At 63.1% G+C, this 49,492-nt stretch carries 51 protein-coding genes and 1 pseudogene (1 of these 52 cut by a window edge); 6 read left to right on the top strand and 46 right to left on the bottom strand.

Features of this window, described 5'->3' with window-relative positions; all coding sequences use genetic code 11:
• The 6 genes in view from ABR948_RS02825 to ABR948_RS02800 are tightly spaced (at most 18 nt apart) and all read right to left on the bottom strand, a layout consistent with a single transcriptional unit that may run on beyond the window.
• On the bottom strand, nt 1-542 hold the 5' portion of the coding sequence (locus ABR948_RS02825) for a PulJ/GspJ family protein (RefSeq protein ID WP_428113919.1). 178 nt of this gene lie to the left of the window's left edge; only the first 542 of its 720 coding nucleotides appear in the window; it begins with the start codon at nt 540-542; its stop codon lies off the left edge, out of view.
• Nucleotides 539-952 carry a PulJ/GspJ family protein gene (locus ABR948_RS02820; protein WP_428113918.1) on the bottom strand — a complete coding sequence of 138 codons (414 nt, stop codon included), beginning with the start codon at nt 950-952 and terminating at the stop codon, nt 539-541. The genes ABR948_RS02825 and ABR948_RS02820 overlap by 4 nt, the downstream gene beginning before the upstream one ends.
• Nucleotides 924-1,388: a prepilin-type N-terminal cleavage/methylation domain-containing protein gene (locus ABR948_RS02815; protein ID WP_428113917.1), complete on the bottom strand. Its 465-nt coding sequence runs from the start codon at nt 1,386-1,388 to the stop codon at nt 924-926. Before ABR948_RS02815 ends, ABR948_RS02820 begins: the two co-directional genes overlap by 29 nt.
• Entirely contained in the window at nt 1,381-1,893 is a 513-nt protein-coding gene (gspG, locus tag ABR948_RS02810; protein WP_428113916.1) for a type II secretion system major pseudopilin GspG, read from the bottom strand. The genes ABR948_RS02815 and gspG overlap by 8 nt, the downstream gene beginning before the upstream one ends.
• Nucleotides 1,894-1,911: 18 nt before the next feature.
• On the bottom strand, nt 1,912-3,123 hold the full coding sequence (locus tag ABR948_RS02805; RefSeq protein WP_428113915.1) for a type II secretion system F family protein: 1,212 nt from the start codon (nt 3,121-3,123) through the stop codon (nt 1,912-1,914).
• A gap of 3 nt (nt 3,124-3,126) precedes the next feature.
• Nucleotides 3,127-4,809, bottom strand: coding sequence for a GspE/PulE family protein (locus tag ABR948_RS02800; protein WP_428113914.1), 1,683 nt, complete (start codon nt 4,807-4,809; stop codon nt 3,127-3,129).
• Between the two features lie 340 nt (nt 4,810-5,149).
• Here ABR948_RS02800 and gspD point away from each other — a divergent pair, with 340 nt between their 5' ends.
• Entirely contained in the window at nt 5,150-7,483 is a 2,334-nt protein-coding gene (gene gspD, locus ABR948_RS02795) for a type II secretion system secretin GspD (RefSeq protein ID WP_428113913.1), read from the top strand.
• A complete protein-coding gene (locus ABR948_RS02790; protein WP_428113912.1) occupies nt 7,473-8,090 on the top strand; it encodes a tetratricopeptide repeat protein in 618 nt (205 codons plus the stop codon). Before gspD ends, ABR948_RS02790 begins: the two co-directional genes overlap by 11 nt.
• A gap of 35 nt (nt 8,091-8,125) precedes the next feature.
• Here ABR948_RS02790 and dhaK read toward each other — a convergent pair whose 3' ends face one another.
• From dhaK to ABR948_RS02720, 14 genes are all read right to left on the bottom strand, one after another.
• Nucleotides 8,126-9,115 (bottom strand): dihydroxyacetone kinase subunit DhaK, encoded by a 990-nt coding sequence (dhaK, locus tag ABR948_RS02785; RefSeq protein ID WP_428113911.1) that lies wholly within the window; start codon nt 9,113-9,115, stop codon nt 8,126-8,128.
• Nucleotides 9,116-9,158: 43 nt separating this feature from the next.
• Nucleotides 9,159-9,590 carry a hypothetical protein gene (locus ABR948_RS02780; protein ID WP_428113910.1) on the bottom strand — a complete coding sequence of 144 codons (432 nt, stop codon included), beginning with the start codon at nt 9,588-9,590 and terminating at the stop codon, nt 9,159-9,161.
• Nucleotides 9,587-11,185, bottom strand: coding sequence for a phosphoenolpyruvate--protein phosphotransferase (gene ptsP / locus ABR948_RS02775; RefSeq protein WP_428113909.1), 1,599 nt, complete (start codon nt 11,183-11,185; stop codon nt 9,587-9,589). Before ptsP ends, ABR948_RS02780 begins: the two co-directional genes overlap by 4 nt.
• A 2-nt stretch (nt 11,186-11,187) precedes the next feature.
• Entirely contained in the window at nt 11,188-11,502 is a 315-nt protein-coding gene (locus ABR948_RS02770; protein ID WP_428113908.1) for an HPr family phosphocarrier protein, read from the bottom strand.
• Complete coding sequence (gene dhaM, locus ABR948_RS02765) at nt 11,495-11,896, bottom strand: dihydroxyacetone kinase phosphoryl donor subunit DhaM (protein ID WP_428113907.1); 402 nt, start codon at nt 11,894-11,896, stop codon at nt 11,495-11,497. Before dhaM ends, ABR948_RS02770 begins: the two co-directional genes overlap by 8 nt.
• On the bottom strand, nt 11,893-12,507 hold the full coding sequence (gene dhaL / locus ABR948_RS02760) for a dihydroxyacetone kinase subunit DhaL (RefSeq protein ID WP_428113906.1): 615 nt from the start codon (nt 12,505-12,507) through the stop codon (nt 11,893-11,895). The genes dhaM and dhaL overlap by 4 nt, the downstream gene beginning before the upstream one ends.
• Nucleotides 12,504-13,526, bottom strand: coding sequence for an ABC transporter ATP-binding protein (locus tag ABR948_RS02755; protein ID WP_428113905.1), 1,023 nt, complete (start codon nt 13,524-13,526; stop codon nt 12,504-12,506). Before ABR948_RS02755 ends, dhaL begins: the two co-directional genes overlap by 4 nt.
• Nucleotides 13,519-14,616 (bottom strand): ABC transporter ATP-binding protein, encoded by a 1,098-nt coding sequence (locus ABR948_RS02750; RefSeq protein WP_428113904.1) that lies wholly within the window; start codon nt 14,614-14,616, stop codon nt 13,519-13,521. Before ABR948_RS02750 ends, ABR948_RS02755 begins: the two co-directional genes overlap by 8 nt.
• A gap of 6 nt (nt 14,617-14,622) precedes the next feature.
• Nucleotides 14,623-14,832, bottom strand: a complete 210-nt coding sequence (locus ABR948_RS02745; RefSeq protein WP_428113903.1) for a hypothetical protein — start codon at nt 14,830-14,832, stop codon at nt 14,623-14,625.
• Nucleotides 14,829-15,782: a carbohydrate ABC transporter permease gene (locus ABR948_RS02740; protein ID WP_428113902.1), complete on the bottom strand. Its 954-nt coding sequence runs from the start codon at nt 15,780-15,782 to the stop codon at nt 14,829-14,831. Before ABR948_RS02740 ends, ABR948_RS02745 begins: the two co-directional genes overlap by 4 nt.
• A complete protein-coding gene (locus ABR948_RS02735; RefSeq protein WP_428113901.1) occupies nt 15,779-16,738 on the bottom strand; it encodes a carbohydrate ABC transporter permease in 960 nt (319 codons plus the stop codon). Before ABR948_RS02735 ends, ABR948_RS02740 begins: the two co-directional genes overlap by 4 nt.
• Before the next feature lie 112 nt (nt 16,739-16,850).
• A complete protein-coding gene (locus ABR948_RS02730; protein ID WP_428113900.1) occupies nt 16,851-18,191 on the bottom strand; it encodes an ABC transporter substrate-binding protein in 1,341 nt (446 codons plus the stop codon).
• A gap of 392 nt (nt 18,192-18,583) precedes the next feature.
• Nucleotides 18,584-20,329 (bottom strand): ATP-binding response regulator, encoded by a 1,746-nt coding sequence (locus ABR948_RS02725; RefSeq protein ID WP_428113899.1) that lies wholly within the window; start codon nt 20,327-20,329, stop codon nt 18,584-18,586.
• A 151-nt stretch (nt 20,330-20,480) separates the two neighbouring features.
• Nucleotides 20,481-21,104, bottom strand: a complete 624-nt coding sequence (locus tag ABR948_RS02720) for a hypothetical protein (RefSeq protein WP_428113898.1) — start codon at nt 21,102-21,104, stop codon at nt 20,481-20,483.
• 406 nt (nt 21,105-21,510) lie between these two features.
• Between ABR948_RS02720 and ABR948_RS02715 the strand changes: the two genes are divergently transcribed.
• Nucleotides 21,511-22,167: a response regulator gene (locus ABR948_RS02715; protein WP_428113897.1), complete on the top strand. Its 657-nt coding sequence runs from the start codon at nt 21,511-21,513 to the stop codon at nt 22,165-22,167.
• 11 nt (nt 22,168-22,178) lie between these two features.
• On the opposite strand, the gene ABR948_RS02710 is transcribed toward ABR948_RS02715, so the two are convergent.
• From ABR948_RS02710 to ABR948_RS02655, 12 genes are read right to left on the bottom strand one after another with little or no spacing between them, the layout of a single operon-like run.
• A complete protein-coding gene (locus ABR948_RS02710) occupies nt 22,179-23,399 on the bottom strand; it encodes a pyridoxal phosphate-dependent aminotransferase (RefSeq protein WP_428113896.1) in 1,221 nt (406 codons plus the stop codon).
• Nucleotides 23,396-24,487 carry a 5-oxoprolinase subunit C family protein gene (locus ABR948_RS02705; protein ID WP_428113895.1) on the bottom strand — a complete coding sequence of 364 codons (1,092 nt, stop codon included), beginning with the start codon at nt 24,485-24,487 and terminating at the stop codon, nt 23,396-23,398. Before ABR948_RS02705 ends, ABR948_RS02710 begins: the two co-directional genes overlap by 4 nt.
• Nucleotides 24,484-25,239 (bottom strand): 5-oxoprolinase subunit B family protein, encoded by a 756-nt coding sequence (locus ABR948_RS02700; RefSeq protein WP_428113894.1) that lies wholly within the window; start codon nt 25,237-25,239, stop codon nt 24,484-24,486. Before ABR948_RS02700 ends, ABR948_RS02705 begins: the two co-directional genes overlap by 4 nt.
• Nucleotides 25,236-26,006, bottom strand: coding sequence for a 5-oxoprolinase subunit PxpA (locus ABR948_RS02695; RefSeq protein ID WP_428113893.1), 771 nt, complete (start codon nt 26,004-26,006; stop codon nt 25,236-25,238). Before ABR948_RS02695 ends, ABR948_RS02700 begins: the two co-directional genes overlap by 4 nt.
• Nucleotides 26,007-26,047: 41 nt before the next feature.
• A complete protein-coding gene (locus tag ABR948_RS02690; RefSeq protein ID WP_428113892.1) occupies nt 26,048-27,307 on the bottom strand; it encodes an ABC transporter substrate-binding protein in 1,260 nt (419 codons plus the stop codon).
• 58 nt (nt 27,308-27,365) lie between these two features.
• Nucleotides 27,366-28,289, bottom strand: coding sequence for a dihydrodipicolinate synthase family protein (locus tag ABR948_RS02685; protein ID WP_428113891.1), 924 nt, complete (start codon nt 28,287-28,289; stop codon nt 27,366-27,368).
• A gap of 37 nt (nt 28,290-28,326) precedes the next feature.
• Nucleotides 28,327-29,499 carry a M24 family metallopeptidase gene (locus tag ABR948_RS02680; protein WP_428113890.1) on the bottom strand — a complete coding sequence of 391 codons (1,173 nt, stop codon included), beginning with the start codon at nt 29,497-29,499 and terminating at the stop codon, nt 28,327-28,329.
• Nucleotides 29,489-30,592, bottom strand: a complete 1,104-nt coding sequence (locus tag ABR948_RS02675; protein WP_428113889.1) for a mandelate racemase/muconate lactonizing enzyme family protein — start codon at nt 30,590-30,592, stop codon at nt 29,489-29,491. The genes ABR948_RS02680 and ABR948_RS02675 overlap by 11 nt, the downstream gene beginning before the upstream one ends.
• Before the next feature lie 4 nt (nt 30,593-30,596).
• Nucleotides 30,597-31,760, bottom strand: coding sequence for a M20 family metallopeptidase (locus tag ABR948_RS02670; protein ID WP_428113888.1), 1,164 nt, complete (start codon nt 31,758-31,760; stop codon nt 30,597-30,599).
• Nucleotides 31,761-31,785: 25 nt separating this feature from the next.
• Entirely contained in the window at nt 31,786-32,520 is a 735-nt protein-coding gene (locus ABR948_RS02665; RefSeq protein WP_428113887.1) for an amino acid ABC transporter ATP-binding protein, read from the bottom strand.
• A 15-nt stretch (nt 32,521-32,535) separates the two neighbouring features.
• The gene (locus ABR948_RS02660) at nt 32,536-33,261 is read right to left on the bottom strand and encodes an amino acid ABC transporter permease (RefSeq protein WP_428113886.1); all 726 of its coding nucleotides are present in this window, start codon (nt 33,259-33,261) and stop codon (nt 32,536-32,538) included.
• A 12-nt stretch (nt 33,262-33,273) separates the two neighbouring features.
• Entirely contained in the window at nt 33,274-34,095 is an 822-nt protein-coding gene (locus tag ABR948_RS02655; RefSeq protein WP_428113885.1) for an ABC transporter substrate-binding protein, read from the bottom strand.
• 114 nt (nt 34,096-34,209) lie between these two features.
• On the opposite strand from ABR948_RS02655, the gene ABR948_RS02650 reads away from it, so the two are divergent.
• A complete protein-coding gene (locus ABR948_RS02650) occupies nt 34,210-35,199 on the top strand; it encodes a GntR family transcriptional regulator (protein WP_428113884.1) in 990 nt (329 codons plus the stop codon).
• A 354-nt stretch (nt 35,200-35,553) separates the two neighbouring features.
• Here ABR948_RS02650 and ABR948_RS02645 read toward each other — a convergent pair whose 3' ends face one another.
• The 9 genes from ABR948_RS02645 to ABR948_RS02605 are packed head-to-tail and all read right to left on the bottom strand — an operon-like array spanning nt 35,554 to nt 43,717.
• On the bottom strand, nt 35,554-35,901 hold the full coding sequence (locus ABR948_RS02645; RefSeq protein WP_428113882.1) for a RidA family protein: 348 nt from the start codon (nt 35,899-35,901) through the stop codon (nt 35,554-35,556).
• Between the two features lie 15 nt (nt 35,902-35,916).
• Nucleotides 35,917-37,038, bottom strand: a complete 1,122-nt coding sequence (locus ABR948_RS02640) for an NAD(P)/FAD-dependent oxidoreductase (protein WP_428113881.1) — start codon at nt 37,036-37,038, stop codon at nt 35,917-35,919.
• Nucleotides 37,035-38,453, bottom strand: coding sequence for an FAD/NAD(P)-dependent oxidoreductase (locus ABR948_RS02635; protein ID WP_428113879.1), 1,419 nt, complete (start codon nt 38,451-38,453; stop codon nt 37,035-37,037). The genes ABR948_RS02640 and ABR948_RS02635 overlap by 4 nt, the downstream gene beginning before the upstream one ends.
• A complete protein-coding gene (locus ABR948_RS02630; RefSeq protein WP_428113877.1) occupies nt 38,450-38,746 on the bottom strand; it encodes a (2Fe-2S)-binding protein in 297 nt (98 codons plus the stop codon). The genes ABR948_RS02635 and ABR948_RS02630 overlap by 4 nt, the downstream gene beginning before the upstream one ends.
• A gap of 32 nt (nt 38,747-38,778) precedes the next feature.
• Nucleotides 38,779-39,915 carry an NAD(P)/FAD-dependent oxidoreductase gene (locus tag ABR948_RS02625; RefSeq protein ID WP_428113875.1) on the bottom strand — a complete coding sequence of 379 codons (1,137 nt, stop codon included), beginning with the start codon at nt 39,913-39,915 and terminating at the stop codon, nt 38,779-38,781.
• Between the two features lie 8 nt (nt 39,916-39,923).
• The gene (locus ABR948_RS02620) at nt 39,924-40,730 is read right to left on the bottom strand and encodes an ABC transporter permease (protein WP_428113874.1); all 807 of its coding nucleotides are present in this window, start codon (nt 40,728-40,730) and stop codon (nt 39,924-39,926) included.
• Nucleotides 40,727-41,626 carry an ABC transporter permease gene (locus ABR948_RS02615; RefSeq protein WP_428113872.1) on the bottom strand — a complete coding sequence of 300 codons (900 nt, stop codon included), beginning with the start codon at nt 41,624-41,626 and terminating at the stop codon, nt 40,727-40,729. Before ABR948_RS02615 ends, ABR948_RS02620 begins: the two co-directional genes overlap by 4 nt.
• On the bottom strand, nt 41,623-42,663 hold the full coding sequence (locus tag ABR948_RS02610) for an ABC transporter ATP-binding protein (RefSeq protein WP_428113870.1): 1,041 nt from the start codon (nt 42,661-42,663) through the stop codon (nt 41,623-41,625). Before ABR948_RS02610 ends, ABR948_RS02615 begins: the two co-directional genes overlap by 4 nt.
• A 19-nt stretch (nt 42,664-42,682) precedes the next feature.
• Nucleotides 42,683-43,717, bottom strand: coding sequence for an ABC transporter substrate-binding protein (locus ABR948_RS02605; RefSeq protein WP_428113869.1), 1,035 nt, complete (start codon nt 43,715-43,717; stop codon nt 42,683-42,685).
• Between the two features lie 214 nt (nt 43,718-43,931).
• On the opposite strand from ABR948_RS02605, the gene ABR948_RS02600 reads away from it, so the two are divergent.
• Nucleotides 43,932-44,858, top strand: coding sequence for a LysR substrate-binding domain-containing protein (locus ABR948_RS02600; RefSeq protein WP_428113868.1), 927 nt, complete (start codon nt 43,932-43,934; stop codon nt 44,856-44,858).
• On the opposite strand, the gene ABR948_RS02595 is transcribed toward ABR948_RS02600, so the two are convergent.
• The 3 genes from ABR948_RS02595 to msrA all read right to left on the bottom strand — a co-directional run bounded on the left by ABR948_RS02595 (nt 44,855) and on the right by msrA (nt 47,529).
• A complete protein-coding gene (locus tag ABR948_RS02595; RefSeq protein WP_428113866.1) occupies nt 44,855-45,250 on the bottom strand; it encodes a hypothetical protein in 396 nt (131 codons plus the stop codon). The genes ABR948_RS02600 and ABR948_RS02595 overlap by 4 nt on opposite strands.
• A 96-nt stretch (nt 45,251-45,346) precedes the next feature.
• On the bottom strand, nt 45,347-46,987 hold the full coding sequence (locus tag ABR948_RS02590; RefSeq protein ID WP_428113864.1) for an acetolactate synthase large subunit: 1,641 nt from the start codon (nt 46,985-46,987) through the stop codon (nt 45,347-45,349).
• A complete protein-coding gene (msrA, locus tag ABR948_RS02585) occupies nt 46,984-47,529 on the bottom strand; it encodes a peptide-methionine (S)-S-oxide reductase MsrA (RefSeq protein WP_428113940.1) in 546 nt (181 codons plus the stop codon). The genes ABR948_RS02590 and msrA overlap by 4 nt, the downstream gene beginning before the upstream one ends.
• 422 nt (nt 47,530-47,951) lie before the next feature.
• Here msrA and ABR948_RS02580 point away from each other — a divergent pair, with 422 nt between their 5' ends.
• On the top strand, nt 47,952-48,671 hold the full coding sequence (locus tag ABR948_RS02580; protein ID WP_428113863.1) for an ROK family protein: 720 nt from the start codon (nt 47,952-47,954) through the stop codon (nt 48,669-48,671).
• Nucleotides 48,672-48,715: 44 nt separating this feature from the next.
• On the opposite strand, the pseudogene ABR948_RS02575 reads toward ABR948_RS02580, so the two are convergent.
• Both ABR948_RS02575 and ABR948_RS02570 read right to left on the bottom strand, forming a co-directional pair.
• Nucleotides 48,716-49,042: pseudogene (locus ABR948_RS02575) on the bottom strand (SDR family oxidoreductase); the annotation flags it as partial.
• Between the two features lie 13 nt (nt 49,043-49,055).
• A complete protein-coding gene (locus ABR948_RS02570; protein WP_428113861.1) occupies nt 49,056-49,472 on the bottom strand; it encodes a Spy/CpxP family protein refolding chaperone in 417 nt (138 codons plus the stop codon).
• Nucleotides 49,473-49,492: the final 20 nt, after the last annotated feature.

Genomic DNA, 49,492 nt, shown 5'->3' with positions numbered 1-49,492 from the left:
GGCAGCTTTTCGGAATCACGCCAGATGGTTTTCCATATCCGGTCCGGGCCGGCATAGGCGAACGACAGCCGGAACGGCGCTCGCAACAGCACCACCGGGTCGGCGAAATGCAGCTGTTCGGACAATGTCGACGCCGGCGGCAGCGGCGTGAAACGCGCCCGTGAACGGACCGCTACAAATTCCCGGTTTTCGGTGGTCTCGCCCAGACGCACGACGTCCAGCCCCGGCGCGGCGTTTGGGCCCAACGCCGTGCGCACGAAGATCACCGACAGCTCCTTCCCATCGAACAGGGGATGGTGCGAGTCGCGGTTGGCGGGAACATATTCGGCCGCCGCGAGATCGGCGCCGATGCGCTGCAGCGCAATCCCCATCACTTCGCTGCGCTGGATGCGTTCGACGCCCCGATTCCAGTTCGGCAGCCATTGCGCGGTCAAGCTGGCCAGCGCCGACAATACCAGCCCCGTCAAGGCCAGCGCGACGATGGTTTCGAGCAGCGTAAAGCCGCGCTCGCCGATCCGTTGTTGTGCAAGCGGAGCGTTCATTCGTCGGGCCTGTGCATCAGCCGCACGGTGCGAATGTCCGATACCGCGCCGGAAGGAGATCGAACACGAATTCTGACGAGTTCAGGAACCCAGGCAATGTCAGCGCCCGGCACCGCCCAGTCGCCGCCGAGCGGACCGACGTCGATCGTCCAGCGATAATTGTCAATCTGCCCCGACAGGGCACCCGGGCCAAGTCTGGTCCGCGCCGGAATGCCCGCGGTCATGACCGTGCGCGCCGCCTGCATCAGTGCGACATGCTGCTCCAGCGACCGCACGCCCCGCACATTGGTCGCCATCACCGAACCGATCGCAACGACGGAGACGGCCACGATCGCAAGCGCGATCAGCACTTCGATGATCGTGAACCCGGCGTCGCGGCGGTCAGTTGGAGGCGGTGTTACGGGAAACAATCTCGACCCTCCCGGTCAGCCAGTTAACGCGAATTTCAAAGCCCGTATCGAGGCGCGTCAGCGCGATGGTCCCGCCGCATGACGTTCCGTTGGCAAAAAAACTGATCGTCGACAGCGCCGCCTGTCGCCGGCAGGTCTGCGGCAGCATGGCGTCGAAGCGCACATCGTCGGGTATGCGGATTGACTCCGACGTCGCGCCCGAGTGGATCGCGCGTGCGCCCGCATCGACCAGCGTCGCGACGCTGGTCTGCCGGCCGATCGCCGCGCCCCGATCCGCTTTCAGAAGCGTCGCGGTCTGCAGCGCATAGGCCTGCAACCGGGCCCGGGATGTCTCACGTGGAATGAACGGCAACAGCACGGCCGCCAACAGCGCGATAATGCCGAGGACACACACCATTTCCAGCAAGGTGAAGCCGCGTTGGGCGCCATCACTCATTTTTCGCACTGGTCAGGTTCTCGAGTGAAATATCCGCCGCGACCCCGCTGCCACCTTCCTGGCCGTCGGCGCCGTAAGATACGATGTCATAGGGTCCATGCTCCCCGGGCGACCGGTACACGTAGCCGTGGTTCCAGGGATCGTTGGGAATATTGCCGCCCTTGAGATAAGGCCCGTTCCAGCCGGCGACGCCCGGCGTCTGCCGGACCAGGGCTGCCAGCCCTTCGCCCGTCGATGGAAACCGGCCGGCATCGAGATAGAACAGGTCGAGCGCGCCCGCGAAGCTTTGCAACTGAATCCTCGCGGCCTTGACCTTGGATTCGCTGAGATAGTTCAGAACGCGCGGACCTATCAAACCCATGATGAGGCCGATAATGGTGATGACCACCAGCATTTCGACCAACGTAAAACCCTGCTGGCCTGTCTGCCGGCGACAAATTTCCCGCGCCTGTCCGGGCTTTGCGCGCCGAACGAAAAACCCGCCGATGTCTTTGATCGTTATCATGATGAACCAACCTCTGATCTAGCCGACAAGTTGAGTAACCGACAGCAGCGCGGTCATGACCGACACGATCAGTCCGCCGACCACCGTGCTGATGGTGACAATAGCAAGCGGTCCGACGATGCCGACGATGCGGTCGAGGCTGCGCTGCAACTTCGCTTCGTAGAATTCGGCGACCCGGGCCGCCAGCGCCGGCAATTGTCCGGTTTCCTCGCCCAGCCGCAGCATGCGGACCGCCATCGGCGGCAGACTGCTCGCGGCGGACAGGGCATCGGACAGCTTGCCGCCGTGACGCACGCGATCCGCGGCCGCCGCCCAGGTGGCCTCGCCGCCGGTCACCGCCATGATATCGACCAGGATACGCAGGGTTGCGGTCAGATTGACGCCGCTGCCAAGCAGGACGCCGAGATTGCGGCAGAAAAGACTTGTACGATAGAACAGAAAGACGCCGGCGATTCCCGGAACGCGGGAGATCGCGCTCATGACCACCGCACCGGTGCCGGGCCGGCGCAGCAGCCACCAGATTCCGGCCACCGCCGCGGCGGAGGTCAGCAGCGCCACGGTCGCGTTGGCCCGCAGGAAATCCGACAGCCTGATGAAGACGCTGAGCGCGGTGTCCGACTTTGCGCCGAAGTCCTGCAGAACCGATGAAAATTGTGGCAGCACGAACAGGATAAAGAACAGCATGACGCAGGCCGCCGCGATCAGCACGAAGATCGGATACTGCATCGCATCGGTGAGCTTGCGACGCATCTGCTCGGATCGGTTCCGTTCTGTTCCCAGCATGTCAAGCACCTGGTCGAGCGTGCCCGAGACTTCGCCGACGCGAACCAGCGCGCCGTACATCGGGGGAAACAGCAGCGGATGATTGCCAACCGCATCGGCCAGGCTTTCTCCGCTGAGCAGGGCCGCGCGCAGCTTGCCAACCACCGGACGCAACCGGCCGACATCGGAATCGCTGGCAAGCAGTTCGAGGGCGTCGTCGAGGCGAGCGCCCGCCTTCAAGAGCAGCGCCAGATCCCGGGTGAACGTCGTCACCTCGGCCGCACTCGGCCGGCCGAACAGCCCGAACCCGCCGGCTCCGGCGGTCGTTCGCTTGTCCTCGGTGGTCTCGATCGGCAGCAGCCGGAGATATTCGATCCGGCGCGCGACCTCCGCGGGCGTAGGCGCCGACAGCGTGCCGTGCACGATCTCGCCGTTTTGGGTCAGGGCTCGATAGCGATAATTCGGCACGGTTCACCGCACGGTTGTGACGCGGAGAATCTCCGCGGGCGAGGTCAATCCGGCGCGGCATTTCGCGATACCGTCGTCGAGCATCGTCGTCATCCCGGCGCGGATAGCCATCTCGTCGATCTTCAGCCCGTCGGTCTTTTCTCCGATCAGTTCGCGAAGATCGTTGGACAGCTCGAGAATCTCGAACACCCCCAACCGGCCGCGATAGCCAAGGCCGCCGCAGCGCTCACAGCCGCACGGCTGCTGAAGCGTCTCACCGGGGCGGAAACCGAACGCACCGAGCCGAGGGTCTTCGGCGAGGTCAGCCTCGGTGAGAGTTTTTGGGGATTTGCAGCGTTCGCACAGCTGACGAACCAGCCGTTGTGCAACGACCGCCCGCAACACCGATCGTAACAGGTAGCCTTCGACGCCGAGATCGAGCAGGCGGGGCACCGCCGCCGCGGCGGTTTCGGTGTGCAACGTTGTCAGCACCAGATGCCCGGTGAGCGCCGCGTGGACGGCCACATGCGCGGTCTCGGCATCACGTACTTCGCCGACCATGATGACGTCGGGATCCTGGCGAACGAACGAACGCAGCGCCGCCGCAAAGGTCAGCCCGATCGCCGGCTTGATCTGCGATTGATTAACGCCGGGTATTTCGTACTCGACCGGATCCTCGATGGTCAGGATTTTGCGAACCGGCTCGTTCAGGATCGACAGGATGGTCGCCAGCGTCGTGGTCTTGCCGCTGCCGGTCGGGCCTGTGATGATGATCATGCCGTGGGGCATCTTCAGCAAGCGGCGGAGCGTGGCGTCGTCGGCCGATGAAAATCCAAGTTTCTCGACAACGAGCAACCCTCGATCCTTCGGCAGGATGCGGATAACCGCGGATTCCCCGTACTGGGTCGGCATGATCGCGACGCGGATGTCGACGTCGGAACGCCCCGCACGCAGTCGCGCGGCGCCGTCCTGCGGCAGGCGACGCTCGGCAATGTTGAGGCTGGCGACGATCTTGATGCGGGAAATCACGGCTTGAGGCAAGACGCCTGCGGGCGCCGCGACCGGGCGCAACAAGCCGTCGATGCGCATGCGGACTACCAGCCCGCTATGGAACGGCTCGATATGAATGTCGCTGGCACGAAGTTCGACCGCCTTTTCAAGGAGATCGTTGACCGCGCGCACCACGGGCGCGCCGCTGGCCAGATCGCGCAGGCTCTCGATATCGTCTTCGCGCGGCTGCGCGGTCTCGCCGCCGCCCATGGCCTCGACGTCGTCTTCGCCCAGACGCTGACCGAGCGCGACCGCTAGATCGTCGAATGCCGCGACCCTGATGACGACCCCCTCACCGAGCACGATCTGGGCGGCACGCCGCGCTGCCATGTCGGTTGGATCCGCCACCGCGAGCACTGCGGCGCCGTCGGCCGATCGATAAGGCAGCACCATCATTTCCCGCAGGAAGCGTTGCGAGAATGACGTCACCAGCGGCACCGCGGACAGCATGTCCTGCAGCGCCGCGCGTTCCAGACCGTGGAAACGCGCCGCTTCGTCCGCGAACTCGCCGGCCGACAGGTCGGTGAGCTCCCAAAGCTTGCCTTGACGGCGAACGGAAGCCTCCTGCCCGGCGGTGGTGTCGCGGTCGTCCACCCGCGTCAAATGCTTGTTTTGACGCAGATGTTCCACGAACCGTGAAGACAGGTCGGTGGTCATTCGTCCTTCCAGTCGCATCGCTTTTGAGACCGGTCGGCGGATCGCTCAACGCCGCCATGGCCGTCGTCCGAGAGCTGTCGGCAACGGCAGGGTTATTGATCCAAAGTGTGACAGCTGTACGAAGCGCACGGCATGGAGGCCGTTTAAAGAAAAATCAGCGGCGACCGTCACTCGGCAGCAACATTCCTCTCAAATTTCGGGACGGTTTGCCGAATGAATCAGCGATCTCCGGCGCGAATAATAATTCCTGTCACACTCCGCCGCTATCTATGCCGGTCGGACCGGATGGATTGTGACAAACAATCCACGAGTCCGGACAGACAGGTAGAACGGCGGAAATATGGTACGCGTGGGTAAACTGGGCTGGTATCCCACGATCGGTCGCAGCGTTTGCGCCATTTTCGTGCTGCTGGCCACGGGTGTGTTGGTCTCCTGCAATTCCGCGACCACCAGTTCGACGACGGATAGCTCCCAGATCGACGTGCTCGACAAGGTGCGTTCACTGGACATCCTGCCGCGCCAGCCGCAGCCGATAAGCGCCGCCACCACCACTTCGGGCCAACGCAGCCAACCCGTGGTATTCGAAGGCACGGAGGTGACCGCGGTCTCCGAAGAGCGCCCGCAGCCGGTCGCCAGCGGTCGCGGCTTCGATCTGAATTTTGAAAACTCGCCTGTGGCCACCGTCGCCAAAGTCGTGTTGGGCGATATCCTGGGCGTGGGCTACACCATCGATCCGCGCGTACAGGGCACGGTCAGCCTTGTCTCCGTCAGGCCGGTCGCCAAATCCGATATCATCTTCGTGCTCGAAAATGCCTTACGGCTCAGTGGAATAGTTCTGCTCCGCGACACCACCGGCTATCGTCTGACGCCGCTCGGCGACGCGGTCGGCGCAGGGCGGGTCGATGCGGCCGCCTCCAGCCCAGAACCGGGCTTTGGAGTTTCCGTCGTACCGCTGCAATATGTTTCGGCGCAAACGCTGTTGAAACTGATGGACAGCTTTGCCACCAAGGCTGGTACGGTCCGTGCCGACATACCACGAAATCTTCTGCTGATTCAGGGCACCGGTGCCGAGCGTCGCTCCGCTGTGGACACCGCAGTCAGCTTCGACGTCGACTGGATGCGCGGCCAATCGGTCGGAATTTTTCCGATCTCAAGCGGGGGCCCGGCACCCATCATCGCGGAACTGGAAAAGATCGTGGACTCCGGCGAAAACGGTCTCAGCCAGAACGTCATCAAGTTTCAACCGGTGGCCCGTCTCAACGCCATCATGGTGGTCAGCAAAAAGCCCGAATTGCTGCGCGCCGCCGCGACCTGGATCAAGCGGCTCGATCACGCGGATACCGCGAGAACCAGCGTCCACGTCTATCGGGTGAAATACGGCGAGGCCCGCCAGATTGCGCGGGTGCTCACCGACATGTTCATCGGCGGCTCGTCCTCCGGCCTGCTCGACAGCGCCGACAATCAGATCGCGCCCGGATCGGGCGCATCCACGACTTCCAGCGGCGACCGTCTTTCGCAGAACGGTAGCGCATCATCATCATCATCGACGAACGGATTTGGCCCGCGCGGCGGAACCGGAAGCGGCGGTACGCTCGGATCCGGCGCGCAAGCGGGGGGCGCGAATGCGGCCAACGGGAATGGAGCACTCGACGGCCGCCCCCCAGGGGCAGGCAACGGCCAACCGGTTTTGCAGGACGTCCGGATCACGCCGGATATTATCAACAATACGCTGCTGATCTACGCGGACCAGGCCAACTACCGGATCATCGAAGCGACCCTGAATCAGGTCGATCAACCGCAATTGCAGGTCGCAATCGACGCGACGATCGCCGAGGTGACGCTCAACGACGACCTGAATTATGGCGTGCAAACCTACCTGACCAGCCAAAATATCGGACTGAAGCCAAACACCGGCTCCATTCTCAACACCCAGGCAACGACCGCGCCGGCTACCACCACGGACCCCACGACGGGTCTGGTGTCGGTCGCGGGTTCTGTCACCAATGCATTCATCAATCGCGCATTTCCAGGATTCAACTTCCTGGTCGGATCGGAAACACAGCCGAGCCTCATTCTCCAGGCTCTGCATAACGTCACCACCGTCAAGGTTCTCTCGAACCCCTCGCTCGTCGTCATCAATAATCAGGTGGCCACCCTTCAGGTCGGCGACTCGGTGCCGGTGTCCACCGGTAGCGCAACGGTGCTGACGACGAGCAACACCGTCGTGAACACGATCGACTATCGCAACACCGGCATCATTCTCCGGGTGTCTCCGCGCATCAGCGTCAACGGCAATGTCAGGCTCGACATCGAACAGGAGATCAGCAACGTCTCGGCCGCTACCGCCACCAGCCTGACGCCGACGGTGTCGGAACGAAAGGTCAAGAGCTCGATTTCGGTGGCGACCGGGCAAACGGTGCTGCTGGCGGGATTGATCAGCGAGCAACAGAACGGCACGCGCACCGGGTTGCCGGGGCTCGATCAAATTCCGATTCTCGGCGACGCCTTCGGTTTTCAGGACAAATCCACGGCACGCACCGAGCTGATCATTTTCATCCGGCCGCAGATCATCCGTGACGGCTCGGATGCCCACATTGTGGCCGAAGAACTTCGATCGAAATTGCGCGGAACCATTGAGGTGGCAAATGACAAAAAGGCCTCCGGTGTCCATTGATACCGGCATGGCGGTTCCGGCTGTTGCGCGCCGTTGCTGCGCGCTCGCCGCCTTAGTCGGGCGGCGGAGCCTGTGGGCCGTTCTGCTCGGTGTGTTGTCCGGTGCCGCTGCGACGCAGATCGTGTATGCCGATACGCTGGCGCCGACGACCGCAGCCTATTCCAGGAGTGGCGACATTCGCGCGGTCAGAAAACTGTCGACGCTTGCACAGCGCGGCAACGCCAGGGCGCTGGCTCGACTCGGCTTTATGTACGAACACGGCTTGGGCGAGCCGCAAGCCTACGAAGCCGCCGCTGACCTCTACGCCCGGGCCGCTGTTCAGGGGAATACCTTTGCTCAAGGCATGCTCGGATTGCTGTACGACAAGGGCCACGGCGTGCCGCAGGACTTCGTTCTCGCCTATAAATGGCTCGACCTCGCCGCGGCGCGCACCAACGGGCGCGAGCGGGATGCCTATGCGAGGTTGCGCGATGCGGTCGCGTCGAAAATGTCATACGATCAAATTGTGGAGGGCCAGCGGCTGGCCTTGAACTGGACGCGGGGCGTTTTCGCTCCATCCATTCGAGTGTCGCATGGTTTGCAGCATTCCGCGTATCATCCTGAATAATTCTGCGGATCGCTCGTTGAGCGGCGCCTGCTTGATCAGGCGCCCCAGCGCAGCGCCCCCGTGTGCACCGGCGCATCCCACAGGGCTTTGGCGTCGCCGTCGAGCACCGATACGGTGATTGATGCGCCAGCCATGTCGAGAGCCGTCACATAGGAGCCGGTCAGGAAGCGCGTCGCCGTGATCCCCGCGCCGTCCAGAATCCGCTTGGCACTGTTGACCATCAAATAGAGTTCGAGCAGCGGCGTGGCGCCGAACCCATTGACGAGAAGCAGCACTTCACTCCCCTGCTTCGGCGCAAGATCCTTGAGGATCGCTTCGAGCAGTTCGGCGGCGATCGCGTCAGCAGAAGCCAGCGGCACCCTGCGCCGACCGGGCTCGCCGTGAATGCCGACGCCCATTTCCATCTCATTATCGGCCAATGTGAAATTCGGCCGCCCCGCCGCCGGTACGGTACACGGCGTCAGCGCCACCCCCATCGAGCGCGTGCGCCGGTTGACCTCGTCGCCAAGCACCTTGAGATCGGCCAGCGGCATCCCGGTCTCGGCCGCCGCGCCGACCATCTTTTCCACGATCAGGGTACCTGCGACACCGCGACGGCCGGTGGTGTAGGTCGACTTCTCAACCGCCACGTCGTCGTTGGTCACCACACTCGCGACTTCCCGCCCGGCCATCTCGGCAGCCATGGCGAAATTCATCACATCGCCTTCGTAGTTCTTGACGATGAAAAGGACACCCGCGCCGGTGTCGACGGCCTCCGCGGCCTCGATCATCTGGTCTGGCGTCGGTGAGGTGAAGACCTGGCCCGGGCAGGCGGCATCGAGCATGCCGTGACCGACATAGCCGGCATGCAGCGGCTCGTGCCCCGAACCGCCGCCCGAAATCAGCGCCACCTTTCCAGGCTTGAGCGTGCGGCGCCGCACGAATTTGCGCTCGGCGCCAAGAAGCAGGATATCCGCATGGGCTGCCGCGAAGCCATCAAGACTTTCTTCGAGTACCTTATCGACGCTGTTGATCAGCTTCTTCATGAACGTCCTCCCGATTGTTCACCTTGCCATTCGGATCAATTTTTCAGCCCACGCTCTCGGCATAACGCGCTAGCTGCGCCGCAAAATCGACGACGAGTTGTTCGAGCGCCCGGTTCTTCTTGTCGTCTCCGAGGTCGGGCACCGTCACCGTGACGGTGCGCGTGTGCGCTTCGCGGTGGGGTGCACGCAGTCGTCCGGGGTGCGCGCGCCCGTAGGCTTCGAGGAACGCGGCGCGCTCGGCGCCGGACAGATGGCAAATCTCGAAGATGATCGAGACATGTTTCGCCGGGATCGGCACCAGATACGCGGGATTGGTGATCTGGGTCACGAAGGAGCGGTTTTTGCCCAATGCCGCCGCCAGCTTCAGCCGGGTTCCGGATGGCCGGTTGTCGAGCACCCGCCGCAGGATGAGCTTGTAGTCCGCGACATTGCTGTCGCCCGGTCCACGGGGGCCCTCGCCCGCACCGTAAGTCATGAACGGATCCCTGCGATGGCCGTCTTGAGCCGCGCGACCGCAATCGGCGACACCGAGAGATTAGTCAGTCCGGTCGCAAGCAGCGCCGTCGTCAGGTGCGTATCGGCCGCGGCGTCGCCGCAGAGCGAGACCTCGACGCCGCGCTTGCGCCCGACCTCAACGGTCCGGGCGATGAGTGCCAGCACCGCTGGATCGCCGGTATCGTTGAGGTCGGCGACCGCGCCGACATCGCGCGCTGCGGCCATGGTATACTGGGTCAGGTCGTTCGAGCCGATCGAATAGAACGCCGCGCCGAAATACTCGGCGCGGAGCGCCGCCGCAGGGACCTCGACCATGATGCCGAGCGGCGGGCGAGCGCACGCGATCCCTTGGGCCCTGAGTGCACTGAATTCGGTATCGAGCATGACGGCGGCGCGGTCGAATTCCGAGGGGATGGCAATCATCGGCAGCATGATTTTGAGTGGCCCATGCACCGCCGCTCGCAACAATGCCCGCAACTGCACGCGGAACACCTCCGGCCGCGCCAGCGAGAGGCGGATGCCGCGAAGGCCGAGAAACGGGTTGCTCTCGCCCTCGGCCGTCAAACCGGCGATCGGCTTGTCGCCACCGGCATCGAGTGTGCGGATCGTCACCGGCCTGGCTTTGGCCCATTCGAGAATGCGCCGATAGACCGCGTATTGGGTGTCCTCGTCCGGCAATCCGTGGGACGTCTCGAACAGAAATTCCGTGCGCACCAGGCCGATGCCGTCGCAGATCGCGGGATCGAGGCCCGCGAGGTCTTCAGGCGCGGCGATGTTGATAAGAACCGCGATCCGCCGACCGTCGGCGGTGCATGCAGGCTCGGTGCGACCGACATCTGCGGCGGCTCGCGCAGCATTCGCAACCGCCATGCGGTGCTCGAACAGACGCTGCGTTCCCGGCTCGGGGTCAAAGATCACGGTACCGGCATCGCCATCGACCAGCGCCAACGCCGGTGGCGGCCCGTTCCACGACAACGGGCCGAGCCCGACCACCATGGGGACTCCCCGCGCGCGCGCCAACATGGCAACATGCGAGGAAGGCGAGCCGGCGCCTAGCGTGATGGCACCACCGCGCGTCCAGTCGGCGGCAAGAAAAATTGAGGGCGAGATGTCGTCACAGGCGACGATCGAACCGCCGGTAATCTTCGCGACCGTATCCACTCCGCTCAGCCGTGCGAGTACGCGGTCGCGAATATCGACCATATCCGCGGCACGGGCACGGAAATATTCATCTTCTGCCGAGCGATAACCGGATATCTCCGCGTCGAGAGCCGAACGCCATGCATGGTCGGCGGCCACACCGGCCGAAATGGCGTCGTAGGCTCCCTCCGCCAGTGCATCGTCTTCCAGCATCGCGACCTGGAATTGCAGGATGTCCGCCACATCGCCGTCGACCGCGCCGACCAGTTCGGCGATCTCCGTTGTCGCGCCTTCGATCGCCGCCTTCAACACAACCGCCTCCTGCGCGGGATCGCCGGTCGGGGTCCGTTTCGCGACAGCGGCCGTCAGCACGGTGACCGCTCCGATGGCGAGGCCCGGCGAGGCTGGACGGCCGGTGAGATGAATTTCGGCCACCGTCACGCCTCGCCAAAGCCGTCATGCACCAACACCAGCATGGCAGCGAGCGCTGCCTCGCCGTCCGGACCGGTGACGCGGAAATGCAGCGTCGCGCCCTGTGGCGCCTTCACCCGCATCACCTTCACGGGACTTTTGGCATCGGTCCAGGGGCCGTCCGCAGCGAGGGCCAGTTCGATCTTCGCGGTGAAGCGCTTCGCGGACTGCGTGAGCTTGACCGATGGCCTGGCATGAAGACCGACGGCATTGACGAGAACCGCCGACCCGGTCAGCGGCACGAAACTTCCGGCCGCGCGGTTGACGTTGACATCATGCATAGAATTCCTCCGCGCTACGCTTGACGGCGGCAAGCGGGGAGCCCCCCGAAGACTCGGTTGCCGCAATCACCGCTCCCTCGACGACGGGCGCATTGCAGACGACGACGCGTGCGCGCCGATCCTCGGGAAGCATCTCCACCGCCATTTCGGAATTGGTCTCCGCCCCGCCGAGATCGACCAGGATCGCCACCCCGGCCGGCGACCAGGCCGTCTCGATCGCCTCGAGGATTCCGGCAACATTGGTGCCGAGCCCTCCATCGATGTCGCCGCCTGTCCAGGCGAGCGGCACGGCGTTACCTACCATCTGGCGCACCATATCGGCCGCGCCCTCCGCGATTTTGGGGGAATGAGAAACGATGACGATTCCGACATTGCCGGAATTTGAATTGCTCATGAATTTGCCTCTGGTTCCAGTATCGCGACCGCCGCGCCGATCAGCAGGGACGCCGAGCGCGAGCCCGGATCCATATGACCGATGGAGCGTTCCCCAAGGAAAGATGCGCGGCCTCGGATGGCCAGCATTGGTGTGGTGCGATCGGCCGCTTGTGCCGCCTCGATTGCAATCGCCCCGGCGTCGCCCCCGCCTGCCAACACGGCTTGTACAGGAACAAGGACGTCCAGCAAGGTTTTCTGTCCGGCGTCCGAGCGCCCGCGCGCCTTGACGGCATTGATCGCCTTGTCTGTCGCCGCGACGAGATCCGCGCGTACCGGCTGCTCGGGAAGCGCCTTGCCGAGTTCCATGAAAAATGTGCCGACCAGCGGCCCGGAGGCGCCGCCGACCTTCATCACCAGCGTCATTCCGATCGCCTTGAGCATTTCCGGCAGCGATTTGTCGGCAAGGCCGGGCAGCGTCGCGAGCACGGCCTCGAAGCCGCGCTTCATGTTCAGCCCGTGATCGCCGTCGCCGATCGCCTGGTCGAGGCTGGTCAGTTCGTCGGCATGCCCGATCATCGACTCCGCAAGCGCCCGAACCAGCTTTTCCCTGGCCGCCCGATCGAGACTCATGCCGCGACCCTCCCGCCGGCCGCATCGAAGAACAGCGGATTGTTGAGACGGAGCGACACGACGTCCCCGGCGCCGAGCGCCGCCTCGGGATCCGACAAGGTCACGACCGACTGGCCGCCAAGGTCGAGGTGAAGATGGCTCTGGTCACCGAGATGTTCGATCCGCGTGACGGTTGCCGACACGTCGCCGTTGCCGCGCGCGATCGTGAGGTGTTCGGTGCGCGCGCCGATGGTTTTGGCCGCGCGCGGCGCGCCGGCAAACAGCGCAGCCGGCAGCAGGTTGATAGTCGGCTGGCCAAGCCGCGCGGCGACATAGGCGTTGATCGGGTTCTCGTAGATCTCGCGCGGCGTACCGATCTGCATCAGCCGCCCGGCCTCGATCACACCGATGCGCGAAGCCATGGTCATCGCTTCGGTCTGATCGTGGGTGACATAGAGGATGGTCGCGCCGAGGTCGGTCTGAATACGCTTGAGTTCAAGGCGCATTTCGCCGCGCAGCTTGGCGTCCAGCGACGACAACGGTTCATCCATGAGATAGATCGCGGGCGAGCGAACCAGGGCCCGACCGATCGCGACGCGCTGCATCTGTCCACCCGACAACTGCGTCGCCTTGTTTTGCAGCTTGGTTTCGATATGGAGAAGACGCGCCACCTCCTCCACTTTGGCGCGGATGTCGGCCTCCGCTATGCGGCGGATCGGCGCACGCAACGCAAAGGCCATGTTCTCGAACACCGTGAGATGCGGATACAGCGAATATTGCTGGAACACGAAAGCGACGTCGCGATCGGCCGGCGCATCGCCGGTCACGTCGCGTCCGTCAATCCGGATTGAACCAGAGTCCGGCAGCTCCAATCCGGCGACCAGGCGCAACGTCGTGGTCTTGCCGGCGCCCGTCGGCCCGAGCAGCGCGACGAACTCACCGTCGCCGATGGTCAGCGACAGATCGCTGACCGCCGGCGTCTGGTTGAACGTCTTCTTGTTGAAGGTTTTGGAGACGGCCCTGATCTCGACCTTAGCCATGCGCAGCTCCCTCGTGCAACGCGGTGCGGATCGCACGGCCCGACCCCTTGTCGAAGATCGACAGCGTGTCAGGCCGAAAGTCGAGCCCGACACTCTCTCCGATCCGGAAGAACATGCTGGCCGGCGAGCGGGCCTTGAGCGCGCCATAGCGCGTTGTCACGGTAACGATCTGCGTCGTGCCGAGATATTCCGACCCATAGACCTCGCCCCGCACCATGCCGCGATCGGTGAAACGCACGTGCTCGGGCCTGACCCCGAGGACGAGATCGCTTTCCGCCAGCGTCTCGCGTGCCGCGGGAACCGCAACCTCGCGCTCGCCGAGCCGGATCGCCTGCGCGCCGGCTTCCAGGCTGCCGCGAAACGGCAGGAAATTCATCGGCGGCGAGCCAATGAAGTCGGCGACGAACAGCGAAGCCGGCCGGTCATAGATGTCGCGCGGGCTAGCGACCTGTTCGATGACACCGTTGTTCATCACGACAATCACGTCGGCCATCGACATGGCTTCGAGCTGGTCATGCGTAACATAGACCGTCGTCGCGCCGATCCGGTCATGCAGAGCACGCAATTCACGGATCATCGCGTCGCGCATTTCAGTATCGAGCGCGCCGAGCGGCTCATCCATCAGGAAGCATTTTGGCTTGCGCACGATCGCCCGCCCAAGCGCGACACGCTGCCGGTCGCCGCCGGCAAGGCCCGACACCGGCCGATCAAGGAGATGGGAGATGCGCAGGATGCGCGCGACGTCCACCACCCGCCGGTCGATCTCCGCCGCGCCGATGCCTTCGCATTTCAGCGGAAAGCCGATATTGCGCCGGACATTCATATGCGGATAGAGCGCGAACAGCTGGAATACGAAAGCGATATCGCGGGCCGAGGCGCGGTTCATCGTCACGTCTTCGCCGCCAAGCCTGATAGTACCGGCCGTCGGCAATTCCAGTCCGGCAATCATGCGCAGCGTCGTCGTCTTGCCGCAGCCGGAAGGCCCGAGCAGGCAGAGGAACTGGCCGTCCTCCACCGTGAAGCTGGCAGCCTTGACCGCATGAAACGTCCCGAAGGATTTGTCGAGCGCCTCGACCCTGATCTGTGCCATCGCGCGTTACTCCCTGACCTTCGATACGATCATGAACATCACCGTACCGAACAGAGTGGTCGCGAAGGACCAGGAATAGAGCGTCAGGAAAAACGGCTGCATCAGCATGACGACGCCGACAGCTATGATCGTCGTCGCGATCGCCTCCAGCGGCCCGCGCCGCAGAATCCTGTCGGTGAAGCCGCGGCGCGGCATCGAGTTCGCCTCAAAGCTCATTTGCGAACCGCTCCAAAGGTAATGCCGCGCAAGAGATGCTTGCGCAAAAGCACCGTGAATACGACGATCGGCACCAGGAAGAGCGTGGTGCCGGCGGCGACCGCCGGCCAATCCTGACCGCCCTCGCCGATAATGATCGGAATGAACGGCGGCGCCGTCTGCGCGTTGCCGGAGGTCAGAAGCACCGCGAAGGCGTATTCGTTCCAGGCAAAGATAAGGCAGAAGATCGCCGTTGCCGCTATCCCGGTCGTCGCCTGCGGCAGCACCACCTTCACGAAGGCCTGAAAACGCGTATAGCCGTCGATCATCGCGGCCTCTTCATACTCGCGCGGGATCTCGTCGATGAAACCCTTGAGAAGCCAGACCGCGAGCGAAACGTTGACCGAGGTGTAAAGCAGGATCATCCCGAGCCGCGTATCCGACAGCCCGATGGTGCGATACATCAGGTAGATCGGAATCGCGACCGCGATCGGCGGCATCATTCTAGTCGACAGAATGAAGAACAGCAGATCGTCCTTCAGAGGCACGCGAAATCGCGAGAAGCCGTAGGCCGACAACGTGCCGAGGGCGACGGCGAGCACTGTCGAGCCGAAGGCGATGATCAGCGAATTGATGAAACGCGGCACATAATTCGACGGTCCGGCAACGACCATGTTGCGATCGCGCGTCATGCTGTCGCAAAGTCCCTGCGCCGGTCCCAGCGTCTGGATGAATTCCGGCGTCTGACGCGAGCGCGTGGTGAAGAGATTGCAATAACCTTCCAGCGAAGGCTCGAACAGGAGCTTCGGCGGATAGGAGATCGCATCGTCGGGCGACTTGAACGAGGTGAGCAGGATCCAGATCAGCGGGATCATCGTGATCACGGCATAGAGAACGACGAGCGAGCCCGCGAAACGCCGCGTGCCCGACGACGGTTCGACGACGGAATGAGCTGTGGTGGCTGAAGTCATCGGCTCTTCACCCGGTTCAACGCCTTTACATAAATGTTGGCGAGGCCGAACACCGTCACGAACAGGATGATCGCGAAGGCCGAGGAATAGCCGGTCCGCCAGCTCTCGAACGCCGCGCGCTTGAGCGTGATCGAGGCAACCTCCGTAGTCGATCCCGGCCCGCCGCCGGTCAGCAGGTTGACCATGTCGAACATCTTGAAATTCTCGATGCCGCGGAACAGCACGGCGAGCATGATGAAGGGCAGCGCCATCGGTAACGTGATGGACCAGAACTGCCGCCATTTCGACGCGCGATCGACCTCCGCCGCCTCATAAATGTAGTCCGGGATCGAGCGCAGGCCGGCAAGACAGATCAGCATCACATAGGGTGTCCACATCCAGGCATCGACGATGACGATGGCCCAGGGACTCAACGTCACGTCGCCCAGCATCTGGAACGAGGAGGCGTCGCGGCCGGTTAAGAAGGCGACCACGTAGTTGAACAGTCCGATCTGCGGGTGGTAGAGGAAGGTCCAGAAATTGCCGACGACGGCCGGCGAAAGCATCATCGGCAGCAGGATGATCGTGGTCCACAGGCCATGGCCGCGAAATTTCTTGTCGATCAGGAATGCAAGCCCGAAACCAAGCACGGTTTCGATAATCACGGTCCAGATCACGAAATGGGCCGTCACCTGCATCGCCGCCCAAATGTCCGGATCGGTCAGGATCGATTGATACCAGTCGATCCCAAGCCATTTGATCGGCACGTTCGCCCGATTGGCGCGATAGTTGGTGAATGACAGATAGATCGTCCAGACCAGCGGGAAAATATTGATCGCCAGCAGCAGCACGATCGTCGGCGTGATGAAGAGCCACGCCAGCGCCTTGTCGGACAGGCCCCGGATGCGGCGCACCGCACCGGGCTGAACCAGCGCAGCCTGATAGGCGATCCGCGATGAAGCACTCAAATCATTCATGGCGTCGGTTGATCCTGATGCGCCGAGATCGTCGTTTGCGGGACTCAGAATGGGGCTCGGTAAGAAAACGCCTGGAGCGCCGACCAGCGCGCTCCAGGCGACGATCTTGGAACTATTTTCCTTCTTCCTTGAAGATGGCTTTCCAGTCCTTCACCAAGCCGTCGAGCGCTTCCTGCGCGGTGCCCTTGTCGGCGACCACGTAGTCATGCACGCGCTTCTGCTCGGCTTGCAGGAGCTGTGCATAGGAGGGCTCGGCCCAGAAATCGACGACCATGCCCATCGACTGCAGGAACTCCTTGGCGAAGGGGGCGCTGCCCGGGAAGCTCGGGTCGTTCAACACCGACTTGGCGCAGGAATAGCCGCCCAGAGCCCACCACTTCTTCTGCACATCCCCCGCGGCGAACCACTTGATGTATTGCAGCGCCTCGCCCTGGTTCTTGGAATAGGAAACAACGGAGATGCCCTGTCCGCCGAGCTGCGTCGCCTGGCCCGCAGGGCCGGCAGGATTGACGAAGAAGCCGATCTTGTCACCGCCGACATTCGGGTCCTTGTAGAGACCGGGGAAGAAGGCGAAGAAGTTCATTTGCAGCGCGACCTGGCCGGACTTGAAGGCATCGAGGCCTTCCGACATGTAGGAGTTGGAAGCGCCGGGAGGCGTGCAGCACTTGTAGAGTTCCTTGTAGGCTTCGAGGCCCTTGACGGCGCCCGGCGAGTTGACGAACCCTTCCATGGCATAGGGCTTCTTGGGATCCTGATACTGGAAGCCATAGTCGTAGAGGTAGTTCGAGACCCCCATGGTGATGCCTTCCGAGCCGCGCTCGGTGTAGATCGACGCACCATAGACCTTCTTGCCGTCGACATCGCGCCCCTGGAAGAACTGTGCGATGTCGCGAAGTTCATCCAGCGTCTTCGGCACAGCGATATCGCGGCCATATTTGGCCTTGAAATCCTTCTGCACGTCGGGCCGCGCGAACCAGTCCTTGCGATAGGTCCAGCCCACCGCGTCGCCCATGGCCGGCAGCGCCCAGTAGTTCGGGGTGTTCTTCGGCCACTCGGAATAACCGACCACGGTCGCCGGCATGTAGTCGTCCATGCTGATGGCTTCCTTCTTGAAGAAATCATTGAGCTTGACGTATTGGCCGTTCTCGGCGGCGCCGCCGATCCACTGTGAATCACCGATGATGAGATCGCACAACGACCCGTGCGAATTGAGTTCGTTGAGGAAGCGGTCGGCATAGTTGGTCCATGGCACGAATTCGAATTTCATGCCGATGCCGGTCTTGGCGGTGAAGTCCTTCGACAGTTCGACCAGCGCATTGGCGGGGTCCCACGCGGCCCAGCACAGCGTGATGGTTTTGCCCTGCGCGTGCGCAGGCGTGGTCGCCGCTCCGATGCCGAGCGCGGAGGCAACAGCCCCGCCTACAACAAGAAGCGCCTTGATCGAGTGTTTCATTACGCTTTCCCTCCCAGTGGGGCCGGCCATCGACATGACACGGCGTTCCTACCCGCTCGAATGCTTCGAGCAGAGCGACACAGTCCTTGACGGGCTGAATGACTGAACTGACGTTTCCTCGCGCTTACCGGAATTCTAACGACCCGGGGAAGCTCGATTTGTTTAGTGGATCACGATTTACTAAACATTGCAAGTGAGCTGTTTCCGGTCCTGTGGACGTGCAGCCGTTTCAACGACCTGGACTCGCCTGATGGCAAGCTCCTGCATGAAGGCGATCATCTCATCGTCGGCGCACAACTCGACGGCACGGCCGCAACGATTTATCGACGATCCTACGTCGTAACGTCGTACCCGCGACGGTTGGGCTATCGTGGAAACAGGCCGCAACCCCGCTAGTCGGCCAGATTGATAATGGCCGCGCGCAGGCGGCTGTTCGAAACCGGCTTGTGCATCAGAAAGCAGTCGCTTGCCGTTGCCTCGCGGATGCGGTCCGGCGCGGTGTCGCCGGTGATCAGAATCGCCGGGATGTCGTTGTTGAACTCGGTCCGCAGGCGCTCGATGGTGGCGATGCCGTTTTCGTCATCGCGCAACCGGTAATCTGAAATGATCAGATCGGGGGTGATGGTGAAGCCGGCCGCCCGGTCCAGCATCTCGGTGCAGGAGCCGGCTGCGACCACCGAATGCCCCCAGCCAACCAGTAACGTAGACATCGCCTCCTGGATGGCGACCTCGTCGTCGATGACCAGGATGGACAGCGGCCTGTGCGCGACCACGGAGCTGTCCTGCCCCGGCTCCATGATCGCCTGCCCGGTTACGGCCAAAGCGACCGACAACCTGAACACGGAGCCCTTGTTGACGCGCGACTCCATGCGCATCGGAATATTCAAGATCCGCGTCAGGCGCTGCACGATGGCGAGCCCCAGTCCAAGCCCGCGCGCGCGATCGCGTTCAGGATTTCCGATCTGATAGAATTCCTGGAAGATCAGTTCCTGCTGATCGGCCGGAATGCCGCAGCCGGTGTCCCAGATCTCGACGCTGAGCCGCTCGCCGCGCCTGCAACCGATCACCACGCGCCCCCGGTCGGTATAGCGAACCGCATTGGAGAGAAGATTGCGCAGCACACGCTCGAACAGAATCGGGTCGGTCTGCACGGAGAGGCTGCATGGAAGCAGATGCAGCGCAATGCCCTTGCGCTTCACCTCAGGCATCTCTTCGCGGCAGATCCGTTCGAGCAGCGGCCGGATCGCAAAAATCCGCGGCCGGCTCTCAATGACCCCGGCATCGAGACGCGAAATATCGAGGATCGCGCCGAACAGGCTGTCGAGTGCACCGACCGAATTCTGGATCTGGCTCACGAGCCGGCGGCTGTCGGTGTCAAGCGTGCGGTCGCCCAGCGCGCCGACAAACATGCCGAGCGCATGCACCGGCTGTCGCAGATCGTGGCTGGCGGAGGCCAGAAATCGCGACTTGGCGATATTGGCGGTCTCGGCCAGTTCCTTCTGGCGCAACAAATCGTTGGCAAGGTCGAGATTGGCGAACTGCAATCGCAGCGCCTTCATCAATAATTCGCTGAACGAGTTCGCAAGAACCCCGATGATAGCAACCCAGAGCGCGGCGAGGACGCTGTAAGTCACGTGCAGGACGTCGCCCTGCAGCGCAGACCAGACACTGGTCGGGACCATGATCGCAAACAGGTTGCAGTAATAGGCCGGCAGAAGCGTACCCAAAGCCGTGATGGCTCCCGCGGCAATAGCGGCGCAGGTCACGAAAACGATGAACTGAAATTCCGCCCGGCTTGGGTCAAGCAAGAACAGCGACCCGCCCCCCCAGCAAAGGCCGCCGGCCAGAGCGCTCGCAATCGCCCCGATCGACCAGCGACGCCAGTCCCATGCCGGCGGCCTGGCTTTTCTGTAGGCATGGATCAGGACCATGCGTGCGGCCGTGCTCAAACTGAGAAGCGACAGGAAGATCACCGCCGTGTGCAGTGCCGTCGCCTTGGTATAGACCAGCATGCTCGCGAGGATTACCGCGGCGATCATCCCGCCGATCGTTCCAGGCGTGGCGTTGTGATAGAAACCTGCCACCTGCTCCGCGCGCATCTCGTCGAAACGCTGCTGCGGCACTTCCGTATCGGTCACCTCACTGCCCCGCCTGTCGCAGCCGCCAACGGCCATGCCTGAACCACGGGTTGATTATAGAGATGGTCGTGCCGGAAGCACAAATGCGAAGCCGGCGGCAGTTGGCACAGCGCGAGGTGACGGCGGCCGCAAGCGGCATCAAGCCGCCTCGTCAGGGGGCGCCCGGGCGGCGCCATAGAAACCCGGCATAGAGATAGATTTTCGCCTCCAGGCTGCCGTCCGGCTGAAACGACAGCTTAGCGTGGCTGAGCAGACGAACCGGAAGGCCCTCACTTAACCGGGCCGCGTCATCAGGGATATCGCTGGTGTAAGGCGCCGTGCCTTGCGGCCCCTGCAATTCGTCCGGCGCCCGTTGCCAGGAGGCGAGCGCAATCGCCCGTTCCGCCGAGCATAGACGATAGGCGGTCATCCGCTTTAGCAATCCGGCCCAGGCCTCTGCCTTGCTGGCGTGGAATTCGACGCCGATCCGCGGCCCCAGCGTCTCCGTGACATCGATTTGCAGCGCGATTTCCGTGAGATCGCCGCCGATGATGGACGCCGCGGCGCCGATCGGTTTGGCGCGCGCGCCGAAACCGAGAAGCGCGAGACATTCGGCGATGCGATGGAGCGGCACGCCAAACACCAGGCGGATGGCGGGATCGGGCCGCCGCAGCGCGACCCCGATATGGCGGAGCCGGGCGACAGGCGCAGCCGCCGCGACAACGGAGGTGATGAGCCGCCGTTGAGCGTTGCCGAGACCGCGCTCGAGCGCCAGCGGCAGCACGATGTCGGTCATGGTCCTGACCAGGCCGACGCTGTTTGGTCCCGCCGCATCCGGCAGATCGAAAAACGCGATGCTCGGACGGGCACAGGCGCCATCGAGATCAGCGTTGTCGAGTTCGAGGCCAATGCGGTTGACGAAGGGTTTCAGCAGCGCATCGTCCGCCGCCCATAACAGGCGACTGAGCCGGGAAAGGCGTCAGGCCCTGGTCGAGCCGCTCCGGCGTTGACAGCCGTTCGAGTGCGGCCTCCCGAAAAATGCTGTTGCTTGCCATGACCTGCCGCCGACGCGAAAAGCGCGCGACTGATGCTGACTTCTCGACTGCCAAACGTATATTGGACTGAGGTCCCGGGATTGGTCTGAAGACCTGGTCCCAAGACTTGAGGCGACCGAAACCATCTTGCCCTCAGGCGGAAATGCGATGAATAATGCCCGGATGAAGCTGCTTATCGTCGACGATCATGCGATCCTGCGCGAGGGGCTTGTCGCCCTGCTCCAGCAATTCGAGCAGGGTGCCGATGTCTTGCAGGCGTCTGACACCACGGAGGGATTGCGCCTCGCGGAGGCCCATCCCGATCTCGATGCGGTGTTTCTCGATCTCAACATGCCCGATCAAAGTGGCATGGAGATCATCCCGGTCTTCGCCAGGCGTTGCCCGCAATTGCCGGTGATCGTGCTGTCGTCATCGGAAGACCCGGGCGACGTGCGGCTTGCCTTGAAATCGGGCGCCTTCGGCTACGTGCCGAAATCCGCCAGCCCGCGAAACATTCTGTCCGCGCTGCGGCTCGTGCTGTCCGGAGAGATCTATGTTCCTCCGCTGATGCTCGATCTTGGACCCGTCGCGACCGATGGGTCCGGTCGCGTTGCGTCTGAAGCCGGCGAGCGCCTGACCGAACGGCAGACCGAGGTGTTGCGACAACTGTGCCGCGGGCTTTCCAACAAGGAGATCAGCCGCGCGCTCGACCTGTCGGAGAAGACCACCAAGTCCCACATCACCGCGATCTTCAAGGCACTCAGCGTGGTGAACCGCACGCAAGCCGCTTCCGCCGCGCGGCGCGCAGGGATCGTAACGGACTAAGTCGTCGCGCTTCAGCTCAGCCGGCTGGAGGCCTTCGCGATCCGCTCGCAAGCGACACGCAGGCGTTCGGTCGCGGTGGCGAACGAGATGCGGAAAAACGGCGCCAGACCGAAGGCCGATCCGGGAACGACCGCGACATTCGCCTCCTCGAGCAGGAAGGTCGCGAAATCGACATCGCTCTCGATGATTCGTCCGTCCTGACGCTTGCGGCCGATCATGCCCCGGCAGGACGGAAACAGATAGAAGGCCCCATCCGGCGTCCGGCAGCTCAGCCCGTCGACGCCGTTGAATGCCGCAAGACACAGGTCCCGCCGTTCGCGAAACACCTCATTCCTTTCAGCCAGGAAATCCAGGGGGCCGGTAAGCGCCGCAACCGCGGCCGCTTGTGAGACCGAGCTCGGATTGGTGGTGCTTTGCGACTGGATCGTCGCCATCGCCGCGATGAGGTCGGCCGGACCTCCGGCATAGCCGATACGCCAGCCCGTCATCGCATACGCCTTGGAGACGCCGTTGCAGGTCAGCACGCGGTCGAACAGCCGGGGTTCGACCGCCGCGATTGTTGCGAATTGCCAACCGTCGTAGCGAATGTGCTCGTACATATCGTCGGTCAGCACCATCACATGCGGATGGTCGAGCAAGACATCGGCGATGGCCCTTAGATCAGCTACGGAATACCCGGCGCCGGTCGGGTTGCTGGGCGAATTGAGCACCAGCCACTTGGTGCGCGGCGTGATCGCAGCGCGCAGTAACGGCGCGCTCAGCTTGAACCCGTCGGCCTCCCCGCACGGTACGATCACCGGCTGGCCGCCGGCGAGCAGCACCATGTCGGGATACGACACCCAATAGGGTGCGGGGATGATGACTTCATCGCCGGCGTCGAGGGTGGCGCACAGGGCGTTGTAGAGCACCTGCTTGCCGCCGGTGCCGACGCTGATCTGCGAAACATCATAAGACAACCCGTTTTCGTTCCTGAACTTGCCGACGATTGCGCGCTTCAGTTCGGGGGTGCCGTCGACATCGGTATATTTGGTCGCGCCAGCATCGATGGCGGCCTTGGCCGCCTCCTTGACGTGAGAGGGCGTATCGAAATCCGGCTCGCCCTGCGACAGGCCAACGATGTCGCGTCCCTGGCGACGCAGTTCATTCGCGAGCCGGGTGATGGCAATCGTCGGCGAAGGACGGACAGCCGACAGTCGCGACGAGAGCCGGGTCGGCTTGAAATGGGTATTCATGTGCGGTGCTCCACGGGGTGGCTTTCAGTCGTGTTGGTGGTCGGAAGATCGTCGGAAGGCGTCGATGCGACGACACCGTCAATCAGATTGAGGCCGAGCAAAAATTCGGAGGTGAAATGCGCACGCACCAGGGGCTCGATGACAATGCCGCGCGACAGCAAGGCCGCCTCCTCACGCCGTGCCGCAACCGCCTGCGCGATCGACACCGCCTCGAACCTGAACGCGGCTCCCGGCCGCGCCTGAGCCAACCTGCCGAGATCCGGACCAATGATATTGGCAATCTTCGGATAGCCGCCGGTCGATTGACGATCGGCCATCAGAACGATTGGACAGCCATCTCCCGGCACCTGGATCGCACCCATCGCGATCCCGTCGGACACGATGTTGTAGCCGCGCGCATGCGTCAGCCGGGGTCCTTCGAGAAAATACGCCATGCGGTCGCGCTTGGCGGAGACGGACCAGGGCCCAGCCAGAAACGCGGCGATCTGGTCATCGGCGAAATAGTCGTGTTGCGGACCAAGCACCACACGAATGGTGTCGAGGGGCCGATCAAGCCACGGGGCTACGATGGCGCCCGTCGAAGGCTTCGGCGATCCGGATCGTTCGATGCCGAGACGGTCGCCTGCAACAAGCGCGCGACCATCTAGTCCGCCGAAGCCGGTACGCGTGTGCGTCGCGTGAGAGCCGAGCACCTTCGGCACCATGAGGCGACCCGCTACCGCCAGATAGCACCAGGAGCCGTTACGCCCGGCGCGAATTTTCAGCACGGCGCCCTCCTCCAGATCGAGAGCCACCGCCGGCGGCAGCGGCCTGCCGTGGAGGCTGAGCGCGAATTCGCCGCCGGCGACGGCAACACGAAGCGATCCGGATTCGGCGGTCACGTCGATTCCACCCACGGAAATTTCCAACGCCGTCGAGCCCGCGGGATTGCCGACGGCGAGGTTTGCCGTGGCATGCGCCAGTGCATCCATCGGGCCCGCTGCGGTGACGCCAAAGCGCAGATAGCCGTGCCGACCGGCGTCCTGCAGCGTCGCACCCAGCCCGGCTGACAGCACGCGAACAATCGCTTCCGAAGCGGCAGCCATCATACCGCACTCTTGCGGGCCACGATTTCGCCGCTTGCCGCCCGCTGCTCCAGATCGCGAAAGGTAGCCAAATCGATCGGGTCGAACCGCAGATTGTCGCCGGCATCGATCAGAAAGGCATCCTTGCGCTCCGCTGCGTAGAGACGCTCCGGCGTCCGGCCGATGACATACCAGCCGGTCGGCATCGCGAACGGCGCGACAACGCAGAGTCCGCCGCCGATCAATACCGCTCCCGCGTCATGCGGCGGCCTCGGCGCCGGACGGCGCGAGATCACGAGCCCGTCCGGCACACCGCCCAAATAAGCCTGGCCCGGTGTGAAGCCACACATGTAGATGCGATACGTCGCCTGCACATGCAGCGCAACCGCCTGGTCCCGGGTCAGCCTTAGAATCGTCGCCGCCTCGTCGAGATCCTCGGCGAGTGCCGGATCGTAGCAACAGGGCAATGTCCAGGTGGCGGGCGTTCCCCGCCCTTCGGCGACAACTCCCGTCGCACGGCACACAACGGCGACCAGCGCATCCCTGTCGATCTGCAGAGGATCGTAATGGATCATGAGCGAGCGATAGGTGGGCACGAACTCGCGCGTTCCCAAAGGAGGATCGGCGCGCAAGGCTGCATCGAGGGCCAGCACCCGGTCGTTGATCGCGGGATCGACGCTGTCGCCGAATTGAACGACGAGCGCGGCCTCTCCGGCATCGAGAAAGCGCGGAGCAGACGACGCGGTCGCGGGATCGGGATCGACCTTCAATGTCATGTCGCCATTGGCCTGAATGACTTCAGAACGATGCCAGCCTGCTCCAATCGCTCGCGGACGCGGCCCGCGGTCGCGACCGCATGGTCGGAATCGCCATGGACACAAATCGAACGAATCGGTGTCGACAGGTGCTTGCCTCCAGCGGTGATCACCGCTCCGGCTTCGACCATCGCGAGCACGCGCGCGGCGGCTTCTTCCGCGTCTTCGATCATCGCGCCGGGCTGGCTGCGCGAAATCAATTGCCCGGTTTCGGTGTAGCCGCGATCGGCGTAGATTTCCTGATGGGTTTCAAGCCCGGCAGCTTCACCTGCGGCAACCAGCTCCGTCAACGCGTTGGCCAGCAGCGCCAGGCCGGGGTCGACCGCACGGATCGCCCGCGCCACCGCGTCCGCAACGCCGCGTTCCTCGCAGGCGATGTTGCCGAGCGCGCCATGGGTCTTCACATAGCTGATGCGATGACCCGCGTAGGCGGCGAGCGCGGTGGCGGCGCCGATCTGATAGGCGACAAGCCTTTCAATCTCGCCGTTCGAGAACGGAAGACGGCGGCGGCCGAAGCCCCACAGATCCGGGAACCCGGGATGGGCGCCGACCGCGACGCCGCGCTCGCGGGCGATCGCAAAGGTCCGCGCCATCACCTCAGGATCACCGGCATGCAGCCCGCACGCCACATTGGCCGAGGTGACGATGGAGAGCATGGCGTCATCGTCACCGCAGCGATAGGCGCCGAAGCCTTCACCCAGATCGGAATTGAGATCGACGGATAGCATTGTTGCCTCCTCATTTTTGCCGATGTCTGGAAACGCCCCGATCAGGCGTTCATCGGCCAGAGCGGTTCGGCAAGGGCCACCGCCGCGGGAAAGATCGTGACAAACGTACCGCCAAGGTATTGCACCAGCACCGGATCGGCATCGATGTTCTGCCCATCGGCTTCGAACTTGACGCGCTTCCACGGCATGATGGTGCGCTCGCCCGGGATATCGGTCGCCGCCAGCGCTTCCCGAATCTTCTCGCCATCGGTCGATTTGGCGCGGTCGATCGCGTCGGCGAGGACGAGCAGCCCCATCAGCTCCCGCGACGTGCTGTCATTCAGGTCGCGGTTGGAACGCGCTTTGTACATGTCGTTGACCTTGAGAACGCTCGGTCGCTTCTGTGCCATGTCGAGCGAGAAGCTTGCGCGCGAGATGATGCCGGCCGCCTTGTCGCCCAGCGCGTCGTAAAACGACTTGTCGGAAAAGCCACTGGCCTGGGCGATGATGTTTTTGGGCTTGTAGCCAAGCTCGCCCATCGTCCTCATCAGGAGGATCGCATCGGTGACATAACTCGACGGCAGCAATACGTCCGGATCGGCGGATTTGAGCTGCTGCACCTCAACGCTTAGCGACGGCGAGTTCGATTTGTACTTGATGTCGGCGACAAGCTTGTAGCCGCGCTCCGCCGCAAGCTTGCGCTGGGTATTCGACGAATCGGTGCCGAAAATCGTGTCTTCGAAAAACAGGCCGACGGTTTCGACCTTCTTGCCTTTCCCTTTCTGGGCATCGAGAAAATCGAACATCGCGGCCGAAAACATTTCGTCCTGCGCGGCCGGACGGAAGAAGAACTTGAAGCCGCGGCGCGCCAGGCTTGGCGACGAGGAATCCGCGCACAGGAACGGCAAGCCGTAGCGTTCGGCAACGCCGCTCACGGTGGAGGAAACCGACGACAGATAACACCCGATCAGGGCGCACACCTTCTCCTGGGTGATCAGGCGCTCGGCCTCCGCCCGGCCCTTCTGCGGATCGGACTGATGGTCGGCGAAGATCAGCCTGATCTTGGCGTTGCCGAGCCCGGCAAGGCCTGCATTCTTGGCCGTCGGCAAATCGAGATCGTAGGAATTGTTGATGATATCGGCCGCCGTTTCCATGGCGTGGCGCGCATCGACGCCGACCTGCGCGTTGGCGCCGGACAGCGGGAACAATACCCCGATGACAACGTCTTCACCGGTTTGTGCCTTGGCAGGTCCGACCATGGCCGGCAGCGACGCGAAGGACAGCAGGGACGCGCCACTCATAAGCAACTGTCTGCGATTCATTCGATGGTTCCTTTACGTGGGTTTTCGTCCGCCATTTTCATTTTTCGCGCGCGGTTCTTCAGGCCGCGAGTGCGACGCTGGATCGCCGGTCGGTCGCCAATTCCCGCAACACCCCGGCAATATCCCTGATGTTGGCGGCCTCGAGATCGCGCAGCGGCGGGCGAACCGAACCGCCATCGAAGCCGCGCAGGTTCATCGCGGCCTTGGTGGTCTGCGGCTGCCCGAACTCGCGTGCGAGCGCCCGGAACGGATACCAAAGCCGGTGCAGGTCTCGCGCAGCCGCGGCATCGCCGGCTTCCAGTGCCCGGTAGGCGGCAAGAATGAGTTCCGGCAGCGCACAGCTGTTGGTCGAGCTGATGCCGTCAAAGCCGCACATCATCGGACCGAGGAACGCCAGGTCGGAGGCGCAGAACAGACGGATGCGTCCGCCGATCCGGTTGGCGATCTGATCGATCGCCGTCGGAGACAGATCACCTTGCTTGACACCGACGACGCCGGGAATGACCGCGAGTTGTTCCAGCGTTGAGGGCGAGAGCGTGATGCCAATGCCCGGCGCGTTGTAAACCAGCACCCCGGTTCGCGAGAGCGGGACCATGTCGCGAAAGAATGCCACAATCTGCGCGTCGGTCACTTCCGAGACGAACGGTGGCGTCACCATCGGCAGGCCGCCGAGGTCGCCGGCAAGCTTCGTCAGATCGCGGACGACGCGAACGTCGGAACCGGCGCTGCACAGCATCACCGGAACCCGGTTGCCGACGATGTCCATCACGCGCCGGAACAGATCGGCCCGCTCCTCGGCCGACATCGTCGGAAATTCGCCGTAAGTGCCACCGATCAGGATGCCGTCATAGCCGAGGCCGATGACCCGCTCGATATTCCGGGCCAGGCCCGCATAGTCGAATGCTCCGTCAGCCTTGAACGGTGTGACGGTGATGTTGAACAGGCCGCGCAATCGCGCGTGGCACTCCGTGATATCTTTCATGATCCTTGTCCTTTTTGAATGGTGAAATGTTCTGGCTTCAGCCGGGGATGCGCCTGATCGGACGGTCGATTGTGCTGAGCGCACGGCAGCCGGTTTCGGTGACGACCACGGTCTCGCTGACGCCGACGGTGAACTGGCCGAAGACACGCAGCGCCACCGGGATATGGAATGTCATGCCCGGCCGCAGCTCAGTGGTGACGCCGGTGTAGAGGCTGAGGATACCGCCCTCACCCCAGTCCGGTGCAAAGGCGATGCCGATGCTGTAGCCTGCGCGTTTCTTGAAGTTTTCGGTATAGCCGGCACGGTTGATCACTTGCTGGCAGGCGTTATGCGGCGCCTCGCAAGCCGCACCGGGGCGAATCGCCGCGATGGCGGCCGCAAGCCCCTCCTGACAGGTCTGCTCCATATCGACCGCGATCTGCGGCATCGCGCCGAGCCAGGCGCAGCGCATCAAGGCGGCGTGGTACCGATCATGGCAGCCGGCCATTTCGAGGAAGACCGGCTCGTCTATCGCAAGCCTGCCGCGACGCCAGGTGCCGTGCGGTACTCCGGAGCGACGGCCGCAGGACACCAGCGGCTCCATGCCGACATATTCGGAACCCGCCGAGATCGCCGACCCCACCATAGCCGCGACGAAATCGTTCTCGCTCGCGCCAAGCTTCACCGCAGCGAGCCCGGCGCGCATGCCGGCATCGACATAAGAGGCCGCCGTCGCGATCTTCTCGATCTCGGCCGGCGACTTGACGATCCGAAGCTGCTCGATGATCCCGGCACCGTCGTTGATCACGCCGAGCTTGTCCTGCAGCGCCTCATAGGTCGCGATCGGAAGGAACCAGCCGCGCTTGTCGATGGCAATGCGCTTCGATGCCCAGCCCCGCGCCTTGATGACATTCACCAGGAAATTCACCGGCTGATCGCCGTCCTGATAGATTTCCGCGTTGGTGATGAAGGTATTGGCGATGAAATTGAAATATTCGAGCTGACGCACGACGAACGCAGGCTCGCCCTCCACCGGCAGCACCAGCGCCTGGAAGGTGTAGTAGCCCGGGGTCTGCTGCCCGGTGAGATAGAAGATGTTTTCGGGGCCGGTCACGACCATGACGTCGATGCCGGCCGCGGCCAGCAATTTGCGGGCGCGGGCAACCCGCTGGTCGTATTCCGCTTTCGGGAATGCCGATTCCGAGCCCTGCCGAATGCCGCTATTGTCCATATCCGAAGTCTCCGATGAGGTGGGTGGCGGCAGCGTCGAAAGTGACGCCGAGGCCTGATGCGTGGTCGGCGTGCACGGTGCCGGCCGTGTACGAGACGCCCGAGGCGGGATCGTCGATGAGGCCGTCGGCGCCGTAGAGTTCCGCAAACGCAGGCGACGTCGCGCAGGCCACGTGAAGCGCCGCGGCAGTTGCAGCAGCGCCTTCATTCATCTGGCCAATCATGAAGGGAACGCCCGCATCGGACAGCCGACGAGCCGCGGCCACGGTCGGCGCGATACCGCCGAGCTTGACCAATTTGAGGTGCGCAAGAACGCGACCGCCATAGCTGCAGATCCGCGTGACGTCATCCGGCGTGGCGACGCTTTCATCGAGCATCACCGGCAATGGACTTTTGTCGGCAAGCCGCTCGATGGCCAGCCAGTCTCCGGGCGGAATGGGCTGTTCGACGTACGCAAGATCATGGGCCGCCAGTGCCTTGAGCTTCTCGAGCGCTTCGGTCGCCGACCAGCGCCCGTTGGCATCAGCCGCAAGCTTGATCCGTGGGCCGAAGCGCGCGCGCAGCGCAGCGATCCGGCGCAGGTCCTCGGCGAAGTCTGTAGCGGCAACCCTCACCTTGAGATCCTCAAAGCCGCGATCGACATAGGCCTGTGCCTGCGCCAGGAACTCAGCGAATGGCGACCAGAACAGCGTCTGGTTGGTCTTCCACACCACTCTATTCGCGGCAGCGCCGAGCCAGGCCGCAACGGTCTGGCGTTCGCGACGGGCAACGAGATCATGCAGCGCGCAGTCGATCAGCGCGCGCACCGGAGCGATCAAAGGCGCGCCCCAATCGGCCATGGTCGCAAGCAGGTCGGCCGGATCGCGCGTCCAGTCCACGTCGCCGACGGCGGCGGCGGCGCATTCCACCACGGTGCTTTCAGCGAAGCCGTTGAGGTAGGCGATGTTGGCCCGAACTTCGCCGATGCCAATCGTTTCGCCATCGTCGAGCCGCAGGTAGATTTCCATCAGATGCGGGATGCTGCCCGACGATGCCGTGTGCAGCACAAGACCGCCGCCATAATGCAGATCAGCTGAATGCAGGGAGACGCGCAACGCCTCAGCTCCCGTTCCGCAGCATGGCTTTGGCCACGTCGCGATAAATCAGGCTGGAGGCGACAAACTCGTGCACCGGCACGAACTCGTCGGGCTTGTGGGCGACGGCGAGATCGCCGGGACCAATCACCGTTCCCTGCGCGCCGATGCTTCGAAAATGCACGAGGTCGCAACCACCCTGGAAACCGAACGGGCCCGGTCTGGCAACCCCATGAGCGCGGCTCGCGGCAAGACTCGCCTGCACGATCGGGGTGGCAATGTCCGTCTCGGTCGCGCCCCCGGTCGTCGCCTTGTAGCCGACAATCTCGGCGCGGATGCCGAGACGCTCACGCGCCAGCGCGAGCAGGTCGCCGATCTCGCGCTTGACCGCCTCCTCATCCTCCCCCGGCACCATCCGGCGATCGAGCAGGAGATCGCAAGAGCCGGGCAACACATTGTCGGCATGGCCGCCGTTCATGCGGGTGACCGTCAGGCTTGCGGCGCCCACAAGAGGATGCGTGCGATGACGCACGACTTTCTCGTGATGCTCCGCGACGAGGCCAAGAAGCTCGCCGGCACGATAGATCGCGTTCTCGCCGAGATGCGGCGTGCCTGAATGCGCAGACACGCCCTGCACCCGCACCACCGGGCGCAGGCTTCCCTTGTGCGCGGTAAAGGTGGCGTTGGAAGTCGGTTCGCCGATGACGGCGGCATCGATCTTCGGACCGGTGCTGGCATAAAACTTGGCGCCTTCACTGGCGATCTCTTCGTCGGCAACGAAGACGCCAAGCAGCGTCCCCGACCACGCGGCGCGATCCGCCGCCAGCATCCGCATCGCCTCCAGCATCGCCGCGAGCGGCCCCTTGCAATCGCAGGCGCCGCGCCCGTAAAGCCGCCCGTTCATTTCCTTCAGCACGAAAGGATCGGACGCCCAGCCGTCCCCCACCGGCACGACGTCCATATGGGTGTTGAAGGCGAACACCGGGCCGGCGCCGTTCTCCAGCCGTGCGACAACGTTGATACGCGCCGGCTTGTACTCCTGCAACGCGACTTCGAACCCCTCGGTGACCAGCAGCCCGCGCAGGAATTGCGCGGCGCGGGCCTCGTCGCCGGGAGGGTTTTGCGTATCGATCGCGACGAGGTCCGCGAGCTCGCGCTTCATGCGGGCGACGTCAGGTGACAAGGACATTAAACAGGCTCCGGGGGCATCACATTCAATGAAGGATCTGGTCGAGGAAACGCCGGCTGCGATCATTGACCGTCCCGGCGAAAAACTGTTCGCTCGACGCGCTCTCGATGATCTCACCGGATTCCATAAAGACGATCCGGTCGGCGGCTCGGCGCGCAAATCCCATCTCATGGGTCACGACAATGCTGGTCATGCCTTCCGCGCTGAGTTGGGCCATGACGTCGAGCACTTCGCGGATCATCTCGGGATCGAGCGCGGAGGTCGGCTCGTCGTAAAGCATCAGCTTGGGACGCATCGCGAGCGCACGGGCGATGGCGACGCGCTGCTGCTGCCCGCCGGATAATTCGTCGGGAAAGGCATCCGCCTTCTCCGGAATCTGGACCTTGCGCAACAGCTCGACGGCGATGTCGTGCGCATCGGCCCGGCTAATACCGAGAATTTTCACCGGCGCCAGCATCACGTTCTCGGCGGCGGAGAGATGGGAGAACAGCTCGAAGTTCTGGAACACCATACCGATCTGCTGACGCAGCAGATGCGCCTTCTTGCGCTCGCGCGTGATATTCTCGCCCGCAAAAAAGATATCGCCGCTGTCGACCGGCTCCAGCAGGTTGATGGAACGCAGCAGCGTAGACTTGCCGGAACCGGACGGGCCAATCACGACGACGGTCTCCTTCGCATCCACCGTCATGCTGCAGGTCTTGAGAACCTGCACAGATCCGAAACTCTTGTTGATGCCGACGATTTCAAGAAGATGCTGCATGACCGGTCCCTGCTCTTATCGGACCGCGAACGATTGCGATGTCCCGAGCATCCGCTCGGTCAGCGAAAGCCCGCGCATGCGCTGGCGCTTCTTGGGATCGAGCGCCGTCTCGATCAGGACTTGCAGGGCCATGAAGGCTGTCGTCATTCCGAGATAGTAGATACCGGCCGCGGTCAGCGCCTCGAAATAGCGGAAGTCGGCGCTCGCGGTCTGATTGGCGACCAGCAGCAACTCCTCGACGGCGATCACCGAGACCAGCGCGCTGAGCTTCAGCATGCCGATCATCTGGTTGCCGATCGGCGGCAGCACGATTCGCGCCGCTTGCGGAATGACGACATGGCGCATCATCTGGCCGCCGGTCATGCCAAGCGCCAGGGCGGCGGTGCGCTGCCCCTTCTTCACCGCCTGCAGACCCGACCGCAGAATTTCCGCCATATACGCGCCCTCGTTCAGGGAGAGCGCCAGCACGGCACAAACGAAGGCCGACAGCTTGATGCCAAACGAGGGCAGCACGTTGTAGATGAAGATGACCTGAAACAGCACCGGCGTGCCGCGAAACAGCCACAGGTAAGCAAACGTCACGACCTGCCCTGCCCGCGTCCGGCTCTCCTGGATCAGCGCCAGCACGAGGCCGATCACGACACCGAAGAACAGCGAGGTCACCGTCAGCAGCAGGGTCATCCCCGCACCGCGAATGAAACTTGGCGAAACCAGATATTGCAGAACGAGTTCGATGGACACGGCAAGGTCCTCTCAGTTGAGCAGCGACACCGAAGCAGGAAATTTCCAGGTCTCGATCAGCGTCTTGTAGGTGCCGTCGGCGACGAACTCCTTGAGCGCAGCTTCGACCGCCGCCTTCATAGCCACGTCACCCTTGCGCACCGCGATCCCGATTTGAGTATTCGCCTCGAATTCGGGACCAACCGTGGCGTAGGCGCCCGGCACCTTGTCCATCAATTCGACCGCGCCCGGCGTGGACGTAAACAGGGCGTCGGCGCGGCCTTGCCGCAGCGTCAACGCCGAATCCTGTGCGGTGGGCAGTGTCATCACGGTGATGCCTGCAAGTCCGCCATCGCGGCAGCGCTTGTCGTCCTGCCGCGCGTAGCTCTCCTGGATGCCGCCGAGCGTGACGGCGATGGTCTTGCCGCACAGGGAGGTGTCGCGGCCCGCGATCTTCGAGGGATTGGCCGCCTGCACGACGACAAGGCTGCCGATCCTCAGATAGGGAATGAACTCGACCTGAGCGGCGCGCTGATCATTGATATACATGGCCGAGTTGATGAGATCGATGCGCCCGCCCTGGAGTGCTGGGATCAGGCCCTTGAACTCCATGTTCATCGGCTTCGGCTCGGCTCCGAGCTTTTTGCTCAAGGCGCCGATCATGTCGATATCGAAGCCCGTGAGCTTGCTGTCCTTCTGATATTCAAACGGCGCGAAGGTCGCGGCGACGCCGTAGGTCAGTGCTCCCTTTTCGACGGGAGTAACGGCGGAAAAATCGGCGGCCATGGCGGACGCGATGACCTGTCCAGACAGGCAGAGCGACAGCATTCCGAAAATGATGCGCAAGCGTGACATGGTGTGACCCTGTGCCTCCGATTGTTTTATTGATGTTCAAATGTACAATAGATGCCACCCGTTTCGTCAAGCATTATTGACAGGCAGCTTGTGCTTAAGCCTTCAGCATCTCCGTTGTTGCATGGAACGGATCGGACAAGTATTGTATTAATAGTAACCCATTGTACTTTCGTAATGAATCTCCAAAACCTCCGCCTAATCATGACGCGTTCTTCCCGTCCGAACAGCTTCCACCTGGCCAATCAGCTTCTGGACGTCATCCGCGACGCCAGACTGGAACCGGGCCATCATCTGCGCGAGCAGCAGCTCGCCGACCTTGTCGGCGTTTCGCGCACGCCCATCCGCTCGGCGTTGAACCTTCTTGCCAAACGCGGAATCGTGGAGACGCGGAAGAACCATGGATACTTCCTGCGCAAGCCATTCGATTCCTTGCATCGCATCGAGATCGAGGTTCCTTCGACTGCCGACGAGAAACTCTATCAGAGGCTGGTTCGCGACCGCCTCGACAACGTCGTTCCGGATTCCATGACCCAGAGCGAACTCGCGCGCCGCTACGGCGTCGACCGGGTCGCGCTGACACGCACGCTGTCGCGGCTCGCCGAGGACGGATTGATCGCAAAGAACAGGGGGCACGGTTGGACCTTCCTTCCGACGTTCGATTCGCTGGTCGCACTGAAAGGCAGCTACGAATTTCGTCTCACGCTCGAACCCGCCTGCTTCCTGCTGCCGACATTCAGGCCGGATCTCGCCGCCATCGAGCGGATGCGCCTGCAGCATTTATATCTTATCTCGCATCCCGACATCATCACCGTCGGCAGTGCGCAACTGTTCGAAACCGACGCGGCGTTTCACGAAATGTGCGCCGAATTCAGCGGCAATGCCTTCTTCGTTCAGGCCATCCAGCACCAGAACCGGCTGAGGCGATTGTTGGAATTCGGCAGCTATTTCAACAGTCGCCGCGTCCAGGACTGGTGCCGCGAGCACCTCGCGATCATCGAGGCGATCGCCACGGGTGATCTGAGCCAGGCCTCCGCCAAAATGCGGCTGCATCTGGAGCAGGCATTAGCCGCGGCACCAGGCGCGCAACAAAAAGATAAAGCCTGACGATCAACGTCCCTCCAGCACAGAATTTTGCAGGCATCGCTCAAAATAATCACAGCATCCGAGCCGCCGCGTTGGCTTTTGCTCTGGCCGCGCTCATTGCGATCGCACTGCTCACCGTCGCTCAATTTGGCCCTTCGGTTCTGTTCGGCGGATAGCGCTTCCATTGGCTGGATGCTCGCTCGTGGACCAAGCAGGTTGCAAGTTAGTGCGCCTGTGCTTTATGTCGACCGCCTTTGCACTAGCGGCGGCCGTTCTATAACCGCCCATTACGCGAATGACCGCTATGCGCGGCCAACAGAGGCCATTCCATAAACAACATCAATCCTGGTCGCTATCGGCGCCGCGATATTTGCATCAGCCTTTGAGCGCGGTGACCACTACCTCGATCAAGGCACCGCCACCGAGATCGGCCACACCGACCGTTGCTCGCGTCGGCAGATTGTCGCCGAAGAATTCGGTCCAGGCCGCATCCATCTCCTTCTTCTTGGATAGGTCCGTTACGAAGATCGAGGCACTGACAACGCGGGATTCATTCGTTCCCGCCGCTTTCAGGTAACCGGCAATCTTGCCGAGGATGTTACGTGTCTGTTCGCCCATCGAGACGCTGGTGTCGTCGGCGATCGTGCCGCCGAGGAAGACGAAGCCGTTGGCTTCGACGGCGCGGTGCATGATCGGGGTGCGGATACTGCGGGTGATGCTCATGATGTCCTCTTGTTGCTAGAGCGTGGAAGGATGGAAACGATCGATGCGGAGATCGCCGATCCGGGTCTGGGTACCACCGTTGACGATCAGCTCCGCCATCACGGCACCAGCGCCGGGGCCAAGCTGGAAGCCGTGCAGCGAAAAGCCGAACTGGTGATAAAGGCCCTTGTGACGGGCGCTTGGCCCGAGCACGGGCAAATCGTCGTTGGTCCGGGCCTCGATGCCGGCCCAGGCCCGCACGATGGTGGCGCCGCGCATGACCGGAAACAGCTCGAACACGGTGCGCGCACTCACAGCGAGGCTCCGCCAATCCAGCACGGTTTCGTTGCGGTCCTGATCCGGCTTCGCGAGGTGGCCGCCGCCGATCAGCACGGTGCCGTTGGTGAATTGCTTGAAGGATAGCTTGCGGCCGCGCAGAATCACGACGGGATCGAGAAAGTGCGGCACGCGCGACGTGATCATCAACATCGGCGCGACGGTCTCAACCGGGACCGGCTCGCCGAGCGCAGCAGCGATCCGCCCCGCCCAGGCGCCGGCGGCATTGACCAGCACCGGCGCGGCGTAGGTGTCGGCGCCGACATCAACGTGCCAGAGCCCATCATACTGCCGGATGTTGCTTGCGGCCACACCCTCAATGACGGTCGCACCCAGCAGTTCTGCCTTGCGCCGAAACGCCGTCGTGGTCTGCGCGGGATTTGCCGCGCCATCACGCCGTGACACGACTGCGCCGGGACAAGTTTCGGCCACCGCAGGCACCAACCGGCGCAGCTCGGCCGCGTCAATCAGCTCTTCGTGGGTAAAGCCGAGCGCGTTCAGTTCCGCGACACGTGCGCGGCATACTTCCAGTTCTGCGTCATTCTCCGCGACCAGAACCTGACCATGGCTCTCGAAGCTGCAATCATCATCGACGAGCTGCTCGATCTTCTCCCAGATTCCCATCGAGCGGATCGAGAGGGGAATCTCGGGGACATGCCGTGCCAGCTGACGGACACCGCCGGCGTTCACGCCCGATGCGTGGCGGCCGGCGTAGTCCTTCTCGATCAGTACCGGCTTCATTCCGGCGAGACACAGATGCAGCGCCGTCGAGCATCCATGGATGCCGCCGCCCACGACGATCGCATCCACGCGTTTCGTCATCCGCGCACCACCGCCCTGACATCATCCTCTGTCTTCGGAACGGCCGCCAATTCAGCCAGCGTGATCGGCTTCACCGGTGCGCGCAGCCGGTAATAGCCGATCTCCTGCGGACTCTTTCCACGCGCCTCGGCCATCAACTCGGTGACGGTGAGACCGCACAGCCGTCCCTGACACGGACCCATGCCGGTGCGGCGATAGGCCTTGAGCTGGTTGGGCCCGGTCGCCCCGATCGCGACCGCATCGAGGATGTCCTTTGCGCTGACCTCCTCGCAGCGGCAGACGATGGTGTCGCCCGAGGGAATGCGGAACTGCGGCGCGGGACGAAACAGCGTATCGAGGAAAGTGCGTCCACGCTCCGCCTGAACGAGACCGGTTCTTAGCGTCGCCATGGGCGCGAGCTTCGCGGCGGCCGCGGGCGCCAGCGCCTCCACCGCGGCGCGCGCCGCCATGCGACCGCGAAACACCGCCGCTCCCGCGCCGCCGATCCCGGCGCCGTCACCGGCGATCGCAATGCCGTCGATCGATGAATTACCGATCTCATCAAGCACCGGCGACCAGCATAGTTGCAGCTCATCCCAGCGATGCTCGATGCCGGCCGCCATCGCGAGATTGACGTTGGGCACGACGCCCTGATGCAGGAGCAGCAAATCCGCTTGCAGCGTCTCGCGCCCGCCACCAGCGAGATAGCTCACCGTTGCGAGCTGGCCGTCGCCGACTGCGGCGAGTTCGCGGACTCTGGAGACGACAGGCACCTTCGCCCGCACCTCCCGCATAAGGGCAAGACCCTTGGCGAAATAGGGCGAGGTCACGAAGGCGAAGGCGTGGGGCAGCGCGGCGAGGTAGTTGCGGCGCTCGGTGGTGTCGAGGATGCGATCGATGCGGCCGCCGAGGCGCAGGATCTGCGCCGCCAGCAGCCAAAGCAGCGGCCCCTGCCCCGCGATCACCGTGCGCCCCTCCGGTACCAGTGCCGACGACTTCAGCATCGTCTGCGCGGCGCCTGCGGTCATTACGCCGGGCAACGTCCAGCCGGGAATCGGAAATGGCCGCTCCAGCGCGCCGGTCGCGAGAATGACGCGTTGCGCCTTGACGAAGGCCGATACGCCCCCCACGGAGACGCCGATCTCGAGATTGCGATCGAGGCTCCAGACGGTGGCACGCTGGATGATCTCGGCGCCGCTTTCGCGCGCGGCCTGAACGAGCTCCGCGCCCGCCCAGTAATCGGCGCCGAGCCGGTCACGCTCGGTCACCGGCGTCGAGGCGATGGCGCGAAAGACCTGGCCGCCGGGACCCATATTCTCGTCGAGCAGCAGCGTCGACAGGCCGGCCTCGGCCGCCGTCGCAGCAGCGCCGAGCCCGGCGGGCCCAGCGCCAATCACCACGACGTCGTAGCTCTCGCGCTTGGGGGTCGTGGTCATTTTCCGATCTCCCGCTTTCCCTTCTGGATCTCGATCTGCATGCCTTCAACGACCGGCACCAGGCAGCCCTGGCGGTTGCCGACGCCATCGATGGTGACGAGACAGTCGAAGCACACGCCCATCATGCAATAGGGCAGCCGCGGTGCACCGCTCACCGCGGTGGCGCGGCGCACGTCGCGGCCGCAGGCCAGCAGCGCGGCGGAGACGGTATCGCCCGCGCGCGCCGCGACGACGGCGCCGTCCACGAAGATCTGCACCGATGGTCTTTTGTCCTGTTCGGATCGTTTGAACATGGGGATGCCTCTTGGCTCCTTGTCTGATGTCACTAGTAGCCGCTGCTGTTTGCGGCATGGCCGCCTTCGAATCGGTGGGCCGAGAACGCGCCGACCAGTTCCGGCTCAAGCACACCGGCCGCGACCATGCGCGCGACTTCGAAAGCGTGGTTGGACGCAAGCGTAACGCCGGAATGGCAGCAGGCCACGAATGCGCCGGGATGGGTTTCCGACTGGTCGTAGATCGGAAAGCCGTCCTGCGGCATGACGCGGATGCCGGCCCAGCTCCTGACCACATTGAGCCGCGCCAAATGCGGGAACATCCGCTGCGCACGATCCGCCATCACGGCGCTGATGGAATGCTTCAGCGTGCGATCGTCGAGCTCGTCTTCCTTGCTGTCCCCGATCATCACCGTGCCCTCGTCGGTCTGGCGGATCGTGGTCAGCGGATGCGGCAGAAACGGCACGGTGCGCTCGGTCACGACGATCTGGCCGCGGGTCGGGCCCATCGGGGCGGACAAGCCGACCATCGGCGCGAGCGTCTGGTTGGCATTGCCGGCGGCGAGCACGATCTTGCCGGCGCGTAGCTCGCCCTTCGGCGTCGTCAGTCGGAATTCTCCACCCTCATGGGCGATCGCCGAGACCGGGCGCTCCGGGAAATAGTCGATGCCCAACGACTTGAAGCCGGTATGGAAGGCACGGAATGCCCGCAGCGAATTGACGTGGCCGTCGAGCGGGCAGAAGCTGCCGCCTGACACCTCCGGGCCGATCAACGGCAGCATCTTCCTGACCTCGGTTGCCCGCAGCATCTCCATCTTGTAGTCGGCCGCACCCACTTGGTTGTGCATCCGCGTGACGAGTTGGCCGCGCTGCTCGAATTCGTCATCGCCCAGCGTCAGATGGAAGCCGCCATTCTGCTGGAGACAGACGTCGAGACCGGTCTGCGCCTTCAATTCGGCGGCGAGCCTGCCCCATGTCTCCGAAGCCCGCACGGTCCAGCTGGTGTACGCCGGCATCCCTAAACCCTTGCTCTGGACCCAGACCAGCGCAAAGTTCGCGCGCGAGGCGCGCTTGGTGATGTCACCCTCGTCAAGAACCGCGACCGTCTTGCCGATGCGGCCAAGACCCCAGGCGATGGCGGAACCAAGCAGCCCGCCGCCGACGACGGCGACGTCATAATCCCTAGACATGAGTTCTCCTATTGCCCCGTGTCGCTCCTGCCGGCGAGCACACGGTCGAGCCCGTAGAAGCGGTCGAGCAGAATGAGGGCGGTCATGGTGATCGCGATCACGCAGGCCGAGACGGACGTCACCAGCGGATCGATGTTGTCTTGGATATAGAGGAACATGCGCACCGGCAGCGTCTCGGTGCCCGGTGCGGCCAGGAAGACAGTCATGGTCAGATCGTCGAACGACTGGATGAAGGCGAGCGCCCAGCCGCTGACGACGCCCGGCAGGATCAGCGGCAGGGTGACGCGGCGGAACAGCGTCCAGCCGCCGGCGCCAAGCGAGATCGCCGCCATCTCGACCGAGAGATCCATGCCGGTGGCCGCCGCGAGCGTCAGCCGCAACGCGAATGGAAACACGACGATGACATGAGCGATGATCAACGCCGCAAAGCTGCCGCCCATTCCGATCGACGTGAAGAAGCGGAGGAAGGCGATGCCGAGCACGACGTGCGGAATCATCAACGGCGACAGGAACAGCGCCGCGAGCGCATCGCGGCCGCGGAACTTGTATCGCGCGATCGCCAGCGCCGCCGGCACCGCGAACAGCAGCGCCACGAAGGAAGACAGTGCGCCAAGGCCAAGGCTGATCCAGAAGGCGCGGACGAATTCCGGATAGTTCGCGATCGCCCTGAACCAGCGCAGCGAGAAGCCGTTGGTCGGCAGCGACAGGTAGCCCTCGGGCGTGAAAGCGACGAGACAGACCACCACGATCGGCGCCAGCATGATGACGACGAACATGCCATGGAAGATCAACGCGAGCGGGCCGTTCCCTCTCATCGGAACACCTCGGCGTAGCGCCGCTCGATCAACGCGTTGCTGCCGACGACAATCAGCACCAGCGCAACCAGCAGCAGGATTGCGACCGCGGCTCCGAGCGGCCAGTTCAGCGTGTTGAGAAACTCGTCATAAGCGAGCGTCGCCGCGACCTTGAGCCGGCGGCCACCGATGATGGCGGGGGTCGCAAAGGCGCTGGCGGCGAGCGAGAATACGATGATCGCGCCCGACAGCACGCCCGGCATGATCTGCGGCATGATGATGCGACGGATAATGGTGAGCGAACCGGCGCCGAGCGACAGCGCGGCATTCTCGATTTGCGGGTCGAGCCGTTGCAGTGCCGCCCACACCGACAGCACCATGAACGGCATCATCACGTGCGCCAGCGCGACCACCATGCCGGTCTCCGTGAACATGAAGCGCAAGGGCGCGCCAATCACCCCGAGCGACATCAAGAGCTTGTTGACGAGCCCGTTGTTGCCGCCGAACAAGAGCGCCCAGCCGAGCGTGCGCGCCACCACCGAGACCAGAAGCGGCCCGAGGATCACGAGCAGGAAGAAGCTCTTCCAGCGTCCGCTCATGCGGTTGAGAATGTAGGCTTCCGGCGCGCCGAGCACGGCAGTGATCAGCGTGGTCAGAGCCGCGATGCGGAAGGTCCGCCAGAACATCTCGGCGTAATAGGGATCGGTAGCGATCTCGCGCCAGTTTTTCAGGATGAAGACCGGCTCGATGCCCTTGTACTGGCCCCAGTCGTGGAACGACAGCAGCACGGTCATTGCGAGCGGAATCAGCAGCACGCCGACGAACAGCATCAGGGCGGGCGCCGTGAGCGCCCATGGCGCGCGCGCACTCCGCCCGTCCGCGCCAGCTTGCGGAGCCGTGTCCGCGACCGCGCTCATGCGGCGCCCCCGGCGCGCAAGCTCATGTCGTCCGGCTTCCAGACAAGGCGAACGGCGTCGCCTTCGGCGGGCTGCGCGTGGCCGTCATTCTGGCGGATCACGATCGCCAAGCCGGCTTCGCTCTCACATTGGAACAGCCAGTGATTGCCCTGGAAGACGCGGGTGACGATCTTCGCGTTGAGCCCGGCGTCCCCGAAGCCGATACGTTCGGGACGGATGCTGATCGTCACCGGACCGCTCAGCCCGGCCGGTGCCGGAGCGCTCCAGGAGCCCGCAACCAGCCGCGCGGGAACGGCGGTTCGATCGATCGTCGCAGCGAAGTCGTTGGTCTTGCCGAGGAACTGCGACACGAAGGCCGAGGCCGGCCGCTCATAGATTTCCTGCGGCGTGCCGATCTGCTCGATGCGGCCCTGGCTCATCACCACGATCCGGTCCGACAGCGACATCGCCTCGTTCTGGTCGTGAGTGACCAGGATCGTGGTGGTGCCGAGCGTGCGCTGAATCTGGCGCAGTTCGATCTGCATCTCCTCGCGCAGCTTGGCGTCGAGGTTCGACAGCGGCTCGTCGAGCAGAAGCACGCTCGGCCTGATCACCAACGCGCGCGCGAGCGCCACGCGCTGCTGCTGGCCGCCGGACATGCGGCGCGGATGGCGGTCCTCGTAGCCGGCGAGACCGACCATCGCGAGCGCGGCACGGACGCGTTCGGCGCGCTCGGTGCGTGGCACCTTGCGCATCTCCAGACCGAAGGCGACATTTTCCGCGGCCGTCATATGCGGAAACAGCGCGTAGCTCTGGAACACGATGCCAAGCCCGCGCTTGGCCGGATGCACCGCGGTCAGGTCCTTGCCCTCCAGCCGGATCGCGCCACGCGAGGGATCGAGAAAGCCCGCGATCATCTGCAGGGTCGTGGTCTTGCCGCAGCCCGAGGGGCCAAGGAAGGAGATGAACTCCCCCTTGCCGACCACCAGGCTGAAATCGTCGACGACGCTCTGCGCCCCGAACTGCTTCCCGACGCGATCGAGTTCGAGATAGGCCATGGATCTTTTCCCGATCAGCTCAGCGCTCGACTTCGCGATTCCAGCGTTTGGTCCACTCCTCACGCTTGTCGTTGATGATGCTCCAGTCTGCCGTGTAGAGCTTGGCAGCGCGCTCGCCGACCGGAGCCATCTTGCTGAGCTCCGGCGGGACCGCGACCGTTTTCAGCGCGGGGCCGTAGCCATAATCCTTTAACATTACGAGCTGGATCTTTGGTTCAAGCAGCGCCTTGATGAAGCTGGAGGCGAGTGGCGACGCATTGGGTTTGGCAATCGGACAGGCGGTCGTAAGCAGCGTGACGGCGCCTTCCTTGGGATAGACGAAATCAACCGGGAAGCCGGTGTAGGCGAAGCTCTGCACGCGGCCCGAACCCCAGACGGCCAGCACCGCCTGTCCCGACTGGAACAGCTCGGTCATCTTGCCCGGTGAGGGTTCGTAGGCCAGGACATTGGAATTGATCTCGTCCTTGAAGATCCGAAAGCCGGCATCGACGTTGGCTTCGCTGCCGCCATTCATCTTGGCCAGCATCAACAGCGCGTGCAGGCCGTAGGTGTTGTTGATCGGTGGAATGACCACCTGCTTCTGGTACTTCGGATCCCGCAGGTCGTTCCAGGAGGTCGGCGGCGCCCAGCCTTTCTCGGCGAAGACCTTGGTGTTGTACATCAGGCCGGTTGCGACCAGACCGGTACCGATGGCGCGATCATCCTTGAACCGCGCTGCATCATAGAGATCAGCAGGAAGGCCGTCGACCTTGCCGCAGAAGCCGAGCTGAATCGCCTGATACATTGGACCGTCATCGACGATGGCGACATCGATCTGCTGGTTACCCTTCTGCGCCTGCAGTTTGGCCAGCGTATCCGTCGAGTTGCCGGCGACATATTCAACCTTGACGCCATTCGCCTGTTCGAAAGCCGGGATCACCTCGTCGCGGATCGTCTTCTCGTATGAGCCGCCATAACCAGCTACGTAGAGCGTCTTTTGCTGCGCCGAGGCGGCTGACGGGACCGTGGCGAGCGCCGCGATGCTGACCGCTGTCAGAAGGCTGAGAGACTTCATCTGGACAGTCCTCCAATACCGCGGCGAAGAAGCCGTGCTGACGATCTGACGGCCGGAGCGCGCATCTGCCTTTGGCGGCCAAGGGGCTTTTGCCCCATCTGCCGAGAAAACGGGCTATCTCCAGCGTTGCTGAAAAAGATCGCAACACGCGCTTCCGTCGTCCAATGAATAATGGCACCCTTTGTATGCCGAAATGTTATGGATGGAGATTGGCATGGCGCGAATCAACTCGCGGCAGGTGGAAGCCTTCCGCGCGGTGATGCTCACCGGCAGCGTGACCGAGGCGGCGAAGCTGATCTCCGTGACGCAGCCGGCGGTCAGTCGGTTGCTGCGCGACTTCCAGGCGCTCTTGAAGATGGAGCTGTTCGAACGGCGTGGCACCGGACTGGTGCCGACCGCCGCCGCGACGGCGCTTTACACGGAAGTGGAGCGCTCCTTTGTAGGTCTCGAACGCATCACCGCAGCGGCCGAAGAAATCCGTGGCCGTCGCACCGGCACGTTGCGGATCGCGGCGCTGCCGGCGCTCTCGAATGGTTATCTGCCGCGGCTCGCCGGGCACTTTCTCAAACAGCGTCCGAATCTCAATCTCGCCTTCTTCGGCGTGATTTCACCGATCGTCATCGATTGGGTGCTGAACAATCAGTGCGACATCGGCTTCGCCGAGATCCCGATCGCCCATTCCGGCCTGCCGAGCCAGCGGCTGCCACCTCTGCCGCGCGTCGCGGTTCTGCCATCCGGGCATCCGCTGGCAGCAAAGGAAGTCCTGGAGCCGCGCGATTTCGAGGGCGAAACGTTCATCTCACTCTCGGCCGGATCGAGCAGCCGACATCTGATCGACCAGACTTTCCAGCGCGACGATGTGCGCCGCGTGCTGAGAGTCGAAACCACGCTGTCAGAAATCATGTGCGGGATGGTGTCGTCCGGGCTTGGCGTTGCAATATGCGATCCTTTCACCGCGCAGGAATTTGCAACCCGTGGCGTCGTCGCGCGGCGCTTCGTGCCGCGGATCGATTTCGAGTTTGCAGCCGTTTTCCCCCCGCAACGCAGCCCCTCGCCAGTGGCTTTGGATCTGGTGGAGACCATACGCCAAGCGCTCGACGAATTAGATCAGAATCCATCCGATCTGATTTGCACTAACTAGCTTGCCGACAAACCGGATTTACTCGACCGGGATAGGCGGAGATAGGCGACCAGCGTTTCGTCGAAACCGTGGAAATTGACTACGGTGCGATGGGTGTAGAGATACTCTTTATTTGAAGCGCGGAATGATCTTAGGTACGCCCGTCGTGCAGCCCGAGAGTTGAAACGGCGCGACCTGGTGGGGGGCGTGTTCGACCGCCGCCACCCGCTTCCTGGCGTCCTCCGCATTCTCGCGTCGATCATCTTCTCCAGGGAATGCGCCTGATCTCCAAGCTCTGCGCCGCCGCTCTTGGAGGCGATCGTGATTTCCAGCAAAAGAATTTCGCGACGCATTTGCTCCGAGAATGCAATGAAATCAAATCGCTGATCTCCGGCCTGCGCAATGTGCGGCAAGGGTGCAGATCGGGATGGCCGCCAAAAGTGGTCATTCGATTGGCACTAATGGTTTGACGCGGCCGCAATAGTGTCCCAGTCGGTTCAAAAGGGTTTTCACTCAGCCTGGACGACCGAGTGCAGCTCGTTGACAAGCACGCGCATGTTCTCGCTGTAGTCGACGGGCGCCACAACGAGATGCACGTCGCCTTCGCTGAAAGCAGCTTCCAGCATCGTCGAGAGCTCCGAGGCCTTGCCGACGCGGGAGCCCTTGGCGCCGTATGACTTCGCATACGCGACGAAATCAGGATTGCCGAAGTCGAGGCCGAAGTCGGAAAACCCGTCGACTTCCTGTTTCCAACGGATCATACCGTAGGCGCGATCCTCAAGCACAAGCACGACGAGGTTCAGCCTTAGCCGCACGGCCGTCTCAAGCTCCTGCGAATTCATCATGAAGCCGCCATCGCCGCAGACAGCGAGCACGCGTCTATCCGGATAGATCAGCGACGCCGCGATTGCCGAAGGGAGACCCGCACCCATGGTCGCGAGGGCGTTGTCGAGCAGCAGCGTGTTGGCGACGCTGGTGCGATAGTTGCGGGCAAACCAGATCTTGTACATGCCGTTGTCGAGGGCAACGATACCGTCCGGGGGGATGACCTGACGGACGTCGTGCACGATGCGCTGAGGCGTCAGCGGGAACCGATCCTCCGTCGAACCCTCGGCGAGATGGGCAAGAATCCCCTCCCGCAGACCCAGCAATGCCGAGGCATTGGGGAGCTTGCCTTCCAGGCGATCGGCTATAGCCGCGAGGCTGGCGCCAACGTCTCCGACGATCTCCGCCTGCGGGAAGTATACTTGCTCCACCGTTGCTGGCGTAGCGCCGACATGGATGACCTGCGGTCCACTATGGCCCATCAGGAAAGGGGGTTTCTCGACGGTATCATGGCCGATTGAAATAATAAGGTCAGCCTGGTCGATGGCCTCGTGAACCCAATCCCGTTCCGACAGCGCGGCCGTGCCCATATAGAGGTTGGAGCCCGCATTGACGGCGCCCTTCCCCATCTGGGTGTTGAAGAATGGGATCTTGCATCTTCGCACGAACGCCGACAGCGGCTCGGCGAGCTGCGGGCGGCTTGCCGCGGCGCCCAGCATAACCAGTGGCCTGCTGGCGCCCATGATCATCGCTGCGGCGCGCTCGATGGCCACTGCAGGCGCAACCGGAAGCTCGACGACATGTGGGGGAATGATGTCCACAACAGCTTCATCGGCCGCGATATCCTCCGGCAGTTCGAGATGCACCGGGCCCGGCCGCTCCTGCTGCGCGACCCGGAAGGCGTCGCGAACCAGAGTCGGAATACTCTGCGCGGAGACGATCTGCGTCGCCATCTTGGTGAGCGGTCGCATGGCCGCGACGATGTCGACGATCTGGAAGCGCGCCTGACGGCTGCTCCGGATCGCCTTCTGTCCGGTGATCATGACCATCGGCATCGCGCCCAAATGCGCGTAGGCCGCAGCCGTCGTCAGATTGGGCGCACCGGGACCCAGCGTCGTCAGGCAGACGCCCGCGCGTCCGGTGAGACGTCCGTAGGTCGCCGCCATGAAGCCGGCAGCCTGCTCGTGCCGCGTCAGCACGAGCTTGATCTTCGAGCGCCGCAGCGATTCCAGCACGTCGAGATTCTCCTCGCCCGGGATGGCGAAGATGTACGCGACCCCCTCGTTTTCGAGGCCGGCCACCAGCAGATCGGATCCTTTTGTCACGCCGCCGAAACTCCGTCCGCGCTTGAATCAGCTTTCTCCGCCCGGTGTGGCAGCGTCCAGTTCGGCCGAATGAAGTGACAAGTGTAGCCGTCCGGATATTTCTCCAGATAATCCTGATGCTCGGGCTCGGCCTCCCAGAACGGCCCAGCGGCTGCCACCTCGGTGACAACCTTGCCCGGCCAAAGGCCGGAAGCATCGACATCGGCAATGGTGTCTTCCGCGATCCGCTTCTGCTCGTCGCTGGTATAGAAGATCGCCGACCGATAGCTCGCTCCCCGGTCGTTGCCCTGACGATTCAACGTCGAGGGATCATGGATCTGGAAAAAGAATTCCAGCAGCTTTCGATAGCTGATGGTCAGCGGATCGAAGGTAATCTCAATGGCTTCCGCGTGATTGCCGTGGTTGCGATACGTCGCGTTCGGCACCTCGCCTCCGGTGTAGCCCACCCTCGTTGAAATCACGCCGGGATACCGGCGCAGCAAATCCTGCACCCCCCAGAAGCAGCCGCCGGCAAGGACTGCGCGTTCCGCCGAAACCGTCATGTCTATCCTCCCTCGGTTCGTTGCGGGCGTCGTTCCCGAGGCTTCTATCAAAGACACATAATGAGGCCGAACGATGCAGAAGTGCAAATATTCACGAACGGCTGCTTCGCGCTAGGAGCGACCATCTTGTAACCGCTCAGTATGCGAATTCCGCTGGCTGGCGACGCAGTGCTGATCGCACCCGTCTCTGGCCAAATTCCCTGTTAACAGGGAATTTTACAGGGAATTTTGCGTTTTCGAGGGGTCTTACGACGATTTCGGTTCAAGAAAGTGCTGCATCGCAGCGCCTTTTTGCAAAATTTCCCACGCAAATTAACAGGGAAAATAATTCAGGTAACAGGGAAATCTTTGCGGGCATCAGGGAATTATTGTTCCATAAGACGTCGCTGCTTAATGCAGACGTCCAAAAAAGAGCTCTAGGAATGAAAATCTTGGCCATCGATGTCGGCGGGACTCACGTCAAAATACTTGTCACCGGCAAGAAGCAAAAGAGGGAGATTGTCTCTGGACCAAGAATGACAGCACGGCAGATGGTCTCCAGTGTAAAGAAACTTGCGCGGGGCTGGGCCTACGACGTGGTATCAGTCGGCTTTCCCGGACCGGTCCTTCACAATCGTCCCGTCGCCGAACCTCACAATCTGGGACCGGGTTGGATGGGCTTCGATTTTGCTTCGGCATTCGGCTTGCCCGTAAGAGTTCTAAACGATGCGGCTATGCAGGCTCTCGGCAGTTACCAGGGCGGAAGGCTGTTGTTCCTAGGATTGGGAACGGGACTCGGCTCAGCGATGATCGTGAACGGTATTGTCGAGCCTATGGAACTCGGCCACTTACCCTACAAGAAGGGCACATACGAAGATTATGTTGGCGAGAGGGGCCTCGCGCACGTCGGCAAGAAGCGTTGGCGCAGGCTTGTTAAAGATGTGATCGAACGATTGGTCGCGGCAACTGAACCCGAGGATGTCGTCATAGGCGGCGGAAACCTCGTGCACTTGAAGAAGCTGCCGCAAGGATGCCGTGCCGGCAACAATGCCTATGCCTTCATCGGCGGCTTCCGTATGTGGAACACCGCGCACGCTCCGACCAATCGTCGCCGCGAAAAGACAAAGCCGTCAGCCTCGGGGAAGCAGCGCACGCCAACTTGAGGATTGAAGATCGTGGCCGACGTTGCCTCCGAAATCCGTTCATTTGCAAACCCGGCCTGCAAGCAATCAGTAATACGGCTGTGCAGATCTTCCTTCGGCGCGTAGGAAATCGAGTAGAGCAGGAAATCGAGACGGCCCCATTCTCTCCTGATGGGGCCTCAAGCTGCCCGGGGCTCGCGCACATCGCAGGGCATCACGATCGGGCTCCCGAGCTGCTCGGCGAGCTGACGAACGAATGGTTCGGCTGGCGCGTTCAGATAGGTCACGGCGAGTTCCGCGCCGGCACTGCGAAGCACGTCAGCGCAGCCATACGCTTTGCTGTTCCGGTTGGCTATGCCGACGATCAAACCCCTCTTGCCCTTAAGCGGCACACCGTGCTCCGGCTCATTCGCGGCCTTGACGTTCGCGGAACCTGTCGAACTTGGCCTTCTGCCGGGCGTCGAGGCTGTTGTAAAAAGCGATCAGCTTCGGGTTCTCCGCCTTCAAAGCGTTGAGCCGCGCTTCAAGGAAGTTCTGACCGAAAACCAGACGGGCCTCGAAAGACGACAGATCCGGCTTATTGGCACAGAGAGTTGTCTTCGCCGTCTCAAGTGACTTCCGGCGTTCCTCGTGGAATTCCTTGAAAGCAGCCTTTTGCGCGTCATTGAGATCCAGATGTTCGGCGAGCCGATCCGCCAGCTCGGGATGGTGCGTCGGCCCGCCACGCTCGGCGCAAAGCCGCTCGAACGGCGCGTGACCTGGCCCGGCTTGCGCTGCCGCCGGACCCAGGGTCACGGCAAAGGCCGCTGCAGCGACGATCACGATCGAAAAGTTCGGTTTCC

Source organism: Bradyrhizobium sp. (assembly GCF_050014615.1).
Lineage (GTDB): Bacteria > Pseudomonadota > Alphaproteobacteria > Rhizobiales > Xanthobacteraceae > Bradyrhizobium.
This window is presented reverse-complemented; position numbering and strand designations above follow the sequence as displayed.

Coding starts and splice junctions, on each gene's coding strand:
- ABR948_RS02815 (WP_428113917.1), bottom strand. CDS start 1,388: ATGAGTGATGGCGCCCAACGCGGCTTCACCTTGCTGGAAATGGTGTGT.
- gspG (WP_428113916.1), bottom strand. CDS start 1,893: ATGATAACGATCAAAGACATCGGCGGGTTTTTCGTTCGGCGCGCAAAG.
- ABR948_RS02800 (WP_428113914.1), bottom strand. CDS start 4,809: ATGACCACCGACCTGTCTTCACGGTTCGTGGAACATCTGCGTCAAAAC.
- gspD (WP_428113913.1), top strand. CDS start 5,150: ATGGTACGCGTGGGTAAACTGGGCTGGTATCCCACGATCGGTCGCAGC.
- dhaK (WP_428113911.1), bottom strand. CDS start 9,115: ATGAAGAAGCTGATCAACAGCGTCGATAAGGTACTCGAAGAAAGTCTT.
- ABR948_RS02780 (WP_428113910.1), bottom strand. CDS start 9,590: ATGACTTACGGTGCGGGCGAGGGCCCCCGTGGACCGGGCGACAGCAAT.
- ABR948_RS02770 (WP_428113908.1), bottom strand. CDS start 11,502: ATGCATGATGTCAACGTCAACCGCGCGGCCGGAAGTTTCGTGCCGCTG.
- dhaM (WP_428113907.1), bottom strand. CDS start 11,896: ATGAGCAATTCAAATTCCGGCAATGTCGGAATCGTCATCGTTTCTCAT.
- dhaL (WP_428113906.1), bottom strand. CDS start 12,507: ATGAGTCTCGATCGGGCGGCCAGGGAAAAGCTGGTTCGGGCGCTTGCG.
- ABR948_RS02755 (WP_428113905.1), bottom strand. CDS start 13,526: ATGGCTAAGGTCGAGATCAGGGCCGTCTCCAAAACCTTCAACAAGAAG.
- ABR948_RS02750 (WP_428113904.1), bottom strand. CDS start 14,616: ATGGCACAGATCAGGGTCGAGGCGCTCGACAAATCCTTCGGGACGTTT.
- ABR948_RS02745 (WP_428113903.1), bottom strand. CDS start 14,832: ATGAGCTTTGAGGCGAACTCGATGCCGCGCCGCGGCTTCACCGACAGG.
- ABR948_RS02740 (WP_428113902.1), bottom strand. CDS start 15,782: ATGACTTCAGCCACCACAGCTCATTCCGTCGTCGAACCGTCGTCGGGC.
- ABR948_RS02735 (WP_428113901.1), bottom strand. CDS start 16,738: ATGAATGATTTGAGTGCTTCATCGCGGATCGCCTATCAGGCTGCGCTG.
- ABR948_RS02730 (WP_428113900.1), bottom strand. CDS start 18,191: ATGAAACACTCGATCAAGGCGCTTCTTGTTGTAGGCGGGGCTGTTGCC.
- ABR948_RS02720 (WP_428113898.1), bottom strand. CDS start 21,104: ATGACCGACATCGTGCTGCCGCTGGCGCTCGAGCGCGGTCTCGGCAAC.
- ABR948_RS02715 (WP_428113897.1), top strand. CDS start 21,511: ATGAATAATGCCCGGATGAAGCTGCTTATCGTCGACGATCATGCGATC.
- ABR948_RS02710 (WP_428113896.1), bottom strand. CDS start 23,399: ATGAATACCCATTTCAAGCCGACCCGGCTCTCGTCGCGACTGTCGGCT.
- ABR948_RS02705 (WP_428113895.1), bottom strand. CDS start 24,487: ATGATGGCTGCCGCTTCGGAAGCGATTGTTCGCGTGCTGTCAGCCGGG.
- ABR948_RS02700 (WP_428113894.1), bottom strand. CDS start 25,239: ATGACATTGAAGGTCGATCCCGATCCCGCGACCGCGTCGTCTGCTCCG.
- ABR948_RS02695 (WP_428113893.1), bottom strand. CDS start 26,006: ATGCTATCCGTCGATCTCAATTCCGATCTGGGTGAAGGCTTCGGCGCC.
- ABR948_RS02690 (WP_428113892.1), bottom strand. CDS start 27,307: ATGAATCGCAGACAGTTGCTTATGAGTGGCGCGTCCCTGCTGTCCTTC.
- ABR948_RS02685 (WP_428113891.1), bottom strand. CDS start 28,289: ATGAAAGATATCACGGAGTGCCACGCGCGATTGCGCGGCCTGTTCAAC.
- ABR948_RS02680 (WP_428113890.1), bottom strand. CDS start 29,499: ATGGACAATAGCGGCATTCGGCAGGGCTCGGAATCGGCATTCCCGAAA.
- ABR948_RS02670 (WP_428113888.1), bottom strand. CDS start 31,760: ATGTCCTTGTCACCTGACGTCGCCCGCATGAAGCGCGAGCTCGCGGAC.
- ABR948_RS02665 (WP_428113887.1), bottom strand. CDS start 32,520: ATGCAGCATCTTCTTGAAATCGTCGGCATCAACAAGAGTTTCGGATCT.
- ABR948_RS02655 (WP_428113885.1), bottom strand. CDS start 34,095: ATGTCACGCTTGCGCATCATTTTCGGAATGCTGTCGCTCTGCCTGTCT.
- ABR948_RS02645 (WP_428113882.1), bottom strand. CDS start 35,901: ATGAGCATCACCCGCAGTATCCGCACCCCGATCATGCACCGCGCCGTC.
- ABR948_RS02640 (WP_428113881.1), bottom strand. CDS start 37,038: ATGACGAAACGCGTGGATGCGATCGTCGTGGGCGGCGGCATCCATGGA.
- ABR948_RS02635 (WP_428113879.1), bottom strand. CDS start 38,453: ATGACCACGACCCCCAAGCGCGAGAGCTACGACGTCGTGGTGATTGGC.
- ABR948_RS02630 (WP_428113877.1), bottom strand. CDS start 38,746: ATGTTCAAACGATCCGAACAGGACAAAAGACCATCGGTGCAGATCTTC.
- ABR948_RS02625 (WP_428113875.1), bottom strand. CDS start 39,915: ATGTCTAGGGATTATGACGTCGCCGTCGTCGGCGGCGGGCTGCTTGGT.
- ABR948_RS02620 (WP_428113874.1), bottom strand. CDS start 40,730: ATGAGAGGGAACGGCCCGCTCGCGTTGATCTTCCATGGCATGTTCGTC.
- ABR948_RS02615 (WP_428113872.1), bottom strand. CDS start 41,626: ATGAGCGCGGTCGCGGACACGGCTCCGCAAGCTGGCGCGGACGGGCGG.
- ABR948_RS02610 (WP_428113870.1), bottom strand. CDS start 42,663: ATGGCCTATCTCGAACTCGATCGCGTCGGGAAGCAGTTCGGGGCGCAG.
- ABR948_RS02605 (WP_428113869.1), bottom strand. CDS start 43,717: ATGAAGTCTCTCAGCCTTCTGACAGCGGTCAGCATCGCGGCGCTCGCC.
- ABR948_RS02600 (WP_428113868.1), top strand. CDS start 43,932: ATGGCGCGAATCAACTCGCGGCAGGTGGAAGCCTTCCGCGCGGTGATG.
- msrA (WP_428113940.1), bottom strand. CDS start 47,529: ATGACGGTTTCGGCGGAACGCGCAGTCCTTGCCGGCGGCTGCTTCTGG.
- ABR948_RS02580 (WP_428113863.1), top strand. CDS start 47,952: ATGAAAATCTTGGCCATCGATGTCGGCGGGACTCACGTCAAAATACTT.